Source organism: Sulfuricaulis sp., assembly GCF_024653915.1.
In the GTDB taxonomy this organism is placed as follows: domain Bacteria; phylum Pseudomonadota; class Gammaproteobacteria; order Acidiferrobacterales; family Sulfurifustaceae; genus Sulfuricaulis.
This window is the reverse complement of sequence record NZ_JANLGY010000022.1, coordinates 1-52,808: the sequence shown is the minus strand read 5'-3', so window position 1 is coordinate 52,808 and position 52,808 is coordinate 1. Positions and strand designations below refer to the sequence as shown.

Sequence of the window (52,808 nt, the reverse complement as noted above, 5' to 3'; positions counted from 1 at the left end):
ATCCGTTGACGAGAGACTTGAGCGTGGTGAAAAGGTTTTTATTGAAAATCCAAGTACCAAGGAAAAAGCTGAATTAATGGTCCTGTGAAAGCCCTGCTCGGGAAGTATCAGCTACTTAATCGCCAAACAGGTGAGCTTGAGTGGGCAGAACTCTTCTTGGGCATCGACGGGAGCAATTTAGCAGCCTTCGAACGCGAATGGCGCCCAGCTTTTTTGAGTGTACACAAAGCTAGTTTATCTTCAGCTGGGTCTAGCCCCGCACGAGCAGAGGATGCACGTTGGGACTGGTCGCGGATTGCCCAAACACGCATGAACCCGTTGCTGTATCAAATGTTCGCTGTCGAATGCGCGGGGACTACTCAAGGTTTGATGCTAGTGCGCAAGGGCGGAAAGTTTAGTCGGCATCCAGATCACGAACGTGCTGACATTATTTATGTGGAATGTGTGGCTACTGCGCCTTGGAATCGCCCAAGTCTGGTGAAAGAGGACGCCAAGTACAAAGGTGTGGGACAACTTCTACTTGGAACTGCCGTGAGCTATAGCGTTGCTGAAGAATTAAACGGTCGCATTGGTCTGCATTCCCTCCCGGGTGCTGAAACATTCTATCGCGACGTTTTGGGTATGACGGACTTTGGGCCAGATAGTGACTATCAATCGTTTTGTTATTTTGAATTCTCAGAAACGCAATTAGCAACATTTTTTTCTACAAACAGTCAAGGAGGCTAAATGAAAATGCTCGTAACTAATGAGTGGCTGCAATTTCGGATAGCTAAAGACCCTGATGTAGATACTGATGCGGGGCTTCCAATTGAGTATGTAGACTTACAGGGGGAATTTGCTAAGACTGCTGAAAGAAGAATTGAAGCTAGATTTCTTGAAGAGGCGAGAGCCGACTATGCAGTATTGGGAACGCTTATTCGCCAATTAAGAGTGCGTGACGAGATCAGTATTGCTGAATTAGCAGACTACGCCCGTGTCTCAGTAGATGAATTGCAGGCTATTGAACATGATCCGAGGTTTATACCCAAGCCAAGAACAATCCATCAATTGGCATCGTACTATAAGATTTCAACTAGGCTACTGTTAAGAATATCTACTGCATCAGTGAAAAATGATCCAGTCCTCGATGAGGCAGTGACACGATTTGCTGCTAACTCAGGTGAGCTTTCCAGCTTAAGCAAAGAAGAGAGAAAGAGACTAAATGAATTTGTATCCTTTTTAAGCAAATATAGGGAGCGAACCGGAGATCATGAAAAATGAGCCCGAAATCGATCATTATTCTGCGGAGGATATAAGAGCACAAATATCGCGTGTCTTGCGCGATCTTGATGATCCCGAGCCACCACTAGATCTTAATCATGTAAGGTCATTATTAAAGCTCGATCTTAATTATTACAGCAGCACTGATTTAAATCTTCTCGACGAAATATCCCATAAATTGAAAGTTGCAGGGAAGACTTTGGTCGACAGACCTACCCGCTTTACTGACGTAGTAAAAAAAGCAAAATTGAATGCTCTCTGGATCCCTAGCGACCGATGTATCCTTATAGATGATGAAGTACCAGAGCTAAAGCATCGCCACATCCAGGCGCACGAAATAACGCATAGCATTACTCCGTGGCATCGGGATTTTCTACTAGGAGACAACGATATTACGCTAAAGCCACAGTGTCATGACATGATTGAGGCAGAGGCCAACTACGGTGCAGGTCAGCTTCTCTTTTTGCTAGATAAATTCAAGAATGAATCGCGAGACTTGGATCTTAGCTGGAAGAGCATTCAAATACTTAAAAATCGATACAAAAATACATTAACGACTACACTTTGGCATTGGGTCGAAGAACGTGACTCCACACTTCCTGTTGTTGGATTAATTAGCCGACATCCAAAACACCCCGAAATTGGCGGTGGAACCGATGGAGCAGATTGCACCCACTTCATTCGCTCAATTGGGTTTCTGCGCCAATTTCCTAATTTTGATGCAGAAGCGATATACGCAATTGTTAGTCGTTATGTCACATACAGACCCCGTGGTCCAGTCGGAAGCTCTACAGAACAACTTACTGATATAAACGGCGATACATACGAATTTTACTTTGACAGTTTTTCAAATAGTTATAGTTTACTAACGTTTGCGTTTGCCAAGAAAAAATTAGCTAAAAGTGTTGTGGTGCTTTAAGTTTTGCCAATTCGGATCAGATGATAAAAGGGGACTGATAAAAGGGGACGGAGGGATTATTTTTTAAGCAGTTTTATAAACCGGCCAGATCACAGTTCGCGCTGACGCCTGTTCAGCTTTCACTTCCGTTCAGTCACGGTCCCGGACCTCGTTACGGCTAATCAAACTTGACCGGGCTCTGTGGCTGGGTGTTCACGTGCAGCTGGAAAATATCCGGGCGGGCGTAATGGCCGGTGACGTCCAGCGCGCGTTTCGCAATCCCGGTGCGCTGGCTGTCGATGTCCGCGTATAAAATTCCCTGCTCGTTGCGCATCGGGCCGGCGACGATCTCGCCGCCGGGCGCGACCACGACGGAATCGCCGGGATTGACCCAGGCCTGCGCGTCGGGATAAAGCTCGGCTTTTTTCGGGAAGTCCTCCGGGATGTCGCTGCCTTTGATGGCATATCCGCTGCCGACCACCCAGCACTTCGCCTCGCGCGCGATGTGCTGCATGGTGCCGATCCAGCCGTCGCCGCTGTCGTAGGTCGGCGCGATATAGATTTCGATCCCCTGCGCGTACAGCGCGTAGCGCGCCAGCGGCATGAAGCTTTCCCAGCACAGCAGCGTGCCGACGCGCCCGCACGGAGTATCGACCACCTTGAGGCCGGTGGCGTCGCCGAAGCCCCAGACCATGCGCTCCGGATTGGTCGGCATCAATTTGCGGTGGCGGTTGAGCAGCTGTCCATCGGGTCCGATGATGACCACGGTGTTGTAGAGCGTCGTGCGGCTTAACTCGCCGTCGCGCTCGTCAATGCCGCAGACGATCGTGACCTTGTGTTTCTTGGCGGCCTGGCGCAGCGGCGCCAGCTCGTCTTGTTTCAGGTTCACGGCGTTGTCCAGCAGGCGCGAGTGGATTTCTTCCGAGAGTTTGAAATCTGCCCCCGGCCGCAGGCGCCAGATCCACGCCGGGTAGCCCGGGATGAATGCCTCGCTGAAAACAATCAGCTGCGCACCCTGCGCCGCTGCCTTGTCCACCAGCGCCACGGCCTTCTTGATGGTGGCGTGCTTGTCGAGGAACACCGGGGCTTCCTGAATGATTGCCAGCTTGGTCATGTTGGATTTTCTCTCATCGGTCGCGCGTTGTCGGACTAGTCAGGCAATACCATGCCGGAGCCGCCCATTTCCTTCGGAACATCCTTTTGTTTGACGACCCCGTCGTGGATGTGCAGCGCGGTTTCCTGGTAGTGCACGTGCACCCCGGCCTCGAAGGGAAAATCCGGAATCACAGCGGCGTAGACATCGGTCAGCCCCAGGGCGGGATGCTCGGTCAGAATGTGGCCGCCGCAGGTTTTGCACCACTTGCGGGTGCTGCCGGGTGTTTTGTTGAAGGAACCGATGCGATCCGTTCCCCGGGTGATCGCGACATGCTCCGGCTTCCACAGGGTGAAGGCATTCACCGGGCCGGCCGACCACTTGCGGCAGGAATCGCAGTGGCAGTAGCCCATGCCCACCGGTGCGCCGGTCACTCTGAGCTGAACCGCTCCGCAAAAACAGCTGCCTTCATAGGTTTTTGGCTGGGTCATCACGAATCTCCTTTGCTCACGGTTTAAAACAATGCCTGGCAACTCTTTCTGTTTAAATCGACAACAATTCCCAATAAAGGCAAATACAATGTGCAAATATGCACAAGTACTCGGGGAAGCATGAACTGGGATGATTTGCGGATTTTTCTCGCCATGGCCCGCATGGGCTCGGTCTCCGGCGCGGCGCGGTACCTGGACGTGCAGCACTCGACGGTCTCCCGGCGCCTGCGGCAACTGGAAAAACGCCTGGGCACGAGGCTGTTCGAAAAAAAGCGCTCGGGCTATGAGCTGACCGCCGCCGGCGAAGACCTGAAAAAAGCCGCCATGAACATGGAGCGCGAAGCGCTGGCGGTGGACGGGGCGTTGCAGGGGCAAGATAAAAATCTGGCCGGCAGCCTGCGCGTGACCGCGGTGAACATCATGGCGGCCGCGGTGCTGGCGCCGATTTTCTCGCGCTTCAGCGCGGCCCATCCGGAAATCGAATTGCAGATCCTGGTATGCAACTCGGACATAAGTCTGGCCGAGCGCCAGGCCGATGTCGCGCTGCGCGTCACCAACGATCCGATGGAGACGCTGATGGGCAAAAAAATCGCCACCATTGCCTCGACGGTTTATGGTGGTCGAAAATACCTGGCCGGTTTGCGCAAGCACGATGCGCCGCCGAAATGGATCGGCATGACCTGCTGTGGGTATCACAAGCACTGGACGAGCAAGCTGTCCGGCGGCGAGTCACATCAGGTTATCGTGGACGATCCCATCCTGACGCAGCAAATGCTGAAGCAGAACATCGGGCTGGCCGTGCTGCCGTGCTACATGGCCGATCCCGATCCATTGCTGGAACGCTACACCGACCCGATACCGGAAATGGACATGGGCCTGTGGTTCCTGTTCCATTCGGATCTCAAGCGCACCGAACGCATCCACGTGTTTCGGGATTTCCTCATCAAGGAAGTGGAAGAAGTCCGGGACCTGCTCGAAGGCAAACAGGCCAGATCGACAATAGGACGCGATCATGAGTAACCAACCATATTCCGCTTCATACCCATGCCGCTAGCCTTCTGGCTGCTGCGCCTGGCAATTCGCCTGTTGGGCCTGGTCTCGCCGGCCCTGGCCGGGCGCTGGGTGTATCGCTTGTGGTTTCAACCGCTGCGTTATTCTGAACCGAAGAGAGAGAAGGAGTGGCGCCGCACGTCCCAACCGCTGGACGTGGCCCATCGCGGCCAGCGGCTCGCGGTCGATTCGAGCGAGGAGTGCTCCTAACTTTTTTCTCCCGGTGGCCGATACGTGATCGACGAGGCCTTTTTCATGGCGGCGACCGTCTCCTCAACGGTCAGCAAGACAGTCGTCTGAAGGGAGCTCAACGCTCCGCCGGCGCTGATCGCCATCGCCGTGGCGGCCATCGAGACGTTATCCGGAGCCTCCCACAAGTTGTATCCGTCGTGTTCACCGAAGGCATACCAGAAACCGTGCAACTTTCCGCCGACCGATTCGATGTACTGCTTGGCTGCCGCTCGGCGGTCCTCGGGGTTCTTGATGAGTTTTGCCCATGCGGCAGGCGTGTAACTGAACTTGGTCAGGTATAACGGCATCGGCTATTCCTCCTTTGCTTTCATCCCGCTGGCGGTCGAAGTGTGCCGGATCAGATGCCTTTAGCATGCCCTTCGCGCGTCCGCACCGCAAGACCGCGCAGTCAAAGCCCCCGTCTTCGTTACGCCTAATCAAACCTGACCGGGCTGCCCCGTGATGTCCAACGCGCGTTTCGTAATCCCTGTGCGCCGCGGGTTGGTGTCCATGTATAAAATCGCCTGCTCATTGCGCAGAGGACCGGCCACGATCTCACCGCCCCAATTGCAGTCGCTGAGGTTTTGGCTGACACTGTGCGGAGCGTCCGCGAAGACGGACAACACAAGCCATAATGGAGGAGAAAATGAATAAGGCGGAAGCGAAGGAGAAGCAGCACAAGAGCTGGACCATGGTCGCGCCGGGTTGGGGCAAGTACGATCCGCTGATGCGAATTTGGGCGGCGCCGGTGACCGAGCGCATGATCGCGCTGGCGGCCATTCGCGAGGGGTCGCGCGTGCTCGACATCGCCTGCGGCGCGGGCGAACCGGCGCTGACCATCGCCGAACGAATCGGGCCCGAAGGCTCGGTGCTCGCCACCGACTTCGTCGAGGAGATGATCGGCTACGCGCGCTCAAAAGCACAGGCGCGTTCGCTCTCAAATGTTGAGTTCCGTTGTGTCGACGGCGAAGTCATCGACGCGATGAAAGGCTCGTTCGACGCCGTGACCATGCGCTGGGGCCTCATGTTCATGCCCGATCCGGTCAAATGCATGCATTGCGCCAACACCGCGCTTAAGCCGGGCGGAAAAGCGGTGATCAGCGTCTGGACCGAGGCGGCGAATAACCCCTTCGTCACGGTGCCGCTCGGCGTGCTCAAGCGGCATATGGATGTCCCCACCCCGCCCCCGGGCGCGCCCGGCATCTTCGCGCTCGCCGACACCGACCGGCTGCGCGCCATCTTTGCCGAAGCGGGTTTCAGCGACGTGGCGATTGAACAGATATCGCTGCCGATGGCCGATTTTTCGACCGGCGCCGAGTATGACGTGTTCATTCGCGAGCTCGCGGGACCCGTGGCGAGCCTGTTTGCACAGCTGCCGGCGGATACGCAGGCGATCGTGAAGCAAGAGATTGCGCGCGAGGCCGAGGCCCGCAGCTCAAAGCCCGGGCGCGTTTATCTCAACGGCATTACCCACGTCGTCGTCGGCACCAAACCACATAACCAGGCATAAAAAGGGACGGAGAAATTAATTATTCGGTAGTCTTTATAGCTCGGTCAGGTAACAGTTCCCGCTGACACCTGTTCAGCTTTTACTTCAGTTCAATCACGGCCCCCGTTTCCGGATCAGCCACCCGGTCGTCGAAACGCGCACTTTTATTGCGGATTATTACGCGCCCAACCTAACCTGCATTGAATCCATTTTCGATAAGGCGCGAGTCATAAATTATCCGGCCGCGCACGTGACGGGTATTTCACAAACGCCGGCGAATGTGAAAATATAAGCCCATGACCGGTTTCTTGTTACGTTTTTTCATTGTCGCATTCGGGCTGTGGCTGGCGTCGGAGCTGGTGCCCGGCATCGACGTGCAAGGCGTGGGAACATTGCTCGGGGCGGCGCTGCTGCTCGGCATCGTCAACGCCGTGGTGCGGCCGCTGCTGTTAATTCTTACGCTTCCCATCACCATCCTTACGCTCGGATTGTTTCTTTTAGTTATTAACGCGGCCATGCTCGGGTTGGTAGCGTGGATGTTCGATAACTTCAGCATCGCCGGTTTCGGCGCGGCCTTGTTGGGATCGATCGTCGTGAGCCTGACCGCTTGGCTGGCGTCGTACTTTATCGGTCCACGCGGACGTTTCGAAGTTATCGTCGTGCGGCGGCGTTAAATCTCGCGCCAGCCCAACGCTTTGATCACCCGTCTATCTCATCGTCAGTACCTGCTCCTCCTCGGTATCTTGTTTGCTTGCGTGTGGATACCGCTGGCCATTCACCCCAACGACCGCGCCGCGTGGGCATTGGAAAATATCCTGGTCGTGGTGGGTGTGCTGGTTCTCGCCGGGACCTATCGTGTTTTTACCTTATCGCGCGTCTCTTACACGCTGCTCTTTGTTTTTCTCGTGCTGCATGAAATCGGCGCGCATTACACTTATGCGGAGGTGCCGTACGACAAGTGGTTCGAGTCTGTATTTGGTTTCAGTCTGAACGAGGCCCTGGGTTTCGAGCGCAACCATTTCGACCGGGCGATTCATTTTTTCTACGGGCTATTGCTGGCGTACCCGATTCGCGAAGTGTTTATCCGTATCGCCAGCGTGCGTGGTTTTTGGGGTTATTTCCTTCCCCTGGACCTCACCATGTCGACCTCCATGCTCTTCGAGCTGATCGAATGGGGCGTGGCCGAGATCTTCGGCGAGGGTCTGGGGATGGCCTATCTCGGAACACAAGGTGACGTGTGGGACGCGCACAAGGACATGGCCTTGGCGAGTCTGGGCGCGTTGATCTCCATGCTGGCGACGGCGGCGATCAATCGGAGTATGCAGCGTGACTTCGCGGCCGAGTGGAATGAAAGCCTGCGCGTAAAGAGCCGCCGCCCCTTGGACGAAAACAAGATTAAACGCCTGTCGAGCAAGCGCCGGCGCTGAACGCCGGAAATATCCAGCCTCTTCGACGAAGGGGACGGAGGGATTATTTCTTAGGCAGTCACACTTTGAACCGCCTCACAAAAGAAACGGCCCCTCGCGGGGCCGTTTTAGTTAGTTGGCGTTGAACCTGGATTACCCCGTCTTGGCTTTTCCAGACTTGCCGATGGCTTCCATGACCGCTTCGGAATTGTGGAACAGCGCCCACACCAGCCACACCGCGGCGGCGAGGATGCCGAGGACGAACGTCCAGTCGAGCAGGGCCCGGACGCTGTCGCCGAGAAACGGCGCGCTGAATTTCATGAGCACCACGTAGGCGCTGGCCGTGACGATGAGCGTAATCAGCGCCAAAACCGGGTCGGCGAGACGGGCCATGCCGCCGTCCAGCGCGCGTATCTGCTGCGTGAGCCGCTGACCGAGCATGAACAGCAACACCAGCGCGCCGCCGTGGCCGAAGAACCGTACCAGCGAACCGGCGGTGACCTTGGGCGTACCGAGCGTGGTGCTGCGGAACAGCTCGAGGCTGCCAAGCGTTTCGCCGAGCACCAGCGCGGCGGCGATGACGATGACGAATTTTCCAATCCAGATCCAGTTGTTCATGTGTCACCTGTTTGTTCGGGGAGCTGTCTTGAAGTGTAGCCAAGTCTAGGGTGGAGTTCGGGCGCCTGACAGGACCACCGGTCAGCCAAAAACCCGGGCCAGGTCGGAGTTTTCGCCAATACCGCTGTTCGAGTTTTCCCTTCGGTTGGATTAAGGCGCCAGCTTGCGTATCAGCAGGCCGGTGGTCGAGACGCGCACTTCATATTGCGCGGGACTGTCGGCGGCGGCGAAGGTCGCCGAGCCATATTCGGCATCGAGCAGGGGACTCAGCAGCGCGTAGCGCTGACGTAATTTAAACAAATCCACTTCCCGTTCAGGCGCGAGTGATTTCACGGTGCGCGGCTGCTGTTGCTCCTGCGCCAGATCGTGATAGCGCCCGGCGACGCGGTCGAGTTCATACACCGTGTGCAGGCCGAAAATATTGGCCCACGGATGCCATTTCAGGATACGCGCGTCCACGTACAGCTGATCGCCGCTGAGTGTGTACGTTGCTTCGCTGCCGTCGGGAAAGCGGAATTGCGCCCGGAAGCGATTCGGGCCGAGCGGTTCAGTGCGCACCACGGCGGCGATTTCCTCGTGCGTCAGCGCGCGATAACCCTGCACACCCAGCGCGATGGCGCCGCTGGCCGCCGCGCCCGCGAGAAACACCAGCGCCCACAGCAGCCGCAGGCTCATGCGCAGCGGGCGCCGTCGCCGCAGCGCCGTACCCGCCGCCACAATCAGCGCCACGCCCACGGCGGCAAACAGCGCCGCCACCCACCACAACGTTTCCGGCATAAAATCTCCCGATTTGCTTCTACCCGCCAGCCAAAACGCTTTAGTAAATATTAGAGTAAATACCGGTATCTGCCCCATTTATTGCCCGAAACAGCCGCCGGGCGTCAGGACACCCGCCACAATGCCTGACATAATACGGTTTAACTCCATATGGTGAGGGCGCAATAGTGGCAAAACCCAACTATCAGTTTCAGAAGCGCCAGAAAGAACTGCAAAAGAAGAAGAAAATGGAAGAGAAGCGTCAGCGCAAGCTGGAGAAAAACGCTCCTCCTCAATCCGATGAAAATCCGGATCAGTCACTGGATCAGAGCGAGACCGTCACGAAGGATGAGCAGTTTAAAGGGCCGGAGTGAATTAATTCACAGCCCCGCCACTCGTTAGAGCAATAACACACTCCAAGGCCCGGCCAACGCCAGGCCTTTTTATTTAGCCCCTCCGAATCTCCGTCGGGTCTTGATATCGGGACTCTGCCCCCAACCGTCGTTGGCGGCGATTACGCCAATAGCTGATAAGCAAGGACGAGGCACGCGCCCAGACCGACAAAATACGCGATCGTTCTTATAAATGGAGTATTAAAAATATAAAAAGGGGCATGAACGACACGAGCCCAAAAATAGACTGCGCTGGCCTGCGCCGTGACCTCATTACTTGCTCCAGTGACGTGAACTGCCAGCACCAGCGGTGCGAAGATGACAATGTTTTCAATTGCATTCATGTGGGCGCGATAGGCGCGGTGCGCCCACTCCTCTTTGAATGGGTCGTCTCCCGGCAAGGGACTGGTCAGGAGACGCAGGAATCCAATCCGGGATATTCTGACGTAGGCGTAGGGGATGAATAACAAACTCGAGAAAACAGTTATCAGGGTGAGCCAATAGATCTCGCTGGTCATCATGCTTGTCACGTTCTTCTCCTTTGTTTTTTGTTTAGAGATTGTATTTCCCGGGCCACCAATCGGCTTATCGAAAATTTAAGTAAGAACATCACGGTGGCTTCCGCATTGCTTGTTTTTCCGTTTCGGCGGTTGACGCAGATTGATATGCCGATGGGCATCACATATAGTCAATCGGCATATCCTGAAATGATTAAATCTGCCAAACTGGTTAAGCACAAATCAGAGAATTTGATTAGTTTCGCTAACAAACAATAATCAGGTCACGTCATGGAAAACCTGGATGTGGTCAAGCTGCTCAAGGCGGCACAGACGCTGGAAAGGAACGTGTCGGTGTCACTGATGTACTCGGGGCTGCGCGTGCCCCAGTATCGGCTGCTCGACAATTTGGCGGAGATGGGGCAGGCCACGGTGACGGAGATGAGCGAGAAACTGAACGTTCGGCGTGCCACGGCCAGCGTGCTGATCAGCGAGCTGATCAAGTCGGGGATTGTGGAAGTGACCGAAAATAATTCGGACCGACGCTCTTTTCACATCCGCCTCAGCCGCATGGGCACGGGCAAGCTCGAATCGGCGCGAAAAGACATCGCCGTGTTCCGCGAAAAGCTGTCGAAAAAATATTCGCCTGAAATAATAAAAATGTTGAATGAATTTTCCGAGAATCTGGCGTAGCGTCTGTCTGGCGAAGGCTGAATAGAAGGGGCCGGAGAAATTCTTTCGTGGGCCGCCCGCATGAGATAACCTATTCCATCTTCAAGCCTTTGGCGGACAACCCATGCCCGAAACCATCATTAACGGAAGTTGTCTTTGCGGTGCCGTGCAATACGAAGTCAGCGGCGACCCGCAATGGTTTTATCACTGTCATTGCTCGCGCTGTCGCAAGGCCACGGGCACGGGCCATGCCTCGAATCTGCTCATCCCGCACGGATCGCTCAAGTGGATCGAGGGGGAGGCGCTGATCAAATCGTACAAAGTCCCCGAAGCCAAGCGCTTCACTAATTGTTTCTGCTCCGTCTGCGGCGGTCGGTTGCCACGCTACGTGAGGGAAACAGGGATGGTTGTTATCCCGGCCGGTTCGATCGACAGTGAGCTGGACTTCAAGCCGCAATTCCGCATTTACTGGGATTCGCGTGTGAAGTGGTCCTGTAGTGGCGACAAGCTGCCAGTTCATCCGGAATACCCGACTGGATAACTACAAAATAAAATAAGGTCAATCAGCCGGGTAATCCCTCCCTCATCGATCGTCCGAATGCCCTATTTCCCCCTGCCGCGTATCGTCGCAGCGACTTGCCGCGCCTGAAAAAGAGTTAAACGCGCAAAAATTTCCCTATCAGGGGCTAAGCCGCGGTTTTTAAAGAAGTAGCTGGCACAGCCCTTGCAAGTCTTTTGTGGCAATGGGAGACCTCAAAGACCTGAATCAGGCGCTGGTTGGCCCTGAGCACGAAACGCGTTTCAGCGATCAGGGAAGGCCGCCACAACCAGAAAATTCACGGAAGTATGTCCCGGTAAAATTCAAGCTCGCGTTTGCGCAGCTGATGGCTTTCGGCTGGGCGGGCCTCAGCTGGTATCTGGCGCTGCCCTGGATCGCCGATCTGTCCGTCTACGTCCCGTACCCGGTCGCGACCCTAGTCGTCCTGGGCATCGCCATCATGCCGGGCTTCGCTTTCGCCTTCATCTTCTTCAGCCTGCTGCTGGATCGCCGTCCGCCGGCCCGGACATATGCCTCGCTCCCGCCGGTGAGCGTGTTGGTGGCGGCCTACAACGAGCAAGACAACATCGCCGAAACCCTCACGCAACTGCAGAAGCAGAGCTATCCGGGCGACGTCGAGATCATCCTGATCGACGATGGCTCCAAGGACGACACCGTCAAAATTGCGCGCGCGGTCAACGCGCCGAACGTGAACATCATTGCCCTGCCGCGGAATGGCGGAAAGGCGCATGCCCTGAACGCCGGGCTCGCGCAGGCGCGCCACAACCTGATTATCTCTGTCGATGCCGACACCTTCATGCACGAGAAGGCGCTGGAAAATATCGTGTCGCGGTTTCTCAGCGATCCGCCGGGCACGGTGGCCGTGGCCGGCGCGATCAACGTCAAGAACTCCCGCCGCAACTGGCTCACCCGGATACAGGAGTGGGACTATTTCCACGGCATCGCCGTGGTCAAGCGCACCCAGAGCCTGTATCAGGGCACCCTGGTGGCGCAGGGGGCGTTTTCGCTCTATACCCGGCAGGCCCTGCTGGAAGTTGGCGGCTGGCCCGACACGGTCGGCGAGGACATCGTGTTGTCGTGGAGCCTGCTCAAGCGCGGCTACCGCATCGGCTATGCCGAGAATGCGGTGGTGTTCACCAACGTGCCCGAGACCTATGTCAGGTTCTATCAACAGCGACGCCGCTGGGCGCGCGGCCTGATCGAGGCGTTCAAGCTGCATCCCCAGATACTCAAGGTGTTCCGGCTGAACTCGACCTTTTTTTATCTCAACCTGTTCTATCCGTTTCTGGACACGATCTATCTCGTGTGTTTTCTGCCGGGATTGATCGCGGCTTGCTTCGGTTACTATTTCCTGGCGGGGCCCATGACGCTGGCCGTGCTGCCGCTCGGCGTAATGAACAATTTCTTGATGTATCACGTGCAGAAACGGATGTTCGTTGACGCGAAGCTGCGGGTGCGACGCAACATTTTCGGATTCATCTTCTATATCCTGTTCGCGCAGCTGTTGATGTCGCCCGCGTCCGTGGCCGGTTATTACGCCGAATTCATGAACCGGCGCAAAACCTGGGGGACAAAATGACGGCGCGGCGACTGTTGGCCGTCGCGGGGCTGATTGTCAGCCTGGCGATAACGCCTTGCGTGCACGCCGCTACCGGTGACGGCACGGCGGCGATCCAGGCCGGACACGAGGCTCTGCGTCAAGACAATCCAACCGCGGCGAAATCCCATTTCGAGCAGGCGCTGTCACGGTTGTCCGGGCATAATCGCCAGGATCGCCGCGCGGCCCTGCTCGGGCTCGGCCACGCCGCTTTCTGGCTTCAGGACTATCGCGCCGCCGAACGCGCGTACCGGGAGGCGCTGACGCTCGCGGAAACCCGGGAGGAGCGCGCCCCTATTTTGCCCAAGCTCGCGCGCACGCTGAGCGTCCTGGACCGGCCGCGCGCCGCGCTCGTGTTGCTGGCGGAGACGGAGACCTCCTCGCTCGAGGCCGCCATCGAGAAGTCGCGCGCCTGTCTGCTGCTCGACCGCGAGGTCTGTGCCGCGCAGGCGTTGGAACCCCATGCGCAGGTGGTCAGTCCCGCCACCGCGAGCGGCTGGCTCGACGCGGAATATCTCAAACAACGGGACGAGATGAACCGGAGACTGGCGCGCACGGCGCTGGCGGAAGTGGAGTTCGCGCGCGACAGCGACGGCCTGCACAGCCGCCGATTGGAGCTGGCGGCCCGATTTCAAAACGGTGTGGCTGCCCCGGCAGCGCCGGGCGATTCCGTGTGGAAGGCCTTCTGGCAGGTCGGCGGCAGTACCGAAACCCTCCGCGACGGTCATGGCGCGGCGCATGTTTCCGAGGCTTACGGGCAGATCAGGAAAAACCTGAACCACGAGATTCCGTTCCGGTTACGGCTGGGCGGCGGCCAGTTTGGTGACTGGGATTACACCTGGGGGGCTTTCGATACGGCTTATCGCCCGAGCGACACCGGCGGGTTCTCGTTCAACGCCGAGTCGGGCGCCGTCAAAACGGTTACGTCCCTGCAAAACCGGATCACCCTGGACACCGTGACGCTGGGCGGCGATCACCGTCTGGGTGAACTGGGCGTGGGGGCGCTGGCGTTCTATCGCCAGCACTTCAGCGACGGCAACGACCGTGACGGCACGGTGCTGCGCATCAATTTCGATCCTCATGCATTCCCGGAACAGAATCTCAGTCTCCGCTTCCAGATTTATGCGCGCCGCTTCCGCAGCGAACAAACGGTTAGCCACGGTTACTTCAACCCGCGCGAGTTCCACGAGGAAGTGGTGAAACTTTTTCTGAGCCGGCGTCTGTCGGCCGACTGGTCCGTGCACGGCATGGTGGGGGCGGGGCGGCAGGTGGTGGATCAAGACCCCAGTTATCCCCTGTCAACGGAAGTCGGCGCGCAGGGCCGTCTCCCGGGCGGGATGCGAACCGAACTGAAGGCCGGTTACGGCGACGCTTCGGGCTTGGGCAGCAGCGGCAACCATTACCACCGTTCGTACGCAAACGCTTTCCTGTTCATTCCTTTCTAGCCCGGATATCAGCGCCTATGGCCCGGTCCATGAATGACCCCGGCATTCATTCCGTTTTTCGGACTCACGCGGTTGAAGCCAAATGAGATAATGTTCATCTTCTCCGTCGGCAGAAGGTGAAACTCATGCGGCTCGGATTCATCGGCCTCGGCAACATGGGCGGCGAGATGGCGCGGCATCTGCTCGCCGCCGGCCATACGCTGAATGTTTATGCGCGCGGCGAGCGCTCGCGCGCCCACGCCGGCCGTCTCGGCCTGACCCCGCTACCCACGCCGGCCGAGGTGGCGCGCACGAGCGAAGTGGTGTTCACCATGGTCACCGCCGGAGTCGACGTCGAATCAGTGGCGCTCGGGCCGGACGGGATCGTTCAGAGTGATCTGCCCGGCATGATCATGGTGGATATGAGCACCATTTCGCCCGCGATCGCGCGGAGCGTTGGCCAGCGCCTGGCCGAGCGTGGCATTGCCATGCTGGACGCGCCGGTCTCGGGCGGCGTGGCCGGGGCCAAGGCGGCCTCGCTCACGTTTTTCGTCGGCAGTGAAAAGACTGTTTTCGAGCGCGTGAAACCGTTGCTGGAATGCATGGGCAAGACCATCTTCCACATGGGTCCTTTGGGAACCGGACAGGTAACCAAGCTCGCCAACCAGATCGCCCAGCTTGCCTGCCTGCAGGGTGCGGCCGAGGCACTCTTGTTTGCGCGCGAGCAGGGCGCGGACCCGGCCAAGGTACGCGAGGCGGTCATGACCGGGCTGGGTGCGAGCCGCATGCTTGATGTGTTGGGCAAGAAGATGGTCGAGCGTGATTTCGCCGCCGGCATTATCGCCGCGCTGCACCACAAGGATATTGGCGTCGCGCTCAAAATCGCGCGTGACGCCGGCCTGCCAATGCCCGTCACCGCGCAGGTGATGCAGCAGCTCGACGCCCTCATGGCCAGCGGCTTCGGCGAGCAGGACACGAGCTCGCTGCTGTTGGTGCTGGAGCAGATGCGTGGACAAAAGACACGGACGTCATAAGTTTTGCTTACTGCTGTTGCAAAGGACGCTGATACACACACCGTTGCGGTGGTTTAAATCTGCGCACTTGACCGATAATTGATTGCCATCACCACCGGGTGATTAAATGATGGTGAAGCAGATTGATTCTGAGACGGCCCACCAGCCGCGAACCAGAGGTAGAGCGTGAACCAGCGAGCTGAAATTCCCATCCCGGTGGCCGTCAAGCTACCGGCAACACCGCCGCCCCCGCCGGCTTCGGAGGAGGAGCGTACGCGCCTGCGCAGCCGCATCAAGCGCCTGCTCAAGGAGCGGGACGCCGTGCTGGTGGCGCACTACTACGTCGACGAAGATTTGCAGCGCCTGGCCGAGGAGACCGGCGGTTGCGTGTCGGATTCGCTCGAGATGGCGCGCTTCGGCCACGACCATCCGGCGCGCACGCTGGTGGTTGCCGGGGTGCGCTTCATGGGTGAGACCGCGAAAATCCTCAACCCCGAAAAGCGCGTGCTCATGCCGACGCTGCAGGCCGAGTGCTCGCTCGACCTCGGCTGCCCGGCGTCCCTGTTCATTCCCTTCTGCGACGCCCATCCCGACCGCCAGGTCGTGGTGTATTCCAATACCAGCGCCGAGGTCAAAGCGCGCGCGGACTGGGTGGTGACCTCGAGCATTGCGGTAAAGTTGATTGAGCATCTCAAGGCACGTGGTGAAAAAATCCTGTGGGCGCCGGACAAGCACCTCGGCAAATATATTCAAAGCGTTACCGGCGCGGACATGCTGATGTGGAACGCCACGTGTGTGGTGCACGACGAGTTCAAGGGCGAGGCGCTGGCGGCGCTCAAGCGCCAGCATCCCGACGCCGCGATCATCGCGCACCCCGAGTCGCCGACGGCGGTGCTGGATCTGGCCGACGTCATCGGCTCGACCAGCCAGTTGATCCAGGCGGCGAAAACCCTGCCGAACCAGCGTCTGATCGTGGCTACCGACCGCGGGATTTTCTACAAGATGCAGCAGGCCGCGCCGGGCAAGATCCTCATGGCCGCGCCCACCGCGGGTGAGGGCGCTACCTGCGAGAGTTGCGCGCATTGCCCGTGGATGGCAATGAACTTGCTGGCCAACCTTGCTGACGTGCTGGAAACGGGCGCGAACGAGGTGAACGTGGAAGAGGCGGTGCGGGTGAAGGCGCTGCGCGCCACGCAGCGCATGCTCGATTTCGCGGCTTCGATCAGGCAAAAGAACCACGGCGACTGACGGCGCCGCCGCAATCCCGGAGTGATTTACTGTTACACCGGGTCGATTATTTCCAGCGCGTCATTCACGACCGGGAGGGGCCGGATCAACCCTGCACGCTCTCGCCGATCTGCGCGCAGTACTCCTGCAGGTTCTCCGGCACGCCGTACGGACACTTGCCGCACTCGCGGTTGCCCGGCACCGCGTAGTCGATGAACTTCGGATAGGCAAGTTTCAATTCCTGCATGATCTTCACGAACTCGGCCAGCGGCTTGTCGCCGCCGAGACGCGGGTTGCGCGTCTTCTCCTGGCCGACACTGGATACCCGCCGGCCCTGGTAGTCGTGCGCCGGGTACACCAGCGTGTCCTCGGGCAGGGCGAACAGCTTGTCGCGCACGCTGCGGTAAAGGGTGGGCGCGTCGCCGTTCTGGAAGTCGGTGCGCCCACAGCCGTCGATCAGCAGCGCGTCGCCGGTGAGCACGCGGCCGTCCACCCGGTAGGCGTGGTGCCCGTCGGTGTGTCCCGGCGTGAACAGCGGCTCCACCCGGATGCTGCCTAGTTCGAACGGTTTGCCCTCCTCGAGCCCCACGTCGGCACAGGCGAGATTGTCGAACGCCGGGTGCGCGATGCGGCTGCCGGCCTCCATCTTGAGTTTGCGCGCGGCGCTGATGTGATCGGCATGGATGTGGGAATCGAACGTGCAGGCAAGCTTCAAACCGAGCTTGTTCAGTTCCTCGAGATCGCGCTGCCAGGTGGCCAGCACCGCGTCGATCAGCATCGCCTGGCGCGTTTCCTCGCAGCCGAGCAGGTAGGTGTAGGTACTGGAAACCGGTTCTAACAGTTGTCTGAAGATCATGCCACCTCCTTGGTTTGTCGGGTTGGGCGGTACTCAGCGCTTGCCGAGCAGCAGGTCGAGCGCGCTCGCGCCGCCGTCGGGGTCGTGGCTGCCGATCACGTGGAGCGTGCCGTAGGCGTACATGCCGGCGATCATGGAAACGAAGAACACCAGCGCGTCCTCGTGCCAGCTCGCGAGCGCGGCCACCGCCGGGCCCGGGCACAGGCCGACCAGGCCCCAGCCGATGCCAAACATGGCTGCGCCCACCACCAGCGGCGCGTCGATGTCGCGGCGCGTGGGCATGTAGAATTTGGGGCTGGCAAGCGGCTGACCGCGGCGCAGCACCAGCCGGTGCAACACAAGATAAATGCCGGCCGAGCTGATCATCACCAGCGCCAAGCTCGGGTCCCAGTCGCCGGTCACGTCGAGAAAGGCCAGCACTTTCTGCGGCAGCGTCATGCCGGCGATGCCGAGGCCGATGGCGAACAGCAGACCGGAGCAGAATGTTCCCGCGAGTCCGAGCATGATCAGATCCCCCCGAGCACGTGGCGCACCACGTATACCGTGAGCATGGCGGTCGACACGAACGCCGCGCTCGCCACGATCGAACGCGGCGCCAGCCTTCCGACGCCGCAGACGCCGTGGCCGCTGGTGCAGCCGCTGCCGATGCGGGCGCCGAGCCCAACCAGCAGGCCGGCGAGAATCACCGCCGGGGTCGAGACGTCGATACGGATGTCGAGCGCCGCCGGCCACCACCACAACGTAACCAGACCGCCCGTGAGCAGGCCGAAGAAAAACAGCACGCGCCACAGCAGATCGCCGCGAGCCCGATCAGGGTGCCGCCGGCGAGCGCGGCCCAGGGCGTGAAACCTTCCATCGATACGTCCATCATGGGTGTGACTTCCTTGAGCGATTTGGTTCAATACGTTCGCAACACGAATAAGCCATGCAGAGTAAGATCGGGTTTACCGGTTTTCAATACGGAGCACGGAAAATTTTTTCCATTAATTTTCCGTGGATTTTTTGCGCCCCGCGTCACTCCAGCGCCTCGGCCCCGAGCGCTTCGCAGGCGGCGAGATCCGATTCGCCGGCGGGCGGCAGCTGCGCCGCCAGGTCGCGCAGCGCGGTGCGCAGCCCTTCTTCCAGCACCGGGTGATAGAAGGGCAGGCGCAGCAACTCGCGCACCGTGAACGCGCGCTGGATCGCGAGCGCCAGCAGATGCGCCAGGTGCTCACCGGCGGGGGCGCACATCTCGGCGCCGAGCAGCCGGCCGTCGTCGCGTCCGGCATAGACGCGCAGGATGCCGTGGTTGCGCTGAGCGGCGCGCGCCCGGCCCTGGTTTTCGAAACGCACCTCACCGGTGAAATAACTTCCGTCCTCGAGTTCCTGAAAGCGCCGGCCTACCGATGCGATGTTGGGATCGGAAAAGACGATGGCGAGCGGCGTGCGGCGCTCGAAGCAGGCCGGCGTCGGCCGCATGGCGTTGAGTCCGGCGATGTGGCCGTCGTCGGCCGCCTCGTGCAGCAACGGCGCGTGGCCGTTGGCGTCGCCGGCGAGGAACACCGGCAGGTCGGCCACCTGCTGGGTGCCGCGGTTGACCGGCGGCAGGCCGCGCTTGTCGAGCTCGACGCCGAGTGTCTCGAGTCCGATGTCGTCAATGTTCGGGCGCCGTCCGAGGGCGGCCACCGCCCGATCGACCGTGATCTCGGTAGCGCCGGCGCGCACCCGCACGCCGTTGCCGGCGGCGGCGAGTTCCGCGTTCGCGCCCAGGTGCAGCGGGAACTCGCGCCGCAGCAGGCCGGTGGCAACGCTGTTGACCGCGGGATCGCTCAGGCCCGCGGCCGTTTGCGCGCCGTCGAATCCGACCACGTCCACGCCGAGCCGGGACAGCGCCTGCGCGATCTCGACGCCGATGGCACCGAGGCCGATCACCGCGATGCGCGCCGGCAGGTTTTCCTGTTCGAACAGCGTGTCGCTGGTGAGCAGCCGCTCGCCCAGCGCCCGCCACGGCGCCGGCACCACCGGGCGCGAGCCGGTGGCGATAATGACATGGCGCGCGCGCAGCTCGCGGCCGTTCACTTCCACCCGGCCGGGACCGAGCAGGCGCGCGCGGCCGGAGATGGCGCGCTCGCCCAGATCGTCGGTGGCCTTGAGGGTGCCGCGCACAAAGTCGTCGCGCAAACGGCGCACGCGCCGCAGCACCGCGGGGATGTCGGCCGTCAAGTTTTCGGCACCGGTGATGCCGAATTCCGCGAAACTCGTGCGGCGGTGGTAGGCATTGGCGGCCTCGATCAGTGCCTTGGATGGCATGCAGCCGACGCGCGCACACACGGTGCCCCACGGCCCGTCGTTGACGATGACGAAACGTTGCGTGCGCTTCCTGACCTCGCGTAGCGCCGACAGGCCGGCGGTGCCGGCGCCGAGGATGATCACGTCGAGTTCTTCGCTCATGCGGTCAGTCTCCCATGATTTCCACGGCGTCTCCCACCGCAAGTGTGCCGCCGGTAATAACGCGGATGCAAACGCCGCTGTTGTGGCTCAACGCCCGGCACATGCCCTTGCCGGCAATCTGATCGAGGTAGGCGCACGGCGGGCGGGGTTTGTCGTAGCGGAACACGGCTGAGCCAATACGGAATTCCTTCCCTTCCAGATGTTTCGTTTTCAGCCCTGCGATGACCAGATTGCGTCGGTGGCTGCCGTTATCCAGTGCTTCCCGGAACTCGACCTCGGTCTTTTTCGCCTGTTCCAGATCGTGTTCGGTGATGAGCGTGACCTGGCAGCCATCGATCGATTTCCAGTGGCCGCGATCTTCGCTGTAGCGATCGCCCTTCAGGCCACGCTTCGCAATGGCCTCGATGTCGCTCACCGACATCATCGGTTCCCCCGCTGTCGAGGCGATATAAATTGCCTGGAGTGTGGCCGCATCAGGCTTGTTTCGCCTCAAACCGAGCCAATTAATAGCCATAGAAAAATATTATCCCGTGTTTAAACATTGCCGATTAGTGCCAGCGTCTCGTGTCGAAGTACGAAAACCTTTTGGGCAAGGAGACTGACCGTAGTATAAATGCACTCGGATCAGATTATGTGAGAAAAAATGTTCAGGGCTTGCACACAATTAGTTATTACATCCGTCTTTATGCTGTTGACGGCCGCGTCCGTGGCGGCAGAGGTCAACACCGGTACCGATGAAGAGGCGCGTCTGCCGTATTGGGAGATCGTCGAATCGGGCATTTCGATCCGGCTGGTGCAGCGGTTGCCGGACCAGACACGTGGATTCTTCCAGGCGCGCGGTTTTTCGGTGGAAGACTCGGAGTTGATCGCGCAGAGCTGTGTGTTTCAGACCGTGTTCAAGAATATTTCAGCTTCGTCGGAGCCGGGCACCATCGAATACAGCCTGCGCGACTGGGCGGTGCACGCGGCCGGCGTGCGCCGCGGCCTGAAAACGCGCGAAGACTGGCAGAAGGAATGGCTCGCGCGCAAGGCACCACAAGCCGCGCAACTGGCGTTTGAGTGGTCGCTATTGCCTACCCGCCAGACCTATCGCCCGGGTGATTACAACTGGGGCATGACGCTCTTCGGTCTCAAGCCCGGCGCCGATTTTGATCTCGATGTCGTGTGGCGCCAGGATGGAAAGCAGCGCACGGCACGCCTCAAGGCCGTACGTTGCGCACCCGACGTTCATCTCAAGCCTGGTGAATTGTGAGCGAGCGAATGGACATACTATGCAGGTTTGCGGCGCTTGTGTTGTGGCTCACCGCAGGAGTTGCCGCTGCCGCCGAGACCGGAAAGATTCAAACGCTGCCTTCGCTGGACAAGCCCTTCGCCGCGCCGGATTTCTCACTGAAGGGCGAAGACGGCAAGACCTATCGCCTCTCGGATTACCGTGGCAAGGTGGTGGTGCTCAACTTCTGGGCCACGTGGTGCCCGCCGTGCCGTTATGAAATGCCCTCCATGGAGCGCGCACACCAGAAAGCGAAGAGCGAGGAAATCGTGATTCTTGCCGTGAACGTGGGAGAGGATGAGAACACGGTTTTTGCCTTCACCGGGCAATACCCGGTGTCATTTCCGCTGCCACTCGATTTGGACGGTAGCGTCATCGCGAAATACCCGGTGATCGGCTTGCCGACCACTTTCATTGTTGATCCACGCGGACAGGTTACGCACCGTGCCATCGGTGGCCGTGAGTGGGACGACGACCGGCTCCTCGACCAGTTACGCCGGATGTTGAAGCCACAGGGCGGGCCATCAGGTGAATCCCGATGATCAACGCCTACGCGGTCCACAAAGCCAAAGGCCGGCTGAAACGCATCGAGTACGATCCCGGCGTGCTCGGTCCCGATCAGGTCGAAATCGATGTCATCGCCTGCGGCCTGTGCCACTCGGATCTGTCGATGGTAGATAACGAGTGGGGCGACAGCGAGTACCCACTGGTGCCCGGTCATGAGGTCGTCGGCAAGATCGGACAAGTTGGCGCAAACGTAAGGCATATCAAGGTCGGTGACATGGTCGGGCTCGGTTGGTTCAGCGGCAGTTGTCAGACCTGCCATGCTTGCCTGCGCGGCGACCACAACCTGTGCGCGCATGCCGAGCAGACCATCGTTGGCCACCATGGCGGATTCGCCGACAAGGTGCGCTGTCAGGCCATGTGGGCCACGCCGCTGCCCGCCGGGCTCGATGTCATGAAGGCGGGTCCTTTGTTGTGCGCCGGCATCACCGTGTTCAATCCGCTGGTGCAGTACGACGTGCGGCCCACGCAGCGTGTTGGCGTGATCGGCATCGGCGGCCTCGGCCATCTGGCTTTGAAAATCCTTAACAAGTGGGGTTGCGAGGTGACCGCCTTCACGTCCACCGACGCCAAGCGCGATGAATCCTTGCAGATGGGCGCACACCATGCCGTCAACTCGTGCCACGCGGGACAATTGAAAAAGGTTGCCGGTTCGCTCGATTTCATTATTTCCACGGTCGCCGTGGAAATGGATTGGGACGCCTACCTCAGCGCGCTTGCGCCCAAGGGACGCCTGCATATCGTTGGCGCTGTGACCGAACCCCTGTCGGTACCGGCGTTTGCGTTGATCGGCGGGCAGCACAGTCTTTCCGGCACGCCGACGGGCGCACCCGCCACCATGCGGACGATGCTCGATTTCTGCGCGCGCCACCGCATCGAGCCCGTGACCGAAATCTTCCCGATGAGCCACGTCAACGAGGCCATGGCCCATCTCAGGACCGGCAAGGCGCGCTATCGCGTCGTGCTCGAAAACGATTTGGCTGGCAAGTAAATTAACTACTTTCCGTGGAATTCAGCGGTTGAAAATAATGATCGGGCGGAATACGATCGCCACCGAAGCAGCAAGCTTGTCCTGCTGGCATGCCCCCTCGAAGTGAAGGTCTCAGCATTGGGTCTTCTTCATCCAACCTCGTTGCAAAGGAGCATGCATATGTCTACGTTGAAAAAGTTGTCCATTTTCTCCGCCAGTCTGTTGATCGCGGCCGGAATTTCCGCCTGCGAACAAAAAGGCCCCGCCGAGAAGGCCGGCGAAAAGATCGATCAAACCGTCGAAAAGGCCCAGGAGAAAATTGAGGACGCGACCAAGCCTGAAGGGCCGATGGAAAAGGCCGGCAAGAAGGTCGACGAGGTCGTCGAGGACACCAAGGAAGCGATCAAGAAATAAGCTGGCAGTCGTTATAAAGAGGGCAGGTTCACCCTGAACCTGCCCTTGCTGTTTGTACCCTCACCACGCCAGTTTCCGTTCCGACTGAAACTCCCTGTCTGCGCCGGTGACGGGGTCATGGAATCGGATTTCCCTGGCCAGCAGCTGGAGCGGCCGGTCGAAATCATCATCGCGCTCCGGCTGTAGATCGGGATAAACCCGGTCATTAGTGATCCCGAACCCCAAGCCGCTCATGTGCAATCGCAATTGGTGAGTTTTGCCAGTCACCGGCTGCAAGCGGAAAAATCCCCGGTTGTCTTTCATTTCCACGAGTTGAATGTGCGAGCAGGCATTGGCGGCGCCCGTGACGGTTTTCATCCGGAAGCGCGGTTCTCCCTGGACGATCCGGTTTTCTACAGTCCATTGATTCTCCTGCGGCGGCTGATTTACTTCAGCCAGCGCATAATAAATTTTCTCCACCTTTCTGCGCATGAAGAGCTCATGATAAGCCCCGCGCGTTTTGGGATTGACGGAGAAAATGATAATGCCCGCCGTCTCGCGGTCGAGCCGATGCAGGGGCGCAAGATCAGCCAAGCCGGTTCGGCTGCGCAGGCGGTTCAGTAAACATTCCTCCACATAACGACCGCCGGGAGTCACGGGCAAAAAATGCGGCTTGCAGGCTACCAGCAGCTCGTCATCCTGAAACAGGATTTTTTCCGCGAAAGGAATGACTGGCTCGGTTTCAACCTCCCGGAAATAGAAAATCCGTTTGGAGGGGCAATACGGCGTGTCCGTGGTGATGGGCTCGTTCTGGTCGCCGAGTACCTTGCCTTCGTGTATGCGGCGTACCCATTGGTCGCGCGAAATGCCCGGGAAAGCCCGGCACAGGAATTCCACTATCGAAGGATAGGGCGCTTGTGTGGCCGGTAGCGTCACGACAGAAGGGTGTTTGGCAATGCCCATTAATATAAGTCTCGCCAGAAGTAATGATGGTTTCGCCGGTGTAAATCTTAAAGCCAAGTTAATCAACAAGATATATCTGAATTCCGTTCAGGCAGCGTTCAGTCACGGGTAGGTAAGCTTGTCGCTGAAGTAAACGGTAACTCTTAATCACAACGAAGGAGACAAACATGAATCGCAAGTTACTGAGTGCTGCCGTTCTGGCCGTGGCCACCTCGCTTAGCGCGCCGCTGGTACTGGCGGATCGCGGCGACCGTGACCGCGACGATTATCGTGAGGTGCGTGTACACCAAGTGGAGGAGCGTTATTCACGTCATGATAACGGTAATCACCGCGGTTGGTACAAGGAAAAGCACAAGTACAAAAACCATCACGGGCATGGCAATCGCCATGATTCCTACGAGCGCCGTGAGTATCGCGAATACAGCCCACGCGCTGAGCGGGGCGGTGATGAGTATTATCCGGAGCGCCGTTCCAGCTCGTCCGCGCCCATCATCCTCGGGAGCGTGATCGGCGGGGTAGTGGGACACAGCATCGGACGCGGTGACCCCGGTCACACGGCGGTCGGTGCAGTGATCGGTACCGTCATCGGCTATGACATCGCCCGCCATCGCTGATGCGCCGCGCGCCACTCATGACATGCCTCTTGGCCGGATTCCTCGCGCTGATCGCGGTGGTTCCGGCGGAGGCACGCCGCGACGGTCGTTCAATGCGCCACGAGCGCTCCTCGCTGGATGAGGCGGTGTCGAATGTCCGGCGCGACACTGGTGGACGTGTGCTTTCGGCGCAGAAACGCGAACGTGATCGCGGCACCAGTTATCGCATCAAGGTGTTAATGCCCAACGCCTCGGTGCGTTCGTACGATGTCGAGGCGCCGGACCGCGAGCGTCGTTAAAAATTATCTCGCACGTTTTGCTGGATGCTTAAAGGGACCGGAGTGATTTTTCATCGGGCACCACAACACTGGTCTGCTGGCGTCTGTCGACGGGCTTCCAGTTGTCTCGCGCGCTGAAGATGTCGTGGTAGCTGCAGTACAAGCTGGCGGATACCACCGGCAGAGTGATTGATCCGATGACGAGCCACAGCAGGTAGCTTGCCCATAGTGACAAACTGGCGGCTATAACGCCGAGAAAGAAGGGCAGGATCAACACGCCCAGCAGCATCAGCAGAGCAATCGTGAAATGCCGGCTGGCCTTGAGGCTTTGCCGTAGCGAAGGCAGCAGCGGTTCGTCACGCAGGAAGGTGAGTGGCAGCGCATAAATCAGCGACGCCGCGAGCAGGACGTAAAGTACGAAGACAAGCAACGCCAGTGCGAGTATCCCGAACAAAGTCAGGTGATCGAGGTTCGACCAGTTGGCCACCCAGACCTCGCCCACCACCAGCCGCACCAGCAGGTGAATCAGCAGTACGGTGGTGACACTGAGCAGGCATGCTGTGGCTGTCGGCAACACCCGCTTATCGTCTCGGAAGATATCCAGCAGTTGTCGTGGCGATTGCTTCAGTGCGGGCAGACGCAGCTCGACTGGCAAGACCATGTTCTGGCGATAGATGGCATCGAGGGAAACGTAAGTACTGGAAAGCATGATGGGCGCGACCAGCGCAATGAGCAGGCCGCCGATCATAGGGATCAGTGCAAGCCCGGCGAGCACTACTGCCGCCGTCAACCCCATGCCGCCGAGGAGCCAGGGATTGCGCATGAACAGCTGCCAACCATTCAGCAGCCAGCGTCGACCGATACGCAGATGTTTCCAGAATCGTTCCATAAGCATCCTCCCTGACGGCGTCCTGCCGTCGCGGATGTATAAATAAAACTAGCATGAATATTTGTGTGGCGGTGGAACGGCGGCTTTCGGCAAGGGCACCACGCCACGCTGGACGGCGTAGCCGAGCCGTTTGTCGGCTATTGCGCGGAGATTGAAAACCGTCGACGAAAAACTCGTCAGGACTTGGCCTTGTAAACGACGTCATGTTCGCGAGCGTGTTCCTTGACGCGCAGTCCGAAGGACTGGCCGGGACGCGCCTCGTTCACGTGCACGTGGTCGATTTCCATCGAATCGACCGGCTGCGGGAAGTCGCTGGTGTGGCCTTTGATATGAATGAGATCTCCCACGCGCAGGGCGCCTTTCTCGAGTTTCAGGATCGCGACTGATAGATGGTTGAAGTAATGCGTGACGACACCGATGCGTTCCATTCCTGGCGGCGCCGCCGGTTTTGGCATCGCGGCGGGCTTGCGAGTGGTAACACGTTTCGCCTTGGGCGCGGACTTGGCCTTGGATGTGGTTTTCTTTTTAGTTACGACTTTCTTGCGCGCCACAATCTTACGGGCCGGGGCTTTCTTTTTTTTCGCTTTGGTTTTGGCTTTCTTTTTGGTTGCCATGAGAAGGACCTCCACTTTGAAAACGTTACCAGTATAGAGAAACGATCCCCGTCTTGTTAACGGGTCGCCAAATCTATAGGTCCGGTGCGAAGTTTTCATTAACCCAGATCAACTAATCACCCCTTCCATCTTGTTGGCTCCGCCCGTGGCGCTGACCGGGTAATTTCACCGCGCTGGCAAACGGATTTTCACGTCCCTGCAGCTGGCACGGCTGTTGCTATCCTTCCAGTTACTTGCAAAACAACTGGTAAACATGCCGTCGATGCGCATATTTTTTGAAATCGCCCTGATTGTAATCTTGGCGCTGATCCTGCCCGCGCCATCATCCGCCGGGCCGGTGCCTTCACCGGCACAGCCGGGGGAGTATTACGTCAATTACGGTTGGGGTTTCTACCGGAGCGAAAGCGCGGGTTTCGTCTACGGGCGTAACCCTGGCGGGACCGGTCCAGCCTACAATTTTCAACCGCCGCTGTCGGGCATGTCGGCAAGTATGGAGTTCGGTATTGTTACGCCTGATCCGGGGCACTGGCCGGCGTGGTTGGGAGAGAATGTACGTCTCGAACTCGCATTTGGTTATGCCGATGCTCGCTGGTCGGGGTCCGTTCGTTCACCCACGGCAACCAAACTTCCGTTTCTCAACAATCAGACACCCAATCTTCAGATATCGACGGTTCCTGCCAACCAGGACCAGTTCTCACAGGACCTGATCAACAGAAGTTACGACCTGATTCTGGTCACGGATTATCACTTGTCACAACGGAGGCTGACCGTTAGTCCCTTCGTTGGTGTCAGCCATGTGACCCGGCGCGAGACGTCCCGTTTGCGCTCGGTCGACCCTGGCGGTTTGACCGACATGCTGCTCAACGAGCAACTTGACGCCGAGTACACTGGTCTGCGTGCGGGAGCCACCCTGTTTACCCCGCTGGGTTCGGGCTGGCGCTTGACCCTCGGCGCCACACAATCCTGGCTGAAGGCTGACGCACGGCTCAGCGCCGAACAGTCCTTCCCCACGTACCCGCCACCACCCGGCCCGGCCGTGCAACTCGGTGAGACGGTCAGCGGAAAATCAGCGGACCGGAGAACGCTCTTTGCCGGTATCGGTCATGACTCGGGATGGGCGCGCGTGGATATGATCGTGGAGCGGACTTCGTGGAGTTACATACCCACGGTAATCAATCCGATATTGTTCACCGATCCGCCCGCGCGACTGGATGCCAGGCGTGTCGAAGATACGGCGTTTCGCCTGGTGTTCACCGTTCCGATCAAGCCGTAGTCTGTTTATTGCAGCTCGATCGTTCCGCCGACGATAAGAGTCAGTGTGCTGGTGCCGGCTTCCAGCGCTGGTGGTGCGACGGAGGCTGATTCCATGGCAAGGCCACGCATGAGCGGGACGGGTTGCCCGCCGCCCGTGTTGATCGATACATCCACTATGCGGTAACCCTTGGCCGCCAATTGCTTGCGTACCAGCTCGGCGCGCAGCTTAAAAGCCTCGAGTGACTGCGTGATCAGATCATCTTCCACAGCTCGGCGTTTCTCGGCAGATACCGAAAAGTTTATCGAAGTGACTTGCAGACGTTCCTGCAATTGCCCGATCAGGCCACCCAATTCCGCGAAGTCCGATCCTTCGAGAATTAATTCTTGCGTCGCGCGCCAGCGCCGAATCTTGTCCTTGTCATAAACCGGATGGGTGCGGTAACCGCCGCTGCGGACCTCGATTTGCGTTTTGGTTTTTGCTGTCTTGAGTGCCCAGTCCATGGTTTTGTTGATCTGGTCGGCGAGACGCGCGGCGTTGTCGTCCTCGGCAGTGGTGCTGAGCACGGCGTGCATGCGATCGTTGTCCACCGCGCGGGTTCGCTCGACCTGGAAGTGAATCTGGTTATAGCGCGGCGTTTCTTCGGCCGCACCGGCTGGCGCGGTGATGGACAGACCGAGGATAAACGCAGTGGCAATGAGGCATATGAACCGCGGCATGAGTGACTCCTGGCAACGATGGGGGACGCAGCGATTGTAACACCTTGATTTGTCCGTGCCGGTCGCAGCCCAGCGGTTTAAGGGGGCGGACGAGTGGAACCTGTGCCGGTTTATCCGAATTACAAACACCTTTACCATTGCTTCAATGTTCACCCGCGTGGTTCGCCACAATTACCTGCTGATCCTGGCGGGCGTATTCGCGTTCGAGTTTGCCATGCTGGCGATCGAACCGTATGACCGCGCCGACTGGGCGCTGGAGAATGCGCTGGTCGTGGTTTCGGTACTGGTGTTGGGGCTGACCTATCGTGTGTTTCCGTTGTCGAATATTTCCTATTCTTTGATCTTCGTTTTTCTCGTGCTGCATGAAATCGGTGCGCACTTTACCTATGCTAAGGTTCCGTATGATGAAGGTTTCATGTTTCTGTTTGGCTTCAGCCTGAACGATGCGCTGGGGTTCGAGCGCAATCATTTCGACCGCGCGATCCATCTTTTCTACGGGCTGCTGCTGGCCTACCCGGTGCGGGAGGTGTTCATCCGCATCGCCAGCGTACGTGGTTTCTGGGGCTATTTCCTGCCGCTCGACCTCACCATGTCCAGTTCCATGCTGTTCGAGTTGTTCGAATGGGGCGCGGCCGAATTCTTCGGCGGCGATCTTGGCATGGCCTATCTCGGTACGCAGGGCGACATCTGGGACGCGCACAAGGACATGGCGCTGGCGAGTCTCGGAGCGCTGATCGCCATGGGCGTGACCGCTGCGATCAACCTGGGCCTGCAACGGGATTTTGCCGCCGAATGGAACGAAAGCCTGCGCGTCAAGATTTTCCAGCCGCTGAGCGAAAACAATATAAAGCGCGTGCGGCGCAAGCGCCCACGCTGAAATGGTTATTGCGCATCGTGCCACTTATGCGGAGAACGGCCACCTGTTAACATCGTTGCAACAGTCACCCGCATGAAGTCATAAAAAAACGGTAGTTTTAGAGAATGGGGCGGGGGAGCCAGATCGACCCAATACAAATGTTTGAGCGGAGGTAAATGATGAAACGTCCAATATCTTTATTAGTAATAGCGGCTGGCGCATTCCTGACCGGCTGTGTATCGACCTCGACCTTCGATGAGAAGTCGGCGGAGCTGGTAGCCTGCGAGTCGCGCGCGAAAAGCGAACTTGCGGCCTGCAACACCGCCCGCACCGATGCCGAAACCAAGCTCGCGGTAGCTACGCAGGAGCTGGATGTGTACCGCAAAGTGGCCGAGGCCAACAAGCAGAAGCTCGAAGTCGTGCAACAGCGGGAAAACCAGCTGCGCGACCGCATGCAGAAGGAGCTGACAGACAAGAGCGTCGAGATAGAGCAGTTGCGCGGCCAGCTCACGGTGCGGATGCTGGACAAAATTGTGTTCCGTTCCGGCAGCGCCGACATCCTGCCGGACGGCATGGCGGTGCTCGACAAACTCGTGGAGGCCATCGCGGATAGTACCGACATCATTCGCGTCGAGGGTCACACGGACGACACACCGATCAGCGACAAGCTGAAGGTGAAATATCCCTCGAACTGGGAACTTTCCGCCGCACGCGCGTCCGCCGTCGCGCGCTACATCGAGACCAAGCATCATGTTAATCCCAAGCGTCTCGAATCCCTGGGCTTCTCGATGTACCACCCGCTGGCACCCAACGACACGGACGAGAACAAACAGCGTAATCGTCGCGTCGAGATCGTGTTAAAGCCGGTGGTTGAAGCAGAAGCCGCCCCGGCGATGCCGGCACCTTCCGCGATACCCGAAACCACCGGGAAGGCGCAGTAATTACTGAAGGAACCCACTCCATTTGCGAATTGCCATCCTTCCATCGGCGTTTTTACTTTTTCTCAGCCTTGTTGCGGCAGAGACGTGGGCAGCAACGGAGCCGCTGACCCACGAAGAGCAGACGTTGACGGTGGATGGCAAGCGGCGCGCGGTGCGCGTGCCGAAGGGATTGCGGCTGGAGATTCTGACTGACAGGCTCGATGCCCCGCGCCTGATGGCGTTTGCAGGCAACGGCGATCTCTTCATCGGTTCGAAATCCGGCCGGGTTTACCGCGTGCCGCCGCCCTATACCTCGCCCGAGGTGCTGGTCGAGCTGAATGATTACCCACACAGTGTCGCGTTCAGGAAAGGCGAGATTCTCATCGCCCGCACCGGCGGCGTGTACCGCGCGCCCTACCGACCCGGTCAAAAGCAAATCGTACCGGAATCGGTGGAGCTGCTGGCGCGCCTGCCCGGCGGCGGGGGTCATAACAGCCGTACGGTCGGTGTCGGTCCTGATGGCCGCGTTTATGTGAGCCTTGGGATTCAGAGCAATTGCAGCGATCAATATCTTGGCGACAGTTATTCCTTCGATGAGCGGCGTGGCGGCATATTCGTGTTGCGCGAGGAGGGTGGCAAGGCGCGCTGGCAGGCATACGGTTCGGGGCTGCGCAATCCCGTGGGCTTTGCCTGGCATCCGGAAACCAGAATCATGTACACCAGCAATAACGGCCCCGATCATCTTGGTTACGAACAACCGCCGGAATATTTCAGCCGCGTCACGGCCGGATCTTTTCACGGCATGCCGTGGTTCCAGTTTGATGGAAAGCAGCTGAAGCGCGATAGCTGCGTGTCGACCCAGCCGCCGCGTCCAATCGCGGAAGTTGCCATGCCCGTTGCGACGTTCCCAGCACGCAATGCGCCAATGGGCGTGACTTTTGTGCCGAAAGGTTCGTTAAATAAAGTACTGGAGAACGATGCCATCGTGGCGCTGCGTGGCTCCTGGGGCACCAAGCCCAGCGGCAGTTACCTGGGTGACAGTGCCACGCGCCGTCCGCCCAAGCTGGTTGCGGTGCGATTCAAGGACGGCGAGACCGTGCGTGTCGATGATCTCGTTACGGGATTTCAGCTGGAAAACGGCGACCGTTGGGTTCGGCCCGTCGGCGTTGTTATCGGCCCCGACGGCGCGCTGTATTTCACCAGCGACAGTGAAACGAACGGGCTGTTTCGCTTAAGCACTAAAAAAGCTGAACTGAATTAAATTAAAAAGCGGAATTTGGAGAACCACTGTTTTACCGCTTCCGTAAAAACCCCTATCCTTGTTGCCCATGAAGCGCTCGCACTCAAATACCGGGGCAAATCCAGATGTGCGCGTGCGAATGCGCCGGCTGCGCTGGACGACATTCAGTCTTGTGGCAGCATCCTACATGCTGGCGTTCTTTCACCGGATGGCGCCGGCTGCCATTGCCTCCGATCTGCAACTGGCTTTCGATGCCAGCGCCACGGCTCTGGGCGCACTCGCCGCGACGTATTTCTATGTGTATACCCTCATGCAGATACCGACGGGCATTCTGGCTGACACGCTCGGCCCGCGTCGTATCGTTACGCTCGGTGGCGCTATCGCCGGTGTCGGTTCGCTGCTGTTTGGATATGCGGTGACGATGACCGAGGCCTCAATCGGCCGGATGCTGATTGGATTGGGCGTGTCAGTAGCCTTTATCGCGCTGCTCAAGATTAACGCGGCGTGGTTTCACGACCGCCACTTCGGGACCATGGTCGGCCTGACGCTGGTGCTGGGGAATATCGGGTCGGTAATGGCGGCCGCGCCGTTGGCCTGGGTGCTGCAGTTCACGACATGGAACACGGTGTTCATCGTTTTAGGAGGCGTGTCGTTTGCACTCGCGGTGCTCACCTGGTTGTTCGTGCGCGATCATCCGGGCGAAGCAGGTTTGCCGAGCCTGCGCGAAATGGACGGCCACGAGGCACATCCGCCGCACGAGGGCCACTGGTTCGAGGGCCTCATGACGGTGCTCAGGAATCGTTACACATGGCCGATCTTCTGGATGAACCTCGGCATCGGCGGGTCGTTCATCGCTTTCGCCGGCTTGTGGGCGGTGCCGTATCTCAGCGATGTGTATGGCATGGAGCGCGTGGCCGCAACGCAGCACACGAGCCTGATGCTCGCGGGTTTCGCTATCGGCGCTTTTTCGGTCGGGGTGTTGTCCGACCGTCTGGGACGTCGACGCCCGGCGCTGATCTCCACTGCATTTGTGCATTTGTTGTGTTGGTTGCCGCTGGTATTTGCGCTGCCGATGTCGCTTGCCATGAGCTATTCCCTGTTCCTGCTCATGGGCCTGAGCGCCGGGAGCTTTACCCTGAGCTGGGCGTGCGTGAAGGAAGTGAACCCGCATGCGTTGTCCGGCATGGCGACCAGCGTCGTCAACACCGGTGTATTTCTCGGTACTGGTATTCTGCAACCGCTGGTGGGCTGGACGCTCGACCGCGCGGGCACGGCGCAGGGAGCCGCTGCGCAATATCGGCTGGGTATCCTGATCTTTTTTTTCTGTGTCGTGGTCGGCTTTGTCGGCAGCCTGCGCGTGCGCGAGACTTACTGTCGATATATTTCGTGATGGATGAATGAGGCCCAGCCTCGCCTTATTCCAAGGGGCCTGAATAATATATAACTATATAAAGACAATAAGTTATGTGACATTTTTGTTCAGGCTCCGTTCAGCGTGGGGTTTGTATCCTGACTTACAGAAGTCAGACGTGTAACCCAAACGCAATGAAGGAGACAACCATGAACTGCAAGCTACTGAGCACCGCCGTTATATTCCTGGCCGCCGTGATGGCAGCGCCATTGGCGCAGGCGCAAGAGGGTCGCGGTGATCACCGCACGGGACCGGCTTATCGCGAGACTCGCATCGAGCGGCATTATTCTCATCCGGGCCGGCATCAGGAGTGGCAACAACCGAGGCATTTCCGCCACCGTCGTCCGCATCATGGCAACTATTACCATCACTACCGCGCGCCCGCCCCGCATTATTACGGGCCGCGGCATCATCGCCCGTCTCATTACCATGGCCATTATCGTTCGTCCTCCGCGCCGATTATTCTGGGCAGCGTGATTGGCGGTGTGGTGGGACATGAAATCGGTTACGGCGATCCCGGCCATACGGCGGCGGGTGCGGTGATCGGCACCGTTATCGGCTACGAAATCGCACGCCATCGTTAGGGCATGCGCCGCGACCGTCTTGCACTCGGGTGCGTCGTTTGCGCCAGTCCGTTAAGATGTACGAGCAATGACACGCAAGACATTCATGGCATGCCTGCTCGCGGGTCTGATCACGCTGGCCTCCACCGGAATGGTGGAGGCGCGGCGTGACGACCGCCCCGATCGTTCTTCCCGCCAGGAAACCTCGCGCCGCGACGGTATCTCGCTCGACGAGGCCGTGGCACGGGTACGCCGTGAAAGCGGCGGTCGCGTGCTTTCGGCCGAAGCGCGCGACCGGCGTGGCGATACCACGTACCGGATCAAGGTGCTGCTGCCGAATGGCGCTGTACGTGTCTATAACGTCGACGCGCGCAGCGGCAGGTCGGATTAGCAGCCGAATTTCCCATGCGACTCCTCGTCATTGAAGACGAAGCCTCTCTGCGCCGGCAGTTGTGCGAACAATTGCGCGCCGCGGGTTATGTCGTGGACGACGCTGCCAATGGCAAGGATGGCCTGATGCACGGGCGCGAATATCCGATTGACCTCGCTGTCGTGGACATCGGCCTGCCTGATCTGAGCGGCATCGAGGTCATCCGCGGCTGGCGCAAGCAGGACAAGCGTTTTCCGGTGCTGATCCTGACCGCGCGCGGACGTTGGCAGGACAAGGTCGAAGGGCTCGAGGCCGGCGCCGACGATTACCTGGTCAAGCCGTTTCAAATCGAGGAGTTGCTGGCGCGCGTGAACGCGCTGTTGCGCCGTGCTGCCGGGCTGGCGCAACCCGTTGTCACTTGCGGGCCGGTGGTGCTCGACACCGCCTCGCAGCAGGTGCGCGTGGACAAACGTGCGCTGGAACTGACAGCGTATGAATACAAGATGCTCGAATACCTGATGTTGCATGCGGGTGACGTGGTGTCGAAAACGACCCTGACCGAGCATGTCTACGATCAGGATTTCGACCGCGACAGCAATGTGATCGAGGTGTTCATCGGACGCTTGCGCAAGAAGCTCGATCCGGACGACCGCCTCAACCCCATCGAAACCCTGCGTGGGCGCGGTTACCGCTTCACGCTCCCGTGCGGAAAACCCTGATGCGTTCACTGCGCACCCGCCTGTTGCTGGTATCCGCCGTGGTGTTGGCCGGGTTTCTTGGCCTGACCGGTCTCGCGCTCGACCGGGCATTTAGTGTCAGCGCTGAAAGCGCGTTGCGCGAGCGTTTGCAGGGCCATCTCTACGCGCTGCTGGCCGCCGCCGATCTCAATGCACAAAATCAACTGGAGTTGCCGGTAGAGCTGCCCGAACCGCGCTTTAACCTCATTGGCTCGGCGCTGATGGCGGAAGTACGCGATGCCGCCGGTGCGACGGTATGGCGTTCGCGCTCCGCGCTCGGCACCAAATTCGAAGGATTGACATCCGGCGCGCCTCCCGGCGAGCGCGTATTCACACCGCTCGATGACGGGAAATCGGCGGCACGATTGATGTTGAGTTTCGCCACGCGCTGGGAAGGCAGTGAACCTCAGCCACGGGTGTATGTCTTTCATGTCGCTGAGCGGCTCGATGAGCATCAGGCGCAGATCCGGCAATTTCGTCGCGGCCTGTTCGGCTGGCTCGCGGCGGCCACCGTGTTGCTGCTGGTGGTGCAGGCGATGATTTTGCGCTGGGGGCTCGCGCCGCTGCGGCGGGTGGCGCAGGATCTTTCCGAGATCGAGGCTGGCCGTGCTCATGCCTTGACCGGCCGGTATCCCACCGAGCTGCAAGCCTTGATCGACAATCTCAATGCCCTGCTTGCCAATACCCGCGCGCACTTGCAACGCTATCGTGACACACTGGGAAATCTTGCGCACAGCCTCAAGACGCCGCTGGCCGTACTGCGCGGGAGTGTCGAGGCGAAAACCCCGGTGGAGGAACTACGCACAGTGGCGCAGGAACAGTTGCAGAACATGAATGAAATTGTCGAGTATCAGTTGCAGCGCGCCGCCGCGGCCGGACGCACGGCGCTGAGCGCGCCGTTGCCGGTGGCACCGGTCGCACGCAAGATTGTGGCCGCGCTGGAAAAGGTATACGCGGCAAAATCATTGCGCGTGGAAACAGCCATTGCAGCGGATGTCATGTTCCGGGGCGACGAGGGCGACTTGCTCGAAATACTCGGGAATATTGCCGACAATGCCTTCAAGTGGGCGCATTCGTGCGCGCGCATCGAGGCGCGAAACGAAACCGGGGGACCATCGGGTCCGCGATTCTTGCTGCGCGTCGAGGACGACGGTCCCGGCATCCCGGACGATCAGCTCCAGCGGGTCCGTGCCCGTGGTGCGCGCGCCGATGCCACTACGCCGGGGCATGGGCTGGGGTTGGCGGTGGCGCAGGAGATTGCCGAGCTTTACGGCGGTGGATTAATCATTTCACGCAGCTCCCTTGGCGGCGCTGCGGTCGAAGTGCGGTTGTAGGACACTATTTTTTAAAATCAATTGGAGGGAAATATCATGAAGCGAATCATCGTTTATTTTATCGCCGCGGCTTTTACCGCCGTCATCACCGGTTGTGCGACCGACGAATATGGTAATCGTCGCCCCATGACCGACGCCGAGAAAGGCGCCTTGATCGGCGCGGCCTCGGGCGCGGTCGTCGGCGCGCTGGCGAAGAAGGACAAGCGCAGCAAGGGCGCGCTGATCGGCGCGGTCGGCGGCGGCCTTGCCGGCGCGGGCGTCGGCACCTACATGGATTCCCAGAAAAAGGACCTTGAGAAAGTGCTGGCCCCCGAGGTCCAGGGCGGCGCAATTCAGGTTCAGAAGGTGGGCCAGAATAATCTGCTGATCACGATGACGGCGCAGACGGCGTTTGATTTCAATTCGTCCGAGATCAAGACCGGTTTCCACAGCACCATGGACAAGATCGCCAACGTGCTGGTGCGTTACGGCAAGACGCACCTGACCATCGTTGGCCACACCGATAATGTCGGCACGCATCAGTACAACCAGACATTGTCGGAACGCCGTTCCGGCGCGGTGGCGGATTACCTGCGTGCCAAGGGCGTCATTGCGCAACGGCTCGAGTCCGTGGGGCAGGGGGAAACATCACCGCGTGCGACCAACGCCACCGAAGACGGCCGCCGATTGAACCGGCGTGTCGAGATCGTGGTCGAGCCCATCGTCGCCGATGCGCAGGGCTGAGCAGAAAGTCAGCTATTTTTTCAGCCCGAGCGGATCGGACAGGTTCACGCCATCCTGAAACGGTTTTCTGCGGTCGTTGTTGGTGACCTGGTAAACCTTGCCGATCCAGTTGTTGATCACCGCCTCGGCGGTATCGTGCCAGGTGTTGTCGAGGTTCGGGACGATGATGGATTCCGGCAGCTCGGGCAGTTTCGTCGCGCGGCTTTTGGCTCGGATCAAATGGTCCTGGTGCTCCTCCAGGATGGCTTCGAGACGGAGACTGAAATAGTTTTCGGGGTACGGCGGATAATCCTCGCGCTCACCCTTGATGAAGCGGTTGATCTCGCGCTTGTATTCCTTGAACAGACTCACCGTGTCATATTCCGGATGCCCCTGGAAGAAAACGATACGGAACTGGTCTTCGCTTACCGCGAGATGAACACCCGCGACTTCGCTCTCCACCAGAATATGCAGTCCCGCATCCTCGAACTGCTCACGGTCGATTTGGTTGAAGCGCGAGTGTGGCACGTCGAAGCGCGTATTGACGTCAGACACCAGCGGATGCTTGCGTTCCACCACTTCATGCAAATAAACCCCCCAGCGCTTATAGCCCAGATGCTGGCGCTTCTTGCCATAGCGGAATTGCAGCACCGCGTGCGTTGCCAGGCACGAGCACAACGTCGACGTGACGTTGTCGTAGGCCCAGTCAATCACCTTGTTGAGCGGCTTCCAGAAGGGCTCGAGCGCCAGGTCCGGCTGGGTCACATTGGCGCCGGTGATGATGAGCGCGTCCAGTCCTTGTTCCTTGATCTGGTCAAAGGTCTCGTAATACTGACCGACATAAGCTTCAGCCTCGGCGCTACGCTTGAGTTCTTTGAGCGTGAACGGGTGCATGTAGAACTGTGCGATCTGGTTTGACTCGCCGACGAGTCGGAAGAACTGGCGCTCGGTCGCGGCCAGCGCCGCATCCGGCATCATGTTGAGCAGCCCGATGTGCAGCTCGCGGATGTCCTGGTGCAGCGCTATGTCGCCCGGCAGAACGTTTTCGCCATCCTGCCGAAGGCGTTCGAATGTCGGTAGCTTGGAATTGGCGACCAGCGGCATGGCGGGACCTAGGATTGTTTTTCCAGGACTTTTTCCACCAGGCGCAGAAAGCCGGCCTCGTCGCGCACATCTTTGAGCTCGTCGGTGCTGACGGTATAGCCATGCTGGTCGGCAATGGCCTGATAGCGCGGTACGCGCGAGTGGAACAGGCGCGGAAACATCCAGCGCACGAAATCATCCGGATCGATCTGCGCCACGTAGGATAATTTTTTCTCGCGCAGATAGATTTCCAGCTGCTCATCGAGGAACGCCTCGCGATAGTAGAGCGGCTTCGGATCTTCCTCGGCGCGGTGAATCAGCTCCTGCTCGTCTTTTTCAGTCGCGCGGATGTACAGGATCAGCGTGTGATCGGCCAGCACCTTGATGGTCGCCGGATCGTCGAGCTCGCACAGGCTGCCGCCGGCGTCATTGACGAAATGCTTGTAGCCGTAAATCTCGCGCGCCTTGCCGATGAATTCCGGGACATCGCGCATGGTCGCGATCTCCGCCTGCCGGTGCAACTCCTGGCGGTATTTGAACTCCTTCAGGCCGAGGCCGCCCAATTCCGGGTTGCCCAGTTTGCCCAGAAAACTCGACACCGGCAGGAGGTTGTCCACCGTTATGTTGTTGCGGATGAAAATCGAGTCCGAGCGCAGCAACTCGCGCAGGAACGGGACCTGCATCGCCTGTTGCTTGATGTGATCGAGGATCGGCTCGTCGAGATAGCGCGTGCCGATGCGATAGTCCCCGGAATAATGGAACCAGTTGCGCTTGCGTAGCTTGATGGCCAGGCGCGTCTTGCCCACCCCGGACATACCGAGGAGGGTAATGCACTTGTTGTCCCAAGCCTTGAAATCCCTGGCGTTAAGTTTCATGTTGGTGTTCTTCGTCGTTAGTCTGCTTATTGTATGACAGGAACGTCGGAACCGCAGCGCACCGGTACGCACACATCGGACTCGTCATCCCCAAGCGCCACCGCTATAATGCCGCCCCTTCCGGACCGACCTGATAAAAACCCATGACCACCGCCATTCCGATCCTGCTTGCGCGCGAGGTGAAAATTACCCCTGAGAACAAATGCACCTTCTGCAAGGGCGCGACCTGCTGCACCTACCTGACCCAGTCAATCGACACGCCGCGCTCGATGGAGGACTTCGACGTGCTGTTGTGGCAGATCTCGCACCGGGACACCCAGATGTACAAGGACAGCGATGGCTGGTTTTTGCTGGTCAACAATTCCTGTCGGCACTTGCAGCCCGGTGGACGCTGCGGCATCTACGAAACCCGCCCGCAAATCTGCCGCGAACATTCCAACGATGGTTGTGAGTTCGAGGGTCCGTCCGGTCACGAGGACTTTGATCTGTTTTTCCCCGACTACGAGGCCCTGCTCGCCTATTGCCGCAATCGCTTCAAGAGCTGGGAGAGACGTTTCAAGGACGTGGGCCCGCTGTCGACACGCGCCCGGCCAGCCCCAGTGTAAAGATCCCCTTCGGCGCCGGGCGTAGTTTCTGTCCCCTCGACAGCCGGGCACCGCCCTCAGTAAAAAGCCTGCTCACCGGTCGGCCGCACGCGAAAGCGTTTGTAAATCCATTGATACTGCTCCGGGATGGCCCGCGCACACTGTTCCACCATGGAATTGACCTCGGATGCAGAGGATTCGATGCTGCCCCGACCGATCGCTGACGGCGCCGGGAGAAAATGAAGATGATATCCCCTTCCGTTCGGCAAGCGCTCGGCGCAGCCGAACACGACGGGCGCGCCGGTTTTGAGGGCCAAGCGAGACAGTAGCACCATGGTGCTGGCGGGGATGCCGAAGAAAGGCGCGAACACGCTCCCGCTGCGCGAGGATGGAACCTGGTCCGGCAGGATCGCGACCATCTCGCCACGCTCCAGCGCCTTGTACAGTGCACGAATTCCGGTGTTGTCTGCCGAGACGAGACGCGCGCTGAACCGCTCGCGCGCCTTGCGCATCAATATTCCCATCTGCGACATCGGCGGCGCGCGATAGAGCGTGGTGAGGGGATAGTGCATTGAGCAGTACAGGTTCACCATCTCCCACGCGCCCAGGTGCGGCATCCCCAGGATCACCCCTTTTCCGCGAAGGAGCGCTTTTTTCAGTTTGTCTTCTCCGCTGATATGTCGCACCAGCCGGCGCATGTTTTTATTGCTGCGCGTCCAGAGCGCCCCAATTTCGGTGACGGACTTGCCAAGCTCGATCATGTTCCGCTGCAGCAGCCGGCGCCGCGTTCCACGTTGCATCTCGGGAAAACACAGATCAAGATTGATCTTAGCGGTTCGTCGGCGCTTATTCGGGATGATCAGAAAAAACCATCCGAGCATGGTGCCCAACGCGTGCGCCAGCGGCAGCGGCGTCATGGCGAATAGCTGAAATATACCCTTGAGGAAAAACGCGCGCATCAGGGGACGGGCATGATCTCCCGGAAGCTGCGGATGGCGCGGAATTCTCCGACGTCTTTTTCCGGCTGTTTCGAATCCGGTTTGTACACCGCGAGCAGCTGACCGATGCCGTATTGGCTCACCGAACGCAGCACCGGCAGGCTGTCGTCGATGAGCAGCGCGGTACGCTTCTCGAACGGCTGTACCTGCTGCATCTTGTCCCAGAAACCCGTGTGTTCCTTCGGTAGCCCGAGATCGTGCGAACAGACCACGGCGTCGAAATGGCCGTGCAAGGCGGTGCGCTGGAACTTGATGGTCAGCGTCTTGCCGTGGGCATTGGTAACCAGCACCACGCGTTTTTTCATGGCCTTCACTGCCTCGAGGAAATCGAGTACATGCGGGTGCACCGCAATCAGGTGATTGACCTCTTCCTTGAGTTGCGGGATGTCGAGTCGCAGTTCCCGGCTCCAGTAGTCCACGCAGTACCAATTGAGCGTGCCCTCGGCGCGCTTGTAGCGCCCCAGTACTTCCTCCCTGGCGGCATCGGGCGCAAGGCCGTGCGTCTCCGCATAGCGACGCGGAACGTGTTCGAGCCAGAAATGGTTGTCGTAATGCAGGTCGAGCAGGGTGCCGTCGAGGTCGAGCAGCAGGGTATCGAGCTGGTTCCAGGCGATCATGGGCAGTCGGTCAAGTCGGTGAGACCGATAGTCAGCGGCTTTGCAGCCAGGCGCCTGCCGCCGCGGCATCTTCGAAATGCTTGATCTCCGCGTCGGTAAAGGCGGAAGGCAGCCAGCCCAGCCAGGTCGCCCAAATGCTGGTCGTGACCACGGCGATGCGACGGAAATCGTGGGCATGGGCATGGGTGAAGCGGATGTCCTCCCAAACCACGTCGACGCTGTAGCCCGACATTTTCGTCAGATCGAGCAGCAGTTTGATTTTCGGCGCCTGTTTGAGTTCACGCTGGACAGTGCTTTCCAGTTCCTGGAAATCCGCGAGCGAAAGCTCGGAATAGACCGTTGCCTTGAGCAGGTCGTTTTGTTCTTCAATTACGATCATGGGCTGATCCCGCGTGTCCGAAAAAATGTATCGGCACAAGCATATACCTGTTGCGGCGGTGGAGGAAATTTCCCTATTTTGTTCCTGAATCAAAAAGGATTAACCTTCAGGTTATGGCACGCGATGTTTCTCCCGGCAATAAACCTGTTATCACCCGCACCGAGACCATCGCGCGCACGCGTCTGTTCCGGGTCGAGGAGGTCGGCCTGCGTTTCGCCAATGGTTGCGAAGTGAACTACGAGCGCCTGCGCGGCTCGTCCCGCGGCGCCGTGCTGGTGGTACCGATGCTCGACGACAACACGGTATTGCTGATTCGCGAATATGCCGCCGGTGTGGAGCGTTACGAACTGGCGCTACCCAAGGGCATCATCGAGGAAGGCGAAACGCCGATTGAGGCTGCCAACCGCGAAATCATGGAAGAAGTCGGTTACGGTGCGCGCAAACTGAACCACCTCAAGTCAGTGACGCTGGCGCCCGGCTATTTCAGTCATACCACCCACGTGGTACTGGCGCAGGAGCTTTATCCCGAACGCCGGCCCGGTGATGAGCCCGAGGCAATCGAGGTGGTGCCGTGGTCGCTCGATCGTCTTACGGAACTTTTTGAACACGTCGAATGCACCGAGGCACGCTCGATCGCGGCGCTGTTTCTGGTGCGTGAACTGCTGGCCGGGAGAAGCTGAATCATGAGTGCACGCGATCACCATAAATATCTGAACCCTGCTTGTGACATCGCGCGTGAAGCCGGTCGCCGGATTCTGGATGTCTACGAAAGCGGATTCGAGGTGGAGGAAAAGAAAGACCACTCACCGCTGACCAAAGCGGATCGTGCTGCGCACGAGATCATCTGCGAAAGACTGGAGCTTCTGACCCCTGGTGTGCCGGTGCTCTCCGAGGAATCGGACGAGGTTAATTACGGAAAACGTGCAGGCTGGAAACAGTTCTGGCTGGTGGACCCTCTCGACGGAACCAAGGAGTTCATCAACCGCAACGGCGAATTCACCGTCAACATCGCCCTGATCGAGGGAAACCGGCCGGTGCTGGGGGTGGTATATGTGCCCGTGACAGGGCTCACTTATTTTGCTTCCGCCGACGCGGGGGCGTTCAAGCAAAAGGGCGAGTGCGAGATACAGGCCATTCACACACGCCGCTTTGAGAGTGGGAAACCGATTGTGGTGGCGAGCCGCTCCCACGCCGGCCCGGAAACCGAGGCCTTTCTGAAAAATCTTGGCGAACACGATGTCGTCAGCATGGGCAGCGCCATCAAGCTGTGTCTGGTGGCTCAGGGCACGGCCGATGTCTATCCGCGTCTGGGTCCGACCATGGAGTGGGACACGGCGGCGGCGCAGTGCGTGGTGGAGGCCGCCGGCGGGCGCGTGACCGATCTCAACCGCCAGCCGCTGGCTTACAACAAGTCCTCTCTGCTGAACCCTTCGTTTATGGTGAGTGGCTGCGGCGATTACGATTGGTACCGCCATCTCCCCGCATTAAAATAATTTCATTTGTCACCCGTCGCGTCTGATCCTCTTTATCTTTGTCTCGATCAGGGCGGTCATGCCAGCCGCGCGCTGGTGTTCGACGGTCGTGGTGCGTTGCAGGTCAGCGCGCTGCGCGAAGTGGATGTGCGCGAGCCCCGACCGGGCTGGGTGGAGCAGGACCCGGAGGAATTGGTCGCCTCACTTCAGGCGGTCATTACCAAAGCGGTTGCCTCGCTGGGCACTCGTGCCGATCAAATCAGCAGCGCCGGCCTCGCCACGCAACGCTCCAGCATGGTTTGCTGGGACCGCTATACGGGTGAGGCCCTCTCGCCCGTCATCAGCTGGCAGGATCGGCGCGCGCATGAATGGCTCGATCAATTCTCTTCACAAACCCAGGCAGTTCATCAACGCACCGGGCTCATGCTCTCGGCGCATTACGGCGTGTCCAAGATGCGATGGTGCCTCGACCACCTGCCGGCCGTGACCACGGCTCGTCGCGTTGGCCGCTTGGCGATGGGTCCGCTGGCGAGCTTCCTGTTATTCCGCCTGCTCGAGGAAAAACCGTTGTTGGCCGATCCCGCCAATGCCGCGCGCACCTTGCTGTGGAATCTCCACTCGCTGGACTGGGACCCTTGGCTGCTGGAGATTTTCGGCATTTCCGCGCAAGCGCTGCCGCGATCTGTGCCCACGCGCCATGTTTTCGGCACGCTGCGCGCGAATGAATATCGCATACCGCTAACCATCGCTACTGGTGATCAGTCCGCAGCGCTCTATGCGTTGGGGGAACCGTTACGGGAGACGGTTTACGTCAACATGGGGACCGGTGCCTTTATTCAGCGGGCATTTCAGCAACTGCCTGACACATCCGGCTTGTTAAGCAGCGTGGTCTATCGCGACGCGGACCGGACCCTCTACGTGCTGGAAGGCACAGTGAATGGCGCCGGTGCGGCACTCCGCTGGGCGGAGCAGGAATGGGGTTTGAAGGACGTCGAGGCGCAGCTGCCCGCATGGCTTGCACACGACGGCGATATTCCACTGTTCCTCAACGGCGTCGCCGGCCTCGGCGCGCCGTTCTGGGCGGCGGATTTTCCTTCACACGTGATCGGTGACGGTGAGCCGTGGCAGAAGGTTGTCGCGGTGGCCGAGTCCATTATTTTTCTTTTGCAGGAAAATTTCGAGATCATGCGGAAAATCCCGCCGCAACCCGGGCGCCTCCTCGTTTCCGGCGGATTGTCTCGGCTCGATGGTTTATGTCAGCGGCTTTCAGATTTAAGCGGCTTACCGGTGTATCGGCCAACGGAGCAAGAGGCCACAGTGCGCGGGACGGCCTATCTGCTCGCGAGATTCCCGGCCAACTGGCCGGAGGAAAAACCGGGCGACTCGTTTGCACCAAAACCGAATCCGGGGCTGATGCGGCGCTATAAAGATTGGCGCGTGGAAATGAATCGTGCGCTCACAAAACCACAGAGCTTAAAACGATAACGAAATAAACAGGATTAACAGGATTTTTCAGGATTTACAGGATTAAGGATTTTAAAAATTAAGAATTAATCCTGTTAATCATGTTTTTTAATCCTGTAAATCCTGTCTGATTCTTTCTTTTTGTTAGGGTGTCTTAGTTGTTTTTTCTTCCACCAGTACGCGATCCCTCGGGCCGGGTGCGGGGCTATAGACGACCAGTGCCACCGCCGGTTCCGGGCCGCGGTTGATGTAGGCGTGAACGGCGCCGCGCTCAATGTGAATGACGTCGCCGGCTTTGACAGGTCGCGTCTCCTTGCCGAGGCGGATGTCGCCTTCACCGCGCAGCATGAACACCGTGATGTCACTGTCGATATGTCGGTGTAGCGGTTCACGATCCCGCACCTGCACCAGAATATTTGAGGAGCGCTCATTACGGAACAAGGGCACGACCTTGATATTTTCGTCTTTGGTCGGTTTGTTTTGTTCCAGCAATTGTTCCAGCTGTTTCGCGTTGTATGATCCCGAAATCTTTTCATCCGGACCGATCCACTCGGCGGCAAGAGCAGTGTGAAAAAAGCTGACACAGATCACCAGTGTTGAAAATATAAATTTCACAATTTTCATGTGATGAGCACCTTATGGTCGTTCAAACGTCAGCGAGGCCCACAGGCTTTCCCAGTCGTAACTGGAAAAGAAGGACGCCGGGATCATGTGCACCGATGTGACAAGCCAGACGCCGGAGCGTGGCAGAATAAACTCGACGCGGCCGTTGTCGTCGGTGCGCCCCTTGAGTTTGGCGAGAGGCTCAGCCTTATTAAAGGCAACCACGAGCGCCCCTTCGAGCGGTTTGTTCTGGTATAGCAGTCGCAGGCGCAGTTTGGGCGTCCGGTAAGGGTTGGTTTCAGCGATGAATTCCAGAGGAAACCCGAGTACCTGATCGGCGGCGGTATCCGGCGGCGTACTCGCGGCGATAAGCGATTTGGCGCAGCGAAAATAAGTCTCTTCAATTTTTTTCCCGGATTTTTGGCGCTGCTGTTGTAATGCCAGGTTTCGTTCGAGGCCTTCCTTGCGCAGATATTTCTCGAACTCTTCGAGGGTGTCGAAGCTGACCGAATCCGGTTTAGTGTGCAATCCGATGATGTACAACCCGGGTGCGGCCGGTGTTACCGTGCCGGCGGGTTCATCGCCCAGCACCCCGGGGATCGGGCGTGTGCCGGCCGGGCCCGCGATAATGTAGCGTTCGAATTTCTGGGGGAAATAGGGCACGGAATCGCCCTTGAAATCCTGACCCACCAGCAGGCGTATGGGCACGGCGCTTCCGGGCTTGGGCTGGAATACTTGAGGTTCGATCCAGAAGTCATGGGCTTCCGTCGGCACGGCGATAGCCAGGAATGCGGCGACAAGCAGGCGGTGTGAATTTCGAATAAACTGCGCGCGGAATTTTATTGTCACACACAGATCCATGAAGCCATCTCGGTTCGCAGCATAGCATAAGCCTCCTGACCCGCTGCGCTGGATATTGGAACAAGTAACCATGTCTCGACTGCCGATACTTTTGACTGCCTTGCTTGTTCTGGTGGGCATGGACAACGCGCGTGCTCATGAAATCCGTCCCGCGATTGCGACCGTGAATTTCAACGCCGGGAACTACGACATTGAAATCAGCGCCAACATGGAGGCGGTGATTGCGGGCGTGAGTCCGCAGCACAAGGACACCAGCGAATCGCCCAACGCACAGACTTACAATCGCCTGCGTGAACTGCCGTCCGCGGTGCTAGAACGGAAAATCCGCGAGTTCCTGCCGCAGTACCTCGAAGGTGTTTCGATTTTGTTTGACGATGCACGCATGCAGCCAGCCTTGTGTGCGCTCGTTGTTCCAGAGGTTGGCGATCCGGCGCGCGCACGGCTGACGCGTTTGCACTTGTGTGGAGCCATTCCCCCGGGGGCACGTGTCTTCCATTGGACCTATGCGGCATATTTCGGCGAATCCATTGTGCGTCTGCCAGCCGTATCCGTCGGCGAAACGGTGGCGCTGTGGCTCAAGGACGGCGCCAAGAGCGAGCCCTACATTCTGGGTGTCGGTCTGGTGCAGAAAACGCGGCTGGAAGTCGCGGCGCAATACACCATGCATGGCTTTACTCATATCCTGCCCAAGGGTCTTGATCATATTCTGTTCGTGCTCGGGCTTTTTCTGTTGAGCATCCGCTGGAAGCCGTTGCTGATTCAGGTAACCGCCTTCACGGTGGCGCACACTATTACACTGGGTTTGAGTATTTACGGCATCGTCTCGCTGTCACCCGCGATTGTGGAACCGTTGATCGCGGCGTCGATTGCGTACGTGGCGGTGGAAAACATGATCACGGCGGAATTGAAACCGTGGCGTGCATTCGTGGTCTTCGGTTTCGGCCTGCTGCACGGAATGGGATTCGCCGGGGTGTTGCAGGAGATCGGTTTGCCGCGCTCTGAATTCCTGACGGCGCTGTTGACGTTCAATCTCGGGGTGGAGCTGGGCCAGCTTACCGTGATCATCTCGGCCTTTCTGCTGATCGGACTGTGGTGGAAAACCAAAAGCTGGTACCGAGCGCGCCTGGTGCAGCCGTTGTCGGCGCTGATTGCCGCGGTCGGAATTTACTGGACGATTGAACGGATCCTCAGCTGAGACGCTGCTGAGAAGACGCCGGGGATGTTTTTTCGTAGCCGTTATGTCGGCGTGAATCCGCCACGCGCCGCTCGCTGCCTCTCCATGGAAAACGGCGCAGACGCCGTTCCTGGCCTGCGCGATAAACACATTCGCGCAGCGTGATGGCACTGCCTTTCAGGCTTGTCTTGTCGAGGTTGATGAGGGCCTCGTAGGCGGCTTGTTCCGGCACCACGTACACGTGGCCGTAGCCGAGAGGCAGTCCGGTGTCGGTATCGCGCAAGATAATGGTATTGACGATAGTGCCGTAGCCGGAAAACAGCAGACGCAGGTCATCCGCCGTCACCGCTGCAGAAAGATTGCCCACGAAAATATTCATTTCACGCCCCTTCCATATGGCCCGCTGGGCTTAGGTTTTCCCGCATTCTGTGGAAGAAGTGCGCGCTAGGCAAGCCACCCCTTGCCTCTTATGGAAAAGGACTTTAACACCAAGGAGTTTGGAGACATTCTCAACGCGGTTTGGCAGCCGGAAAAACTCATTTCAGGTGATGCCGTCGCCACATCGTGTTACAGCGAAAGCTTCAACTTTGCTGTGTCCGCGACCGCCGCGTGCAACGGGAGCGATGGCCGGAGCAGGCGCATGACCTTGGACGCCGTCGCGCGGTAGCCGGTGAGCTTGCCGCCGTAAACGGTAACGAGGCGCACGCGGTAGGTATTGTCCGGATGCAAGACAGTTTCGCGCGAACGACGGAATACCGACCCCGATCCCTGCGGCAGCACGCGCAGTCCGGCAAAATTGTCCAGCAGCCGGCCGTGAGCATTTGGAAAATAGTGTTGCCACGTTTCATGCAAGTAGGAAATTTCTTCCGGGCGTGCTCGCACCGCCCCCGGGTCGTTGCCGTCATAGGGTGTTTCGGTGGTACCAATAAGTGTGCTCCCCTTCCACGGCATGACAAACACGGCGCGGCCGTCGCTCGGGGCCTCGACGTAATAAACGCCGTGACGAGTCTCGCCTTCAACGAGAATGTGCGCGCCCTGAACGAGGTCCACCGTCAGTATCGGAGGACGCGGAGTGATGCGATCAAGGACGGTATTGGCCCAGGGGCCGGCAGCATTCACCAGCGACCCGGTATGGCAGGTCTGTTCCCCACTATTATCAAGATAATGCACCCGGTAACCGGTCTCGTCACGTATTGCCGAAAGAAAATTGGCCGGGCAACGCAATTCCGCACTGAGCGTCTGCGCCGAACGCATCACCGCCTGAGTCAGCAGGGCATCGTCGGTCTGAGCATCCTCGTAACGATACACTGCCAGCAGATTACGGGTGTCGAGACCGTCGAGATTTTCCCAGCGTGCACGCGGTACGGACTCAAAACGCGTGTCGCGGGAAAGCCCGCCGAACAGGGCATACAGGGACAGTCCCGCGCGGATCATCCACGGTGGGCGCTGGGTCGAGGAATAAACGGGAATGTAGAAGGGTACGCGCCGCACCAGTTCGGGCGCGTTGCGCAGGAGGATTTCGCGCTCCCGCAGCGATTCGCGCACGAGCCCGAACTGCGCGCCTTCAAGATAACGCAACCCGCCGTGGATCAGCTTGCTGGAGCGGCTGGACGTTCCGCTGGCGAGCGTCTTTTGTTCCAGCAGCAGCACCGAATAGCCCGCTGCCGCCGCGGCCTGGGCCACGCCGACGCCATGGATGCCGCCGCCGATAACCACAACATCGTAGGTCGCCGCTGTCATCAGGAAGGCGCGAGGCGGGAAAATTCCTGGAGCATTTCGCCGACGGCGAAGGTCTCGATGAAATCCACCCCGCGCGCCGCCAGTGCTAGCGCCACATTAGAATCCGCCACTTCAAATACGACAAGCTTCGTAGCGTCAATTTGAAGCTTGCCTTCACGCGGCAGGCTATTTGTCCCACAGAAAATAAACTCCGGACACATTTTGGTGATGAGTTCTTGCTTGTGCTCATCCCATTGATCGATCACGGCGCCGATCCGCGCCCAGCCCTGGTTTCGTGCCGCTACCAGCGCCTCGAGCGAGTAGGAGATCAGAACACACTGAGCAAGTACCGGTTTGAGCGAGCGTCGCACCAGCGTGAGCATTGTGTCGACGCCGAAGCGCTTGATGCTACTGCGCTTGAGCTCTACGAAGGCAGTTACCTCCGGCTGGCGCATCAGGAGGTGACCGAGTTCGGCCAGGCGGGTGATATGCACATCCTTGTAACGATCACCGAAACGTTCACGCTCGGCCACTCGCAGGCGCCAAAGTTGCTCATAGCGCAGTTCGTGGACCTTGCCGTGCACGCCGCACAAGCGTTTCATGTCACGGTCATGGAACAGTACCGGCACGCGGTCGCGCGAAACCTGCACATCGACTTCGACGAAGCGCGCGCCCGTGGTAATGGCGGCCTCGAGTCCGATCAGGGTGTTTTCAGGATAATGTCGGGGGTAGCCCCGGTGTGCGACCAGCTGCGGGATGAGCATAAGCGCAACTTTAGCACCGGCAACGCTATATCGTGGCTGACACATTGTGGTGTGCCAGGTTGAGCCAGGCGATCCTGTCCGGATCGCCGGATCAGGGATTGGTAACGATAACCCTGCCTGTGTTTACGTAGTAATCGAAGCGTCGCACCGGGCTGGCCACCTTCCGGTAGGTATAGCGACAAAGCAAAGTGGGACCTGCGCCGGCTATTTGCACCCGATAAAGCTGGGGAGCTGCCGAGCTGTATACAGCGCCGCTGGTAGTAGTTGTAGGGGGATTTTGCAGAATCCCATTCCAGACGCGCTGGCATTTGGCAGTGCTGATTGTGTCATTAAGGGCTGGATTGGTGCTGGCGGTATCCGTGGGAAAGCCGGCGGTGTTAATGTCCACGGTGCCGTCGCCAAATCCAACTACGTTATTCGAAGGGCGGGTCGTACCTTTGGCAGTAACATTCGCCTGCATCAGGATCACGGCGTTTTGGAGGGAAGCGCCCGTAGCATCGATGCTTGCCACGAGCGTTTGTCTGCTGATGTCGATGAATCGTGGAATGCCAGCAGCCGCAATAATGCCCAGGACCACAATGATGATCACCAATTCTACCAGCGTGAAACCTGATGGCGTGCTGCAGGGCATCCCAACTTTTCCAATCAAAAGAGTGATATATAGCGAGTGAAGGCAAGGTCTGTGCCAATTACATATATGTAGCATGAACTCGGGCTGATAGTGGGTGGCTCACGGGCGCCGTGACGGGCACGCGGCATAGAATCATGCTCAATTCCACAGTGCCTGCGTCGACTCAACAATACCTGACTTTGACTTAGAATGACGGCATGGGTCAGACAGGGACAGCAACAGCCATGAAATTCCCGGACAGAGGCGATTCAAAAATCAGTCTCGGCATCAGCAGCTGTCTGCTGGGACAGAAGGTGCGCTTTGATGGCAATCACAAGCTCGATACTTTACTGACCGGCACCCTCGGGCAGTACTTTGAGTGGGTTCCCGTCTGCCCCGAAGTCGCCATTGGCCTGGGGATACCCCGCCCGCCGATTCGGCTGGTGGGCAGCACCGCTGCACCACGCGCCGTCGGCGTGAAGGACGCCTCGATCGATGTCACGGACAAACTCGCTGCCTATGGGAAGCAGCAGGCGCGCAAACTCACCGACCTGAGCGGATATGTTTTCAAGAGCCGCTCGCCGAGTTGCGGCATGGAACGCGTCAAGGTTTATCAGCATGCCGGAGTGCCGGCGAAGAGGGGTCGGGGAATTTATGCCGACGCGTTTCTCTCCGGCCAACCCTGGCTGCCGGCCGAGGAAGAGGGCCGGCTCAGCGATCCGCGCCTGCGGGAGAATTTCATCGAGCGCGTGTTCGTTTATCACCGTTGGCAGGAGTTTACCGTCCAAGGATTGACCGCTTCGCGGCTGGTGGAATTTCATACGCGCCACAAGTTGGCGCTCATGGCCCATGACGTGGAAGCCTATCGCGCGCTGGGGCGACTGGTGGCGCAGGCCGGGCGACGTAACCTGAAAGAGTCAGGGCACGAATATCTTTTACAAATGATGCAGGCATTCCAGCGGCTGGCAACACCGGCACGCCATGCCAATGTGCTGATGCATCTGATGGGTTATCTGAAAAAGTATCTGGACGCCGATGACAAAGCCGAATTGCTTGGGATGATTCATGCCTACCGTCGGGGCGCCGCGCCGTTCGCCGCGCCACTCATATTGCTCAAGCATCATTTCCGACGTCACCCCGACCCGTATATCGCGGACCAGACTTACCTGAATCTCGATCCGCGCGAGCTGATGCTGCGCGGGGGGCTCTAGAGATATACGCCTGTGTACCCGGAGGACCTGCGCCGCGGCGCGTTGCTGATGATCGCCTCGGGACTGTTGTTCTCCACCATGGGGGCAATGGTGAAATACCTTTCGACCGAGTTGCCGAACGAAATGGTGGTATTTTTCCGCAGTGCCATGGGTCTGCTCGCGCTGCTGCCGTGGGTGCTGCACCGTGGGCTCGGCCAGCTGAAGACAGCGAAGTGGCGCGGCCATCTGGGACGCGGCTTGGCCGGCGTCTCGGCCATGTACTGCTACTTCTACGCCATTGCCCATCTGCCGCTGTCCGAGGCGGTGTTGCTGAATTATTCGACGCCTTTGTTCATTCCGTTCATCGCTGCCTTGTGGCTGGGCGAACAGGTCTCCCTGCGTTTGTGGGCGGCTATCGGGGTCGGGTTTGTCGGCATCGTGCTGATACTGAAGCCGGGGCTGGGCCTGTTCACGCCGGTGTCGCTGATCGGTCTGGCCTCGGGGATGTTCGGGGCAATGGCGATGGTCAGCATCCGGCGCCTCTCGAAAACAGAGCCGACGCTGCGCATTGTTTTCTACTTCAGCCTTGTCTGCACGGTGGTGTCCGCGGTGCCGCTGGCCTGGCGCTGGCAGACGCCCGACCCCGGTCTCTGGATGTTGTTGATCGGGATGGGTGCGCTGGCCAGTCTGGCGCAACTATTGCTGACGCGTGCCTATGCGCACGCGCCGGCCGCCCAGGTCGGGCCGTTTACCTATTCCATCGTGGTATTTGCCGCCGGCATCGGCTGGGTTTTCTGGAGTGAAATTCCGGATCTCCTGTCCTTCGGTGGCACCGCGCTGGTGTGCCTGGCCGGAATATTGACCATCCGTTTTGCCGGACAGCGAGTGCTTTCCGAGGCCAAGCTGGCGAAATAGCATACGCCCCGGGCCGAAACCCCGCCGTTCCTCCGGTACCGGCCGCCGCCGGGCGTTTCTTTCCGGATCAGGCAAAAAACCCGGCAAAAAAGACGATTTATTTTGTTTGTGATTACCTTGTCAGCCCTCATCCCTTGTCCCAGAATAAATGAATAAACCACACGGCGTGCTGTGGTGTACTTTTTTAAGACCAAGGAAAACGGAGATAACCATGGATAGCCTGGACCGAGCGATTGATCTGGTATCGCGCTGGAAAGCCGACCGCAAAAAACAGCGTGACGAAGTGCTGACCCGCCTTGAAAGTGTTATTAAGGATTGCCAGGCAGCCATTAAGGTATGGCAGGATTTTCTCGACAAGCCCGGCGCGCCGGGAGATCACTGGACAATCATGAGCTGGGTTGGGCCGACCCGCGCCAAACAACTGCATGAAATCAATCTGCGCGCGAAAACGAGTGTGGAGGAAGTCTGTCGTATGGCCGGTCCGATGGCTGGACGTTTCGTCGTGTTGGATGATGATGTGATTGAGATGGCTTACCGCCAGCTCAAGCCAGGTGAATCCGGCATCGACGCCGCCAAAACCGCGGTCGCGAATACACAGAAGTACATTGAGTATGTCCATGGACTGATTGAGCGCGTGCGCAGCGCCAAGGCGCCGGCCGGGTCGGCCGCCGGCAAGGGCGGCGCGAAAAAGGCGTAGAAGAAAACCGCTGCCAAATCCACGAAGAAAAAAGCCGCGCCCAAGAAGAAGTAGTGAACAAAGTAGTTGGCGACTAAAAGCTTCTAAAATGTAATAGACAGGATTAACAGGGCGAGCCGGAAACAGACGAAGACACTTAACGTGTCTTCGTCCCGGCGAGCGCCCCGCCACGGATGGCGGGGCCGAGTGTATCGAAGCCTCCGTGG

General features: G+C 58.9%; 65 protein-coding genes and 1 pseudogene (1 of these 66 running past the window's edge). 40 read left to right on the top strand and 26 right to left on the bottom strand.

What is annotated here, in order from left to right; translation table 11 throughout:
* The 4 genes in view from NUV55_RS11050 to NUV55_RS11035 are tightly spaced (each overlapping or abutting the next) and all read left to right on the top strand, a layout consistent with a single transcriptional unit that may run on beyond the window.
* A protein-coding gene (locus tag NUV55_RS11050; RefSeq protein WP_296672976.1) for a ribbon-helix-helix protein, CopG family crosses the window boundary here: on the top strand, positions 1 to 88 show its final stretch. It extends 125 nt beyond the left edge of the window; the window shows 88 of its 213 coding nt (coding positions 126–213); the start codon falls outside the window, past its left edge; the stop codon is at positions 86 to 88.
* Positions 85 to 726, top strand: a complete 642-nt coding sequence (locus NUV55_RS11045; protein WP_296672974.1) for a hypothetical protein — start codon at positions 85 to 87, stop codon at positions 724 to 726. Before NUV55_RS11050 ends, NUV55_RS11045 begins: the two co-directional genes overlap by 4 nt.
* The gene (locus NUV55_RS11040) at positions 727 to 1,260 is read left to right on the top strand and encodes a helix-turn-helix domain-containing protein (protein WP_296672972.1); all 534 of its coding nucleotides are present in this window, start codon (positions 727 to 729) and stop codon (positions 1,258 to 1,260) included. It begins immediately after the preceding gene.
* The gene (locus tag NUV55_RS11035; protein WP_296672970.1) at positions 1,250 to 2,179 is read left to right on the top strand and encodes a hypothetical protein; all 930 of its coding nucleotides are present in this window, start codon (positions 1,250 to 1,252) and stop codon (positions 2,177 to 2,179) included. Before NUV55_RS11040 ends, NUV55_RS11035 begins: the two co-directional genes overlap by 11 nt.
* A gap of 157 nt (positions 2,180 to 2,336) precedes the next feature.
* On the opposite strand, the gene NUV55_RS11030 is transcribed toward NUV55_RS11035, so the two are convergent.
* On the bottom strand, positions 2,337 to 3,272 hold the full coding sequence (locus NUV55_RS11030; RefSeq protein ID WP_296672968.1) for a carbon-nitrogen hydrolase family protein: 936 nt from the start codon (positions 3,270 to 3,272) through the stop codon (positions 2,337 to 2,339).
* 35 nt (positions 3,273 to 3,307) lie between these two features.
* Positions 3,308 to 3,742: a GFA family protein gene (locus NUV55_RS11025; RefSeq protein WP_296672966.1), complete on the bottom strand. Its 435-nt coding sequence runs from the start codon at positions 3,740 to 3,742 to the stop codon at positions 3,308 to 3,310.
* Positions 3,743 to 3,862: 120 nt separating this feature from the next.
* On the opposite strand from NUV55_RS11025, the gene NUV55_RS11020 reads away from it, so the two are divergent.
* Both NUV55_RS11020 and NUV55_RS11015 read left to right on the top strand, forming a co-directional pair.
* Positions 3,863 to 4,762, top strand: coding sequence for a LysR family transcriptional regulator (locus NUV55_RS11020; protein ID WP_296672964.1), 900 nt, complete (start codon positions 3,863 to 3,865; stop codon positions 4,760 to 4,762).
* Between the two features lie 24 nt (positions 4,763 to 4,786).
* Complete coding sequence (locus NUV55_RS11015; RefSeq protein WP_296672962.1) at positions 4,787 to 5,002, top strand: hypothetical protein; 216 nt, start codon at positions 4,787 to 4,789, stop codon at positions 5,000 to 5,002.
* Here the strand turns inward: NUV55_RS11015 and NUV55_RS11010 are convergent.
* Entirely contained in the window at positions 4,999 to 5,331 is a 333-nt protein-coding gene (locus NUV55_RS11010) for a GYD domain-containing protein (RefSeq protein WP_296672960.1), read from the bottom strand. The two genes, NUV55_RS11015 and NUV55_RS11010, sit on opposite strands and share 4 nt — an antisense overlap.
* 338 nt (positions 5,332 to 5,669) lie before the next feature.
* Between NUV55_RS11010 and NUV55_RS11005 the strand changes: the two genes are divergently transcribed.
* From NUV55_RS11005 to NUV55_RS10995, 3 genes are all read left to right on the top strand, one after another.
* Positions 5,670 to 6,533 carry a class I SAM-dependent methyltransferase gene (locus NUV55_RS11005; protein WP_296672958.1) on the top strand — a complete coding sequence of 288 codons (864 nt, stop codon included), beginning with the start codon at positions 5,670 to 5,672 and terminating at the stop codon, positions 6,531 to 6,533.
* Positions 6,534 to 6,808: 275 nt separating this feature from the next.
* Positions 6,809 to 7,186 carry a phage holin family protein gene (locus tag NUV55_RS11000; RefSeq protein ID WP_296672956.1) on the top strand — a complete coding sequence of 126 codons (378 nt, stop codon included), beginning with the start codon at positions 6,809 to 6,811 and terminating at the stop codon, positions 7,184 to 7,186.
* Between the two features lie 81 nt (positions 7,187 to 7,267).
* Positions 7,268 to 7,939 carry a DUF2238 domain-containing protein gene (locus NUV55_RS10995; protein ID WP_296672955.1) on the top strand — a complete coding sequence of 224 codons (672 nt, stop codon included), beginning with the start codon at positions 7,268 to 7,270 and terminating at the stop codon, positions 7,937 to 7,939.
* 132 nt (positions 7,940 to 8,071) lie between these two features.
* Here the strand turns inward: NUV55_RS10995 and NUV55_RS10990 are convergent, their stop codons facing one another.
* Together NUV55_RS10990 and NUV55_RS10985 are read right to left on the bottom strand one after the other, a co-directional pair.
* On the bottom strand, positions 8,072 to 8,536 hold the full coding sequence (locus tag NUV55_RS10990) for a hypothetical protein (protein ID WP_296672953.1): 465 nt from the start codon (positions 8,534 to 8,536) through the stop codon (positions 8,072 to 8,074).
* 150 nt (positions 8,537 to 8,686) lie between these two features.
* The gene (locus NUV55_RS10985) at positions 8,687 to 9,313 is read right to left on the bottom strand and encodes a hypothetical protein (RefSeq protein WP_296672951.1); all 627 of its coding nucleotides are present in this window, start codon (positions 9,311 to 9,313) and stop codon (positions 8,687 to 8,689) included.
* Between the two features lie 167 nt (positions 9,314 to 9,480).
* Here NUV55_RS10985 and NUV55_RS10980 point away from each other — a divergent pair, with 167 nt between their 5' ends.
* Positions 9,481 to 9,666 carry a hypothetical protein gene (locus NUV55_RS10980; RefSeq protein WP_296672949.1) on the top strand — a complete coding sequence of 62 codons (186 nt, stop codon included), beginning with the start codon at positions 9,481 to 9,483 and terminating at the stop codon, positions 9,664 to 9,666.
* A gap of 140 nt (positions 9,667 to 9,806) precedes the next feature.
* Here the strand turns inward: NUV55_RS10980 and NUV55_RS10975 are convergent, their stop codons facing one another.
* Positions 9,807 to 10,205, bottom strand: coding sequence for an MAPEG family protein (locus NUV55_RS10975; protein ID WP_296673248.1), 399 nt, complete (start codon positions 10,203 to 10,205; stop codon positions 9,807 to 9,809).
* Positions 10,206 to 10,472: 267 nt separating this feature from the next.
* On the opposite strand from NUV55_RS10975, the gene NUV55_RS10970 reads away from it, so the two are divergent.
* The 6 genes from NUV55_RS10970 (at position 10,473) to nadA (ending at position 16,694) form a co-directional block, all read left to right on the top strand.
* Positions 10,473 to 10,874 (top strand): MarR family transcriptional regulator, encoded by a 402-nt coding sequence (locus tag NUV55_RS10970; RefSeq protein WP_296672948.1) that lies wholly within the window; start codon positions 10,473 to 10,475, stop codon positions 10,872 to 10,874.
* Positions 10,875 to 10,977: 103 nt separating this feature from the next.
* Positions 10,978 to 11,394, top strand: coding sequence for a GFA family protein (locus NUV55_RS10965; RefSeq protein ID WP_296672946.1), 417 nt, complete (start codon positions 10,978 to 10,980; stop codon positions 11,392 to 11,394).
* 202 nt (positions 11,395 to 11,596) lie between these two features.
* Entirely contained in the window at positions 11,597 to 12,991 is a 1,395-nt protein-coding gene (locus tag NUV55_RS10960) for a glycosyltransferase family 2 protein (RefSeq protein ID WP_296672926.1), read from the top strand.
* A complete protein-coding gene (locus NUV55_RS10955; RefSeq protein ID WP_296672923.1) occupies positions 12,988 to 14,454 on the top strand; it encodes a hypothetical protein in 1,467 nt (488 codons plus the stop codon). The genes NUV55_RS10960 and NUV55_RS10955 overlap by 4 nt, the downstream gene beginning before the upstream one ends.
* A 125-nt stretch (positions 14,455 to 14,579) precedes the next feature.
* Positions 14,580 to 15,467 carry an NAD(P)-dependent oxidoreductase gene (locus NUV55_RS10950; protein ID WP_296672921.1) on the top strand — a complete coding sequence of 296 codons (888 nt, stop codon included), beginning with the start codon at positions 14,580 to 14,582 and terminating at the stop codon, positions 15,465 to 15,467.
* Between the two features lie 165 nt (positions 15,468 to 15,632).
* Positions 15,633 to 16,694 (top strand): quinolinate synthase NadA, encoded by a 1,062-nt coding sequence (gene nadA, locus NUV55_RS10945; protein ID WP_296672919.1) that lies wholly within the window; start codon positions 15,633 to 15,635, stop codon positions 16,692 to 16,694.
* Between the two features lie 85 nt (positions 16,695 to 16,779).
* Here the strand turns inward: nadA and NUV55_RS10940 are convergent, their stop codons facing one another.
* The 5 genes and pseudogenes from NUV55_RS10940 to NUV55_RS10920 form a co-directional block, all read right to left on the bottom strand.
* Positions 16,780 to 17,529, bottom strand: coding sequence for an MBL fold metallo-hydrolase (locus NUV55_RS10940; protein ID WP_296672917.1), 750 nt, complete (start codon positions 17,527 to 17,529; stop codon positions 16,780 to 16,782).
* A gap of 33 nt (positions 17,530 to 17,562) precedes the next feature.
* Complete coding sequence (locus tag NUV55_RS10935) at positions 17,563 to 18,033, bottom strand: DUF6691 family protein (protein WP_296672915.1); 471 nt, start codon at positions 18,031 to 18,033, stop codon at positions 17,563 to 17,565.
* Positions 18,034 to 18,035: 2 nt separating this feature from the next.
* Positions 18,036 to 18,397, bottom strand: a pseudogene (locus tag NUV55_RS10930) (YeeE/YedE family protein).
* 146 nt (positions 18,398 to 18,543) lie between these two features.
* Positions 18,544 to 19,959, bottom strand: coding sequence for a dihydrolipoyl dehydrogenase (locus NUV55_RS10925; RefSeq protein ID WP_296672911.1), 1,416 nt, complete (start codon positions 19,957 to 19,959; stop codon positions 18,544 to 18,546).
* Between the two features lie 4 nt (positions 19,960 to 19,963).
* Entirely contained in the window at positions 19,964 to 20,473 is a 510-nt protein-coding gene (locus NUV55_RS10920) for an MOSC domain-containing protein (RefSeq protein ID WP_296672909.1), read from the bottom strand.
* Positions 20,474 to 20,650: 177 nt separating this feature from the next.
* Here NUV55_RS10920 and NUV55_RS10915 point away from each other — a divergent pair, with 177 nt between their 5' ends.
* From NUV55_RS10915 to NUV55_RS10900, 4 genes are all read left to right on the top strand, one after another.
* Positions 20,651 to 21,211, top strand: coding sequence for a hypothetical protein (locus NUV55_RS10915; RefSeq protein WP_296672907.1), 561 nt, complete (start codon positions 20,651 to 20,653; stop codon positions 21,209 to 21,211).
* 8 nt (positions 21,212 to 21,219) lie between these two features.
* On the top strand, positions 21,220 to 21,771 hold the full coding sequence (locus NUV55_RS10910; protein ID WP_296672904.1) for a peroxiredoxin: 552 nt from the start codon (positions 21,220 to 21,222) through the stop codon (positions 21,769 to 21,771).
* Positions 21,768 to 22,784: an NAD(P)-dependent alcohol dehydrogenase gene (locus tag NUV55_RS10905; protein ID WP_296672903.1), complete on the top strand. Its 1,017-nt coding sequence runs from the start codon at positions 21,768 to 21,770 to the stop codon at positions 22,782 to 22,784. The genes NUV55_RS10910 and NUV55_RS10905 overlap by 4 nt, the downstream gene beginning before the upstream one ends.
* Positions 22,785 to 22,943: 159 nt before the next feature.
* Positions 22,944 to 23,177: a hypothetical protein gene (locus tag NUV55_RS10900; RefSeq protein ID WP_296672901.1), complete on the top strand. Its 234-nt coding sequence runs from the start codon at positions 22,944 to 22,946 to the stop codon at positions 23,175 to 23,177.
* Between the two features lie 60 nt (positions 23,178 to 23,237).
* On the opposite strand, the gene NUV55_RS10895 is transcribed toward NUV55_RS10900, so the two are convergent.
* Positions 23,238 to 24,119: a pseudouridine synthase gene (locus tag NUV55_RS10895; protein WP_296672899.1), complete on the bottom strand. Its 882-nt coding sequence runs from the start codon at positions 24,117 to 24,119 to the stop codon at positions 23,238 to 23,240.
* 167 nt (positions 24,120 to 24,286) lie between these two features.
* Between NUV55_RS10895 and NUV55_RS10890 the strand changes: the two genes are divergently transcribed.
* Positions 24,287 to 24,733 (top strand): glycine zipper 2TM domain-containing protein, encoded by a 447-nt coding sequence (locus tag NUV55_RS10890; RefSeq protein WP_296672897.1) that lies wholly within the window; start codon positions 24,287 to 24,289, stop codon positions 24,731 to 24,733.
* A 17-nt stretch (positions 24,734 to 24,750) separates the two neighbouring features.
* Positions 24,751 to 25,011, top strand: coding sequence for a hypothetical protein (locus NUV55_RS10885; protein WP_296672894.1), 261 nt, complete (start codon positions 24,751 to 24,753; stop codon positions 25,009 to 25,011).
* Between the two features lie 28 nt (positions 25,012 to 25,039).
* On the opposite strand, the gene NUV55_RS10880 is transcribed toward NUV55_RS10885, so the two are convergent.
* Together NUV55_RS10880 and NUV55_RS10875 are read right to left on the bottom strand one after the other, a co-directional pair.
* Positions 25,040 to 25,879 carry a hypothetical protein gene (locus NUV55_RS10880; RefSeq protein ID WP_296672893.1) on the bottom strand — a complete coding sequence of 280 codons (840 nt, stop codon included), beginning with the start codon at positions 25,877 to 25,879 and terminating at the stop codon, positions 25,040 to 25,042.
* Between the two features lie 176 nt (positions 25,880 to 26,055).
* On the bottom strand, positions 26,056 to 26,493 hold the full coding sequence (locus NUV55_RS10875; protein ID WP_296672891.1) for a hypothetical protein: 438 nt from the start codon (positions 26,491 to 26,493) through the stop codon (positions 26,056 to 26,058).
* A gap of 262 nt (positions 26,494 to 26,755) precedes the next feature.
* On the opposite strand from NUV55_RS10875, the gene NUV55_RS10870 reads away from it, so the two are divergent.
* Positions 26,756 to 27,766 (top strand): hypothetical protein, encoded by a 1,011-nt coding sequence (locus NUV55_RS10870; RefSeq protein WP_296672889.1) that lies wholly within the window; start codon positions 26,756 to 26,758, stop codon positions 27,764 to 27,766.
* 5 nt (positions 27,767 to 27,771) lie between these two features.
* Here the strand turns inward: NUV55_RS10870 and NUV55_RS10865 are convergent, their stop codons facing one another.
* Positions 27,772 to 28,464 (bottom strand): SIMPL domain-containing protein, encoded by a 693-nt coding sequence (locus tag NUV55_RS10865; RefSeq protein ID WP_296672886.1) that lies wholly within the window; start codon positions 28,462 to 28,464, stop codon positions 27,772 to 27,774.
* A 145-nt stretch (positions 28,465 to 28,609) separates the two neighbouring features.
* Here NUV55_RS10865 and NUV55_RS10860 point away from each other — a divergent pair, with 145 nt between their 5' ends.
* From NUV55_RS10860 to NUV55_RS10820, 9 genes are all read left to right on the top strand, one after another.
* Entirely contained in the window at positions 28,610 to 29,341 is a 732-nt protein-coding gene (locus NUV55_RS10860; RefSeq protein ID WP_367280407.1) for a DUF2238 domain-containing protein, read from the top strand.
* A 158-nt stretch (positions 29,342 to 29,499) separates the two neighbouring features.
* Entirely contained in the window at positions 29,500 to 30,261 is a 762-nt protein-coding gene (locus tag NUV55_RS10855) for an OmpA family protein (protein ID WP_296672883.1), read from the top strand.
* 22 nt (positions 30,262 to 30,283) lie between these two features.
* Complete coding sequence (locus tag NUV55_RS10850) at positions 30,284 to 31,501, top strand: PQQ-dependent sugar dehydrogenase (RefSeq protein WP_296672881.1); 1,218 nt, start codon at positions 30,284 to 30,286, stop codon at positions 31,499 to 31,501.
* Between the two features lie 67 nt (positions 31,502 to 31,568).
* Positions 31,569 to 32,870, top strand: a complete 1,302-nt coding sequence (locus tag NUV55_RS10845; protein ID WP_296672878.1) for an MFS transporter — start codon at positions 31,569 to 31,571, stop codon at positions 32,868 to 32,870.
* A gap of 170 nt (positions 32,871 to 33,040) precedes the next feature.
* Positions 33,041 to 33,475 carry a hypothetical protein gene (locus NUV55_RS10840; RefSeq protein WP_296672876.1) on the top strand — a complete coding sequence of 145 codons (435 nt, stop codon included), beginning with the start codon at positions 33,041 to 33,043 and terminating at the stop codon, positions 33,473 to 33,475.
* A 67-nt stretch (positions 33,476 to 33,542) separates the two neighbouring features.
* The gene (locus tag NUV55_RS10835) at positions 33,543 to 33,845 is read left to right on the top strand and encodes a PepSY domain-containing protein (RefSeq protein ID WP_296672874.1); all 303 of its coding nucleotides are present in this window, start codon (positions 33,543 to 33,545) and stop codon (positions 33,843 to 33,845) included.
* Between the two features lie 14 nt (positions 33,846 to 33,859).
* Entirely contained in the window at positions 33,860 to 34,543 is a 684-nt protein-coding gene (locus NUV55_RS10830) for a response regulator transcription factor (RefSeq protein ID WP_296672872.1), read from the top strand.
* Entirely contained in the window at positions 34,543 to 35,895 is a 1,353-nt protein-coding gene (locus tag NUV55_RS10825) for an ATP-binding protein (protein WP_296672869.1), read from the top strand. Before NUV55_RS10830 ends, NUV55_RS10825 begins: the two co-directional genes overlap by 1 nt.
* Positions 35,896 to 35,931: 36 nt before the next feature.
* Positions 35,932 to 36,618, top strand: a complete 687-nt coding sequence (locus NUV55_RS10820; protein WP_296672866.1) for an OmpA family protein — start codon at positions 35,932 to 35,934, stop codon at positions 36,616 to 36,618.
* A gap of 12 nt (positions 36,619 to 36,630) precedes the next feature.
* Here NUV55_RS10820 and NUV55_RS10815 read toward each other — a convergent pair whose 3' ends face one another.
* On the bottom strand, positions 36,631 to 37,701 hold the full coding sequence (locus tag NUV55_RS10815) for a homoserine O-succinyltransferase (RefSeq protein WP_296672865.1): 1,071 nt from the start codon (positions 37,699 to 37,701) through the stop codon (positions 36,631 to 36,633).
* 8 nt (positions 37,702 to 37,709) lie between these two features.
* The gene (locus tag NUV55_RS10810) at positions 37,710 to 38,555 is read right to left on the bottom strand and encodes a hypothetical protein (RefSeq protein WP_296672863.1); all 846 of its coding nucleotides are present in this window, start codon (positions 38,553 to 38,555) and stop codon (positions 37,710 to 37,712) included.
* A gap of 143 nt (positions 38,556 to 38,698) precedes the next feature.
* Here NUV55_RS10810 and NUV55_RS10805 point away from each other — a divergent pair, with 143 nt between their 5' ends.
* Positions 38,699 to 39,160 (top strand): YkgJ family cysteine cluster protein, encoded by a 462-nt coding sequence (locus NUV55_RS10805; protein WP_296672861.1) that lies wholly within the window; start codon positions 38,699 to 38,701, stop codon positions 39,158 to 39,160.
* 56 nt (positions 39,161 to 39,216) lie between these two features.
* Here the strand turns inward: NUV55_RS10805 and NUV55_RS10800 are convergent, their stop codons facing one another.
* The 3 genes from NUV55_RS10800 to NUV55_RS10790 are packed head-to-tail and all read right to left on the bottom strand — an operon-like array spanning position 39,217 to position 41,133.
* A complete protein-coding gene (locus NUV55_RS10800; protein ID WP_296672858.1) occupies positions 39,217 to 40,098 on the bottom strand; it encodes a lysophospholipid acyltransferase family protein in 882 nt (293 codons plus the stop codon).
* Entirely contained in the window at positions 40,098 to 40,754 is a 657-nt protein-coding gene (gene yrfG, locus NUV55_RS10795) for a GMP/IMP nucleotidase (protein WP_296672856.1), read from the bottom strand. Before yrfG ends, NUV55_RS10800 begins: the two co-directional genes overlap by 1 nt.
* 31 nt (positions 40,755 to 40,785) lie before the next feature.
* Positions 40,786 to 41,133, bottom strand: a complete 348-nt coding sequence (locus NUV55_RS10790) for an STAS/SEC14 domain-containing protein (protein ID WP_296672855.1) — start codon at positions 41,131 to 41,133, stop codon at positions 40,786 to 40,788.
* 113 nt (positions 41,134 to 41,246) lie between these two features.
* On the opposite strand from NUV55_RS10790, the gene nudE reads away from it, so the two are divergent.
* The 3 genes from nudE to NUV55_RS10775 are packed head-to-tail and all read left to right on the top strand — an operon-like array spanning position 41,247 to position 44,090.
* Positions 41,247 to 41,813 carry an ADP compounds hydrolase NudE gene (gene nudE / locus NUV55_RS10785; protein ID WP_296672853.1) on the top strand — a complete coding sequence of 189 codons (567 nt, stop codon included), beginning with the start codon at positions 41,247 to 41,249 and terminating at the stop codon, positions 41,811 to 41,813.
* A 3-nt stretch (positions 41,814 to 41,816) separates the two neighbouring features.
* Entirely contained in the window at positions 41,817 to 42,626 is an 810-nt protein-coding gene (cysQ, locus tag NUV55_RS10780) for a 3'(2'),5'-bisphosphate nucleotidase CysQ (protein WP_296672852.1), read from the top strand.
* Between the two features lie 6 nt (positions 42,627 to 42,632).
* Complete coding sequence (locus NUV55_RS10775; RefSeq protein ID WP_296672850.1) at positions 42,633 to 44,090, top strand: FGGY family carbohydrate kinase; 1,458 nt, start codon at positions 42,633 to 42,635, stop codon at positions 44,088 to 44,090.
* Between the two features lie 123 nt (positions 44,091 to 44,213).
* On the opposite strand, the gene NUV55_RS10770 is transcribed toward NUV55_RS10775, so the two are convergent.
* Both NUV55_RS10770 and NUV55_RS10765 read right to left on the bottom strand, forming a co-directional pair.
* Complete coding sequence (locus NUV55_RS10770; protein WP_296672849.1) at positions 44,214 to 44,693, bottom strand: cupin domain-containing protein; 480 nt, start codon at positions 44,691 to 44,693, stop codon at positions 44,214 to 44,216.
* Positions 44,694 to 44,705: 12 nt separating this feature from the next.
* Positions 44,706 to 45,521: a DUF4198 domain-containing protein gene (locus NUV55_RS10765; protein ID WP_296672847.1), complete on the bottom strand. Its 816-nt coding sequence runs from the start codon at positions 45,519 to 45,521 to the stop codon at positions 44,706 to 44,708.
* An 82-nt stretch (positions 45,522 to 45,603) separates the two neighbouring features.
* On the opposite strand from NUV55_RS10765, the gene NUV55_RS10760 reads away from it, so the two are divergent.
* Positions 45,604 to 46,728, top strand: coding sequence for a HupE/UreJ family protein (locus NUV55_RS10760; protein ID WP_296672845.1), 1,125 nt, complete (start codon positions 45,604 to 45,606; stop codon positions 46,726 to 46,728).
* Here the strand turns inward: NUV55_RS10760 and NUV55_RS10755 are convergent.
* The 4 genes from NUV55_RS10755 to NUV55_RS10740 form a co-directional block, all read right to left on the bottom strand.
* On the bottom strand, positions 46,721 to 47,086 hold the full coding sequence (locus NUV55_RS10755; RefSeq protein ID WP_296672844.1) for a hypothetical protein: 366 nt from the start codon (positions 47,084 to 47,086) through the stop codon (positions 46,721 to 46,723). The genes NUV55_RS10760 and NUV55_RS10755 overlap by 8 nt on opposite strands.
* Positions 47,087 to 47,274: 188 nt before the next feature.
* Complete coding sequence (locus NUV55_RS10750; RefSeq protein ID WP_296672842.1) at positions 47,275 to 48,447, bottom strand: glycerol-3-phosphate dehydrogenase/oxidase; 1,173 nt, start codon at positions 48,445 to 48,447, stop codon at positions 47,275 to 47,277.
* Positions 48,447 to 49,190: a glycerophosphodiester phosphodiesterase family protein gene (locus tag NUV55_RS10745; protein WP_296672840.1), complete on the bottom strand. Its 744-nt coding sequence runs from the start codon at positions 49,188 to 49,190 to the stop codon at positions 48,447 to 48,449. Before NUV55_RS10745 ends, NUV55_RS10750 begins: the two co-directional genes overlap by 1 nt.
* Before the next feature lie 91 nt (positions 49,191 to 49,281).
* Positions 49,282 to 49,821, bottom strand: a complete 540-nt coding sequence (locus NUV55_RS10740; RefSeq protein WP_296672838.1) for a prepilin-type N-terminal cleavage/methylation domain-containing protein — start codon at positions 49,819 to 49,821, stop codon at positions 49,282 to 49,284.
* Positions 49,822 to 50,045: 224 nt separating this feature from the next.
* On the opposite strand from NUV55_RS10740, the gene NUV55_RS10735 reads away from it, so the two are divergent.
* The 3 genes from NUV55_RS10735 (at position 50,046) to NUV55_RS10725 (ending at position 52,602) form a co-directional block, all read left to right on the top strand.
* Positions 50,046 to 51,011 (top strand): DUF523 and DUF1722 domain-containing protein, encoded by a 966-nt coding sequence (locus NUV55_RS10735; RefSeq protein WP_296672836.1) that lies wholly within the window; start codon positions 50,046 to 50,048, stop codon positions 51,009 to 51,011.
* A 12-nt stretch (positions 51,012 to 51,023) separates the two neighbouring features.
* Entirely contained in the window at positions 51,024 to 51,905 is an 882-nt protein-coding gene (locus tag NUV55_RS10730; RefSeq protein WP_296672835.1) for a DMT family transporter, read from the top strand.
* A gap of 211 nt (positions 51,906 to 52,116) precedes the next feature.
* The gene (locus NUV55_RS10725) at positions 52,117 to 52,602 is read left to right on the top strand and encodes a hypothetical protein (protein ID WP_296672833.1); all 486 of its coding nucleotides are present in this window, start codon (positions 52,117 to 52,119) and stop codon (positions 52,600 to 52,602) included.
* The last annotated feature ends 206 nt before the right edge of the window (positions 52,603 to 52,808 follow it).

What these genes read in the sequence shown, in the direction of transcription:
- NUV55_RS10975 (WP_296673248.1), bottom strand. Translation starts at nt 10,205, where the DNA reads ATGATGACCAGCGAGATCTATTGGCTCACCCTGATAACTGTTTTCTCG.
- NUV55_RS10825 (WP_296672869.1), top strand. Translation starts at nt 34,543, where the DNA reads ATGCGTTCACTGCGCACCCGCCTGTTGCTGGTATCCGCCGTGGTGTTG.
- NUV55_RS10970 (WP_296672948.1), top strand. Translation starts at nt 10,473, where the DNA reads ATGGAAAACCTGGATGTGGTCAAGCTGCTCAAGGCGGCACAGACGCTG.
- NUV55_RS10990 (WP_296672953.1), bottom strand. Translation starts at nt 8,536, where the DNA reads ATGAACAACTGGATCTGGATTGGAAAATTCGTCATCGTCATCGCCGCC.
- NUV55_RS10885 (WP_296672894.1), top strand. Translation starts at nt 24,751, where the DNA reads ATGACATGCCTCTTGGCCGGATTCCTCGCGCTGATCGCGGTGGTTCCG.
- NUV55_RS10820 (WP_296672866.1), top strand. Translation starts at nt 35,932, where the DNA reads ATGAAGCGAATCATCGTTTATTTTATCGCCGCGGCTTTTACCGCCGTC.
- NUV55_RS11025 (WP_296672966.1), bottom strand. Translation starts at nt 3,742, where the DNA reads ATGACCCAGCCAAAAACCTATGAAGGCAGCTGTTTTTGCGGAGCGGTT.
- NUV55_RS10935 (WP_296672915.1), bottom strand. Translation starts at nt 18,033, where the DNA reads ATGCTCGGACTCGCGGGAACATTCTGCTCCGGTCTGCTGTTCGCCATC.
- NUV55_RS10855 (WP_296672883.1), top strand. Translation starts at nt 29,500, where the DNA reads ATGAAACGTCCAATATCTTTATTAGTAATAGCGGCTGGCGCATTCCTG.
- NUV55_RS10900 (WP_296672901.1), top strand. Translation starts at nt 22,944, where the DNA reads ATGTCTACGTTGAAAAAGTTGTCCATTTTCTCCGCCAGTCTGTTGATC.
- NUV55_RS10745 (WP_296672840.1), bottom strand. Translation starts at nt 49,190, where the DNA reads ATGCTCATCCCGCAGCTGGTCGCACACCGGGGCTACCCCCGACATTAT.
- NUV55_RS10985 (WP_296672951.1), bottom strand. Translation starts at nt 9,313, where the DNA reads ATGCCGGAAACGTTGTGGTGGGTGGCGGCGCTGTTTGCCGCCGTGGGC.
- NUV55_RS11010 (WP_296672960.1), bottom strand. Translation starts at nt 5,331, where the DNA reads ATGCCGTTATACCTGACCAAGTTCAGTTACACGCCTGCCGCATGGGCA.
- NUV55_RS10810 (WP_296672863.1), bottom strand. Translation starts at nt 38,555, where the DNA reads ATGAAACTTAACGCCAGGGATTTCAAGGCTTGGGACAACAAGTGCATT.
- NUV55_RS10835 (WP_296672874.1), top strand. Translation starts at nt 33,543, where the DNA reads ATGACACGCAAGACATTCATGGCATGCCTGCTCGCGGGTCTGATCACG.
- NUV55_RS11030 (WP_296672968.1), bottom strand. Translation starts at nt 3,272, where the DNA reads ATGACCAAGCTGGCAATCATTCAGGAAGCCCCGGTGTTCCTCGACAAG.
- NUV55_RS10875 (WP_296672891.1), bottom strand. Translation starts at nt 26,493, where the DNA reads ATGGCAACCAAAAAGAAAGCCAAAACCAAAGCGAAAAAAAAGAAAGCC.
- NUV55_RS10890 (WP_296672897.1), top strand. Translation starts at nt 24,287, where the DNA reads ATGAATCGCAAGTTACTGAGTGCTGCCGTTCTGGCCGTGGCCACCTCG.
- NUV55_RS10815 (WP_296672865.1), bottom strand. Translation starts at nt 37,701, where the DNA reads ATGCCGCTGGTCGCCAATTCCAAGCTACCGACATTCGAACGCCTTCGG.
- NUV55_RS10910 (WP_296672904.1), top strand. Translation starts at nt 21,220, where the DNA reads ATGGACATACTATGCAGGTTTGCGGCGCTTGTGTTGTGGCTCACCGCA.
- NUV55_RS10750 (WP_296672842.1), bottom strand. Translation starts at nt 48,447, where the DNA reads ATGACAGCGGCGACCTACGATGTTGTGGTTATCGGCGGCGGCATCCAT.
- NUV55_RS11005 (WP_296672958.1), top strand. Translation starts at nt 5,670, where the DNA reads ATGAATAAGGCGGAAGCGAAGGAGAAGCAGCACAAGAGCTGGACCATG.
- NUV55_RS10895 (WP_296672899.1), bottom strand. Translation starts at nt 24,119, where the DNA reads ATGGGCATTGCCAAACACCCTTCTGTCGTGACGCTACCGGCCACACAA.
- NUV55_RS10790 (WP_296672855.1), bottom strand. Translation starts at nt 41,133, where the DNA reads ATGATCGTAATTGAAGAACAAAACGACCTGCTCAAGGCAACGGTCTAT.
- yrfG (WP_296672856.1), bottom strand. Translation starts at nt 40,754, where the DNA reads ATGATCGCCTGGAACCAGCTCGATACCCTGCTGCTCGACCTCGACGGC.
- NUV55_RS11015 (WP_296672962.1), top strand. Translation starts at nt 4,787, where the DNA reads ATGCCGCTAGCCTTCTGGCTGCTGCGCCTGGCAATTCGCCTGTTGGGC.
- NUV55_RS10740 (WP_296672838.1), bottom strand. Translation starts at nt 49,821, where the DNA reads ATGCCCTGCAGCACGCCATCAGGTTTCACGCTGGTAGAATTGGTGATC.
- NUV55_RS10840 (WP_296672876.1), top strand. Translation starts at nt 33,041, where the DNA reads ATGAACTGCAAGCTACTGAGCACCGCCGTTATATTCCTGGCCGCCGTG.
- NUV55_RS11000 (WP_296672956.1), top strand. Translation starts at nt 6,809, where the DNA reads ATGACCGGTTTCTTGTTACGTTTTTTCATTGTCGCATTCGGGCTGTGG.
- NUV55_RS10920 (WP_296672909.1), bottom strand. Translation starts at nt 20,473, where the DNA reads ATGGCTATTAATTGGCTCGGTTTGAGGCGAAACAAGCCTGATGCGGCC.
- nudE (WP_296672853.1), top strand. Translation starts at nt 41,247, where the DNA reads ATGGCACGCGATGTTTCTCCCGGCAATAAACCTGTTATCACCCGCACC.
- NUV55_RS10830 (WP_296672872.1), top strand. Translation starts at nt 33,860, where the DNA reads ATGCGACTCCTCGTCATTGAAGACGAAGCCTCTCTGCGCCGGCAGTTG.
- NUV55_RS10770 (WP_296672849.1), bottom strand. Translation starts at nt 44,693, where the DNA reads ATGAAAATTGTGAAATTTATATTTTCAACACTGGTGATCTGTGTCAGC.
- NUV55_RS10845 (WP_296672878.1), top strand. Translation starts at nt 31,569, where the DNA reads ATGAAGCGCTCGCACTCAAATACCGGGGCAAATCCAGATGTGCGCGTG.
- NUV55_RS10760 (WP_296672845.1), top strand. Translation starts at nt 45,604, where the DNA reads ATGTCTCGACTGCCGATACTTTTGACTGCCTTGCTTGTTCTGGTGGGC.
- cysQ (WP_296672852.1), top strand. Translation starts at nt 41,817, where the DNA reads ATGAGTGCACGCGATCACCATAAATATCTGAACCCTGCTTGTGACATC.
- NUV55_RS11020 (WP_296672964.1), top strand. Translation starts at nt 3,863, where the DNA reads ATGAACTGGGATGATTTGCGGATTTTTCTCGCCATGGCCCGCATGGGC.
- NUV55_RS10940 (WP_296672917.1), bottom strand. Translation starts at nt 17,529, where the DNA reads ATGATCTTCAGACAACTGTTAGAACCGGTTTCCAGTACCTACACCTAC.
- NUV55_RS10725 (WP_296672833.1), top strand. Translation starts at nt 52,117, where the DNA reads ATGGATAGCCTGGACCGAGCGATTGATCTGGTATCGCGCTGGAAAGCC.
- NUV55_RS11040 (WP_296672972.1), top strand. Translation starts at nt 727, where the DNA reads ATGAAAATGCTCGTAACTAATGAGTGGCTGCAATTTCGGATAGCTAAA.
- NUV55_RS10865 (WP_296672886.1), bottom strand. Translation starts at nt 28,464, where the DNA reads ATGCCGCGGTTCATATGCCTCATTGCCACTGCGTTTATCCTCGGTCTG.
- NUV55_RS10965 (WP_296672946.1), top strand. Translation starts at nt 10,978, where the DNA reads ATGCCCGAAACCATCATTAACGGAAGTTGTCTTTGCGGTGCCGTGCAA.
- NUV55_RS10925 (WP_296672911.1), bottom strand. Translation starts at nt 19,959, where the DNA reads ATGAGCGAAGAACTCGACGTGATCATCCTCGGCGCCGGCACCGCCGGC.
- NUV55_RS10870 (WP_296672889.1), top strand. Translation starts at nt 26,756, where the DNA reads ATGCGCATATTTTTTGAAATCGCCCTGATTGTAATCTTGGCGCTGATC.
- NUV55_RS10805 (WP_296672861.1), top strand. Translation starts at nt 38,699, where the DNA reads ATGACCACCGCCATTCCGATCCTGCTTGCGCGCGAGGTGAAAATTACC.
- NUV55_RS10880 (WP_296672893.1), bottom strand. Translation starts at nt 25,879, where the DNA reads ATGGAACGATTCTGGAAACATCTGCGTATCGGTCGACGCTGGCTGCTG.
- NUV55_RS10955 (WP_296672923.1), top strand. Translation starts at nt 12,988, where the DNA reads ATGACGGCGCGGCGACTGTTGGCCGTCGCGGGGCTGATTGTCAGCCTG.
- NUV55_RS10755 (WP_296672844.1), bottom strand. Translation starts at nt 47,086, where the DNA reads ATGAATATTTTCGTGGGCAATCTTTCTGCAGCGGTGACGGCGGATGAC.
- NUV55_RS11035 (WP_296672970.1), top strand. Translation starts at nt 1,250, where the DNA reads ATGAAAAATGAGCCCGAAATCGATCATTATTCTGCGGAGGATATAAGA.
- NUV55_RS10950 (WP_296672921.1), top strand. Translation starts at nt 14,580, where the DNA reads ATGCGGCTCGGATTCATCGGCCTCGGCAACATGGGCGGCGAGATGGCG.
- NUV55_RS10905 (WP_296672903.1), top strand. Translation starts at nt 21,768, where the DNA reads ATGATCAACGCCTACGCGGTCCACAAAGCCAAAGGCCGGCTGAAACGC.
- NUV55_RS10860 (WP_367280407.1), top strand. Translation starts at nt 28,610, where the DNA reads ATGTTCACCCGCGTGGTTCGCCACAATTACCTGCTGATCCTGGCGGGC.
- NUV55_RS10960 (WP_296672926.1), top strand. Translation starts at nt 11,597, where the DNA reads ATGGGAGACCTCAAAGACCTGAATCAGGCGCTGGTTGGCCCTGAGCAC.
- NUV55_RS10800 (WP_296672858.1), bottom strand. Translation starts at nt 40,098, where the DNA reads ATGCGCGCGTTTTTCCTCAAGGGTATATTTCAGCTATTCGCCATGACG.
- NUV55_RS10735 (WP_296672836.1), top strand. Translation starts at nt 50,046, where the DNA reads ATGAAATTCCCGGACAGAGGCGATTCAAAAATCAGTCTCGGCATCAGC.